This is a genomic window from Deferrivibrio essentukiensis, assembly GCF_020480685.1.
GTDB classification, from domain to species: domain Bacteria; phylum Chrysiogenota; class Deferribacteres; order Deferribacterales; family Deferrivibrionaceae; genus Deferrivibrio; species Deferrivibrio essentukiensis.
Genome location: NZ_JAJAFU010000014.1, coordinates 1 through 57,671 on the forward strand (window position 1 = coordinate 1; position 57,671 = coordinate 57,671).

The 57,671-nt window shown below is 34.6% G+C and carries 59 protein-coding genes and 2 tRNA genes (1 of these 61 running past the window's edge); 44 read left to right on the plus strand and 17 right to left on the minus strand.

The features are described from left to right. The 10 genes from LF845_RS07635 to fliQ all read left to right on the plus strand — a co-directional run. A partial coding sequence (locus LF845_RS07635; RefSeq protein ID WP_242820417.1) for a hypothetical protein occupies nt 1-243 on the plus strand: 243 nt, incomplete at its 5' end. Nucleotides 244-263: 20 nt separating this feature from the next. After that, complete coding sequence (locus LF845_RS07640; protein WP_242820418.1) at nt 264-941, plus strand: flagellar hook assembly protein FlgD; 678 nt, start codon at nt 264-266, stop codon at nt 939-941. Nucleotides 942-954: 13 nt separating this feature from the next. Then, entirely contained in the window at nt 955-3,366 is a 2,412-nt protein-coding gene (locus LF845_RS07645) for a flagellar hook-basal body complex protein (RefSeq protein ID WP_242820419.1), read from the plus strand. Nucleotides 3,367-3,491: 125 nt separating this feature from the next. Next, entirely contained in the window at nt 3,492-4,259 is a 768-nt protein-coding gene (locus LF845_RS07650; protein WP_242820420.1) for a motility protein A, read from the plus strand. An 8-nt stretch (nt 4,260-4,267) separates the two neighbouring features. Then, entirely contained in the window at nt 4,268-5,017 is a 750-nt protein-coding gene (locus tag LF845_RS07655; RefSeq protein ID WP_242820421.1) for an OmpA family protein, read from the plus strand. Then, the gene (locus LF845_RS07660) at nt 5,017-5,529 is read left to right on the plus strand and encodes a flagellar basal body-associated FliL family protein (protein ID WP_242820422.1); all 513 of its coding nucleotides are present in this window, start codon (nt 5,017-5,019) and stop codon (nt 5,527-5,529) included. The genes LF845_RS07655 and LF845_RS07660 overlap by 1 nt, the downstream gene beginning before the upstream one ends. 7 nt (nt 5,530-5,536) lie before the next feature. Next, complete coding sequence (locus tag LF845_RS07665; protein ID WP_242820423.1) at nt 5,537-5,824, plus strand: FliM/FliN family flagellar motor switch protein; 288 nt, start codon at nt 5,537-5,539, stop codon at nt 5,822-5,824. After that, nucleotides 5,817-6,563 carry a flagellar biosynthetic protein FliO gene (locus LF845_RS07670; RefSeq protein WP_242820424.1) on the plus strand — a complete coding sequence of 249 codons (747 nt, stop codon included), beginning with the start codon at nt 5,817-5,819 and terminating at the stop codon, nt 6,561-6,563. Before LF845_RS07665 ends, LF845_RS07670 begins: the two co-directional genes overlap by 8 nt. A gap of 26 nt (nt 6,564-6,589) precedes the next feature. Further along, nucleotides 6,590-7,291: a flagellar type III secretion system pore protein FliP gene (gene fliP, locus LF845_RS07675; protein ID WP_423220574.1), complete on the plus strand. Its 702-nt coding sequence runs from the start codon at nt 6,590-6,592 to the stop codon at nt 7,289-7,291. A gap of 9 nt (nt 7,292-7,300) precedes the next feature. Continuing rightward, nucleotides 7,301-7,573, plus strand: coding sequence for a flagellar biosynthesis protein FliQ (gene fliQ, locus LF845_RS07680; protein ID WP_242820426.1), 273 nt, complete (start codon nt 7,301-7,303; stop codon nt 7,571-7,573). 41 nt (nt 7,574-7,614) lie between these two features. Here the strand turns inward: fliQ and LF845_RS07685 are convergent, their stop codons facing one another. The 5 genes from LF845_RS07685 to mazG form a co-directional block, all read right to left on the minus strand. Then, nucleotides 7,615-9,666, minus strand: a complete 2,052-nt coding sequence (locus LF845_RS07685; RefSeq protein ID WP_242820427.1) for a TRAP transporter permease — start codon at nt 9,664-9,666, stop codon at nt 7,615-7,617. 88 nt (nt 9,667-9,754) lie between these two features. Continuing rightward, nucleotides 9,755-10,750 carry a TAXI family TRAP transporter solute-binding subunit gene (locus tag LF845_RS07690; RefSeq protein ID WP_242820428.1) on the minus strand — a complete coding sequence of 332 codons (996 nt, stop codon included), beginning with the start codon at nt 10,748-10,750 and terminating at the stop codon, nt 9,755-9,757. Between the two features lie 231 nt (nt 10,751-10,981). Continuing rightward, nucleotides 10,982-11,461 carry a DsrE family protein gene (locus tag LF845_RS07695; RefSeq protein ID WP_242820429.1) on the minus strand — a complete coding sequence of 160 codons (480 nt, stop codon included), beginning with the start codon at nt 11,459-11,461 and terminating at the stop codon, nt 10,982-10,984. 59 nt (nt 11,462-11,520) lie between these two features. Next, nucleotides 11,521-12,021 (minus strand): flavin reductase family protein, encoded by a 501-nt coding sequence (locus LF845_RS07700; protein ID WP_242820430.1) that lies wholly within the window; start codon nt 12,019-12,021, stop codon nt 11,521-11,523. 18 nt (nt 12,022-12,039) lie between these two features. Next, the gene (gene mazG, locus LF845_RS07705; RefSeq protein ID WP_242820431.1) at nt 12,040-12,813 is read right to left on the minus strand and encodes a nucleoside triphosphate pyrophosphohydrolase; all 774 of its coding nucleotides are present in this window, start codon (nt 12,811-12,813) and stop codon (nt 12,040-12,042) included. An 86-nt stretch (nt 12,814-12,899) separates the two neighbouring features. Here mazG and LF845_RS07710 point away from each other — a divergent pair, with 86 nt between their 5' ends. Genes LF845_RS07710 through LF845_RS07725 form a run of 4 tightly spaced genes read left to right on the plus strand, consistent with a single transcriptional unit; the run spans nt 12,900 to nt 19,089 of the window. Continuing rightward, nucleotides 12,900-15,152, plus strand: a complete 2,253-nt coding sequence (locus LF845_RS07710) for a methyl-accepting chemotaxis protein (RefSeq protein ID WP_242820432.1) — start codon at nt 12,900-12,902, stop codon at nt 15,150-15,152. A 22-nt stretch (nt 15,153-15,174) separates the two neighbouring features. Further along, a complete protein-coding gene (locus LF845_RS07715) occupies nt 15,175-15,888 on the plus strand; it encodes an SDR family oxidoreductase (RefSeq protein ID WP_242820433.1) in 714 nt (237 codons plus the stop codon). Between the two features lie 9 nt (nt 15,889-15,897). Then, the gene (locus LF845_RS07720; protein ID WP_242820434.1) at nt 15,898-17,229 is read left to right on the plus strand and encodes a glycerate kinase type-2 family protein; all 1,332 of its coding nucleotides are present in this window, start codon (nt 15,898-15,900) and stop codon (nt 17,227-17,229) included. Nucleotides 17,230-17,262: 33 nt separating this feature from the next. Next, nucleotides 17,263-19,089, plus strand: coding sequence for a transglycosylase domain-containing protein (locus LF845_RS07725; protein ID WP_242820435.1), 1,827 nt, complete (start codon nt 17,263-17,265; stop codon nt 19,087-19,089). Between the two features lie 17 nt (nt 19,090-19,106). Here LF845_RS07725 and LF845_RS07730 read toward each other — a convergent pair whose 3' ends face one another. Next, nucleotides 19,107-20,291 carry an HD domain-containing phosphohydrolase gene (locus tag LF845_RS07730; RefSeq protein ID WP_242820436.1) on the minus strand — a complete coding sequence of 395 codons (1,185 nt, stop codon included), beginning with the start codon at nt 20,289-20,291 and terminating at the stop codon, nt 19,107-19,109. 454 nt (nt 20,292-20,745) lie between these two features. On the opposite strand from LF845_RS07730, the gene LF845_RS07735 reads away from it, so the two are divergent. The 6 genes from LF845_RS07735 to LF845_RS07760 all read left to right on the plus strand — a co-directional run bounded on the left by LF845_RS07735 (nt 20,746) and on the right by LF845_RS07760 (nt 28,173). Then, a complete protein-coding gene (locus LF845_RS07735) occupies nt 20,746-22,887 on the plus strand; it encodes a diguanylate cyclase (protein WP_242820437.1) in 2,142 nt (713 codons plus the stop codon). A 212-nt stretch (nt 22,888-23,099) separates the two neighbouring features. Beyond that, nucleotides 23,100-23,558: a plasmid pRiA4b ORF-3 family protein gene (locus LF845_RS07740; protein WP_242820438.1), complete on the plus strand. Its 459-nt coding sequence runs from the start codon at nt 23,100-23,102 to the stop codon at nt 23,556-23,558. A gap of 227 nt (nt 23,559-23,785) precedes the next feature. Beyond that, nucleotides 23,786-24,316 (plus strand): ATP-dependent protease subunit HslV, encoded by a 531-nt coding sequence (hslV, locus tag LF845_RS07745; RefSeq protein ID WP_242820439.1) that lies wholly within the window; start codon nt 23,786-23,788, stop codon nt 24,314-24,316. Between the two features lie 11 nt (nt 24,317-24,327). Further along, nucleotides 24,328-25,650, plus strand: coding sequence for an ATP-dependent protease ATPase subunit HslU (hslU, locus tag LF845_RS07750; protein WP_242820440.1), 1,323 nt, complete (start codon nt 24,328-24,330; stop codon nt 25,648-25,650). Nucleotides 25,651-25,804: 154 nt separating this feature from the next. Continuing rightward, nucleotides 25,805-26,770, plus strand: a complete 966-nt coding sequence (gene msrB, locus LF845_RS07755; RefSeq protein ID WP_242820441.1) for a peptide-methionine (R)-S-oxide reductase MsrB — start codon at nt 25,805-25,807, stop codon at nt 26,768-26,770. Between the two features lie 116 nt (nt 26,771-26,886). After that, the gene (locus tag LF845_RS07760) at nt 26,887-28,173 is read left to right on the plus strand and encodes a pyridoxal phosphate-dependent aminotransferase (protein ID WP_242820442.1); all 1,287 of its coding nucleotides are present in this window, start codon (nt 26,887-26,889) and stop codon (nt 28,171-28,173) included. Here the strand turns inward: LF845_RS07760 and LF845_RS07765 are convergent. The 9 genes from LF845_RS07765 to rplU form a co-directional block, all read right to left on the minus strand. Beyond that, nucleotides 28,170-28,856 (minus strand): septal ring lytic transglycosylase RlpA family protein, encoded by a 687-nt coding sequence (locus LF845_RS07765; protein ID WP_242820443.1) that lies wholly within the window; start codon nt 28,854-28,856, stop codon nt 28,170-28,172. The genes LF845_RS07760 and LF845_RS07765 overlap by 4 nt on opposite strands. Further along, entirely contained in the window at nt 28,849-29,910 is a 1,062-nt protein-coding gene (gene mnmH, locus LF845_RS07770) for a tRNA 2-selenouridine(34) synthase MnmH (protein ID WP_242820444.1), read from the minus strand. Before mnmH ends, LF845_RS07765 begins: the two co-directional genes overlap by 8 nt. Further along, entirely contained in the window at nt 29,910-30,803 is an 894-nt protein-coding gene (locus LF845_RS07775) for a selenium metabolism-associated LysR family transcriptional regulator (protein WP_242820445.1), read from the minus strand. The genes mnmH and LF845_RS07775 overlap by 1 nt, the downstream gene beginning before the upstream one ends. Before the next feature lie 401 nt (nt 30,804-31,204). Beyond that, nucleotides 31,205-32,686: a leucyl aminopeptidase family protein gene (locus tag LF845_RS07780; RefSeq protein WP_242820446.1), complete on the minus strand. Its 1,482-nt coding sequence runs from the start codon at nt 32,684-32,686 to the stop codon at nt 31,205-31,207. Between the two features lie 15 nt (nt 32,687-32,701). Further along, nucleotides 32,702-33,211: a peptide deformylase gene (def, locus tag LF845_RS07785; protein WP_242820447.1), complete on the minus strand. Its 510-nt coding sequence runs from the start codon at nt 33,209-33,211 to the stop codon at nt 32,702-32,704. Between the two features lie 40 nt (nt 33,212-33,251). After that, complete coding sequence (locus LF845_RS07790) at nt 33,252-33,686, minus strand: DciA family protein (RefSeq protein ID WP_242820448.1); 435 nt, start codon at nt 33,684-33,686, stop codon at nt 33,252-33,254. After that, nucleotides 33,670-34,686: a GTPase ObgE gene (gene obgE / locus LF845_RS07795; protein WP_242820449.1), complete on the minus strand. Its 1,017-nt coding sequence runs from the start codon at nt 34,684-34,686 to the stop codon at nt 33,670-33,672. Before obgE ends, LF845_RS07790 begins: the two co-directional genes overlap by 17 nt. A gap of 69 nt (nt 34,687-34,755) precedes the next feature. After that, the gene (rpmA, locus tag LF845_RS07800; protein ID WP_242820450.1) at nt 34,756-35,019 is read right to left on the minus strand and encodes a 50S ribosomal protein L27; all 264 of its coding nucleotides are present in this window, start codon (nt 35,017-35,019) and stop codon (nt 34,756-34,758) included. 10 nt (nt 35,020-35,029) lie between these two features. Continuing rightward, complete coding sequence (gene rplU, locus LF845_RS07805; protein ID WP_242820451.1) at nt 35,030-35,344, minus strand: 50S ribosomal protein L21; 315 nt, start codon at nt 35,342-35,344, stop codon at nt 35,030-35,032. A gap of 158 nt (nt 35,345-35,502) precedes the next feature. On the opposite strand from rplU, the gene LF845_RS07810 reads away from it, so the two are divergent. From LF845_RS07810 to LF845_RS07925, 24 genes are all read left to right on the plus strand, one after another. Further along, entirely contained in the window at nt 35,503-36,009 is a 507-nt protein-coding gene (locus LF845_RS07810) for a YceD family protein (protein WP_242820452.1), read from the plus strand. Nucleotides 36,010-36,035: 26 nt separating this feature from the next. Then, entirely contained in the window at nt 36,036-36,218 is a 183-nt protein-coding gene (gene rpmF, locus LF845_RS07815) for a 50S ribosomal protein L32 (RefSeq protein ID WP_242820453.1), read from the plus strand. 5 nt (nt 36,219-36,223) lie between these two features. Further along, complete coding sequence (gene plsX / locus LF845_RS07820) at nt 36,224-37,306, plus strand: phosphate acyltransferase PlsX (RefSeq protein WP_242820454.1); 1,083 nt, start codon at nt 36,224-36,226, stop codon at nt 37,304-37,306. A 14-nt stretch (nt 37,307-37,320) separates the two neighbouring features. After that, nucleotides 37,321-38,295 (plus strand): beta-ketoacyl-ACP synthase III, encoded by a 975-nt coding sequence (locus LF845_RS07825; protein ID WP_242820455.1) that lies wholly within the window; start codon nt 37,321-37,323, stop codon nt 38,293-38,295. A 7-nt stretch (nt 38,296-38,302) separates the two neighbouring features. Further along, entirely contained in the window at nt 38,303-39,223 is a 921-nt protein-coding gene (gene fabD, locus LF845_RS07830; RefSeq protein ID WP_242820456.1) for an ACP S-malonyltransferase, read from the plus strand. Continuing rightward, nucleotides 39,224-39,967, plus strand: coding sequence for a 3-oxoacyl-[acyl-carrier-protein] reductase (gene fabG / locus LF845_RS07835; RefSeq protein WP_242820457.1), 744 nt, complete (start codon nt 39,224-39,226; stop codon nt 39,965-39,967). It abuts the gene before it with no gap. A gap of 30 nt (nt 39,968-39,997) precedes the next feature. Beyond that, nucleotides 39,998-40,234, plus strand: coding sequence for an acyl carrier protein (gene acpP, locus LF845_RS07840; RefSeq protein WP_242820458.1), 237 nt, complete (start codon nt 39,998-40,000; stop codon nt 40,232-40,234). Nucleotides 40,235-40,279: 45 nt separating this feature from the next. Next, nucleotides 40,280-41,518 (plus strand): beta-ketoacyl-ACP synthase II, encoded by a 1,239-nt coding sequence (gene fabF, locus LF845_RS07845; protein ID WP_242820459.1) that lies wholly within the window; start codon nt 40,280-40,282, stop codon nt 41,516-41,518. Beyond that, nucleotides 41,511-42,194: a ribonuclease III gene (gene rnc, locus LF845_RS07850; protein WP_242820460.1), complete on the plus strand. Its 684-nt coding sequence runs from the start codon at nt 41,511-41,513 to the stop codon at nt 42,192-42,194. Before fabF ends, rnc begins: the two co-directional genes overlap by 8 nt. Beyond that, nucleotides 42,195-43,232 (plus strand): radical SAM protein, encoded by a 1,038-nt coding sequence (locus LF845_RS07855; protein ID WP_242820461.1) that lies wholly within the window; start codon nt 42,195-42,197, stop codon nt 43,230-43,232. Next, complete coding sequence (locus LF845_RS07860) at nt 43,168-43,677, plus strand: RsmD family RNA methyltransferase (RefSeq protein ID WP_242820462.1); 510 nt, start codon at nt 43,168-43,170, stop codon at nt 43,675-43,677. Before LF845_RS07855 ends, LF845_RS07860 begins: the two co-directional genes overlap by 65 nt. Further along, on the plus strand, nt 43,674-44,159 hold the full coding sequence (gene coaD / locus LF845_RS07865) for a pantetheine-phosphate adenylyltransferase (RefSeq protein WP_242820463.1): 486 nt from the start codon (nt 43,674-43,676) through the stop codon (nt 44,157-44,159). The genes LF845_RS07860 and coaD overlap by 4 nt, the downstream gene beginning before the upstream one ends. A 173-nt stretch (nt 44,160-44,332) precedes the next feature. Beyond that, nucleotides 44,333-45,580, plus strand: coding sequence for a response regulator (locus LF845_RS07870; protein WP_242820464.1), 1,248 nt, complete (start codon nt 44,333-44,335; stop codon nt 45,578-45,580). A 14-nt stretch (nt 45,581-45,594) separates the two neighbouring features. Further along, nucleotides 45,595-45,957, plus strand: a complete 363-nt coding sequence (locus tag LF845_RS07875; protein WP_242820465.1) for a response regulator transcription factor — start codon at nt 45,595-45,597, stop codon at nt 45,955-45,957. Beyond that, nucleotides 45,954-46,433, plus strand: coding sequence for a chemotaxis protein CheW (locus tag LF845_RS07880; protein WP_242820466.1), 480 nt, complete (start codon nt 45,954-45,956; stop codon nt 46,431-46,433). Before LF845_RS07875 ends, LF845_RS07880 begins: the two co-directional genes overlap by 4 nt. A gap of 8 nt (nt 46,434-46,441) precedes the next feature. After that, nucleotides 46,442-48,598 carry a methyl-accepting chemotaxis protein gene (locus tag LF845_RS07885; RefSeq protein ID WP_242820467.1) on the plus strand — a complete coding sequence of 719 codons (2,157 nt, stop codon included), beginning with the start codon at nt 46,442-46,444 and terminating at the stop codon, nt 48,596-48,598. A gap of 2 nt (nt 48,599-48,600) precedes the next feature. Next, a complete protein-coding gene (locus LF845_RS07890) occupies nt 48,601-50,949 on the plus strand; it encodes a hybrid sensor histidine kinase/response regulator (RefSeq protein WP_242820468.1) in 2,349 nt (782 codons plus the stop codon). Continuing rightward, a complete protein-coding gene (locus tag LF845_RS07895; protein ID WP_242820469.1) occupies nt 50,936-51,310 on the plus strand; it encodes a CheW domain-containing protein in 375 nt (124 codons plus the stop codon). Before LF845_RS07890 ends, LF845_RS07895 begins: the two co-directional genes overlap by 14 nt. Beyond that, a complete protein-coding gene (locus LF845_RS07900; RefSeq protein WP_242820470.1) occupies nt 51,285-52,661 on the plus strand; it encodes a response regulator in 1,377 nt (458 codons plus the stop codon). Before LF845_RS07895 ends, LF845_RS07900 begins: the two co-directional genes overlap by 26 nt. Before the next feature lie 17 nt (nt 52,662-52,678). Continuing rightward, on the plus strand, nt 52,679-53,704 hold the full coding sequence (gene purM, locus LF845_RS07905; protein WP_423220575.1) for a phosphoribosylformylglycinamidine cyclo-ligase: 1,026 nt from the start codon (nt 52,679-52,681) through the stop codon (nt 53,702-53,704). Continuing rightward, entirely contained in the window at nt 53,701-54,309 is a 609-nt protein-coding gene (purN, locus tag LF845_RS07910; protein ID WP_242820472.1) for a phosphoribosylglycinamide formyltransferase, read from the plus strand. The genes purM and purN overlap by 4 nt, the downstream gene beginning before the upstream one ends. A gap of 53 nt (nt 54,310-54,362) precedes the next feature. Further along, entirely contained in the window at nt 54,363-55,631 is a 1,269-nt protein-coding gene (locus LF845_RS07915) for a M16 family metallopeptidase (RefSeq protein ID WP_242820473.1), read from the plus strand. A gap of 68 nt (nt 55,632-55,699) precedes the next feature. Beyond that, a tRNA-Ser gene (locus LF845_RS07920) sits at nt 55,700-55,792 on the plus strand. 9 nt (nt 55,793-55,801) lie between these two features. Next, nucleotides 55,802-55,893 (plus strand) — tRNA-Ser (locus tag LF845_RS07925). 179 nt (nt 55,894-56,072) lie between these two features. Here the strand turns inward: LF845_RS07925 and LF845_RS07930 are convergent. Beyond that, entirely contained in the window at nt 56,073-56,636 is a 564-nt protein-coding gene (locus LF845_RS07930) for a TorD/DmsD family molecular chaperone (RefSeq protein ID WP_242820474.1), read from the minus strand. A gap of 56 nt (nt 56,637-56,692) precedes the next feature. Next, a protein-coding gene (locus LF845_RS07935; RefSeq protein WP_242820475.1) for a molybdopterin-containing oxidoreductase family protein crosses the window boundary here: on the minus strand, nt 56,693-57,671 show its 3' end. 1,859 nt of this gene lie beyond the right edge of the window; the window shows 979 of its 2,838 coding nt (coding positions 1,860-2,838); its start codon lies beyond the right edge, outside the window; the stop codon is at nt 56,693-56,695.

Consider the following 57,671-nt stretch of genomic DNA (forward strand, 5'->3'; position numbering starts at 1 on the left):
TTTGTAGAGCAAGAAGTGGTTAAGCATTTCTTGGTTGCCAATATGGATTCCATAAAGCAGCAATTAAATGACAAAGGGATAGTCATAGATAATATGGACTTTATGTTTATGGGTGATTATCAAAACCAGCAAGAGTTTAAAGAGGCAAAGAATCAAAATAACAATCACTTTAAAACGGGCGTTAAAATTGAACAGCTTGAGATCATTGAAAAAGATAAAACAGTCAGTGGGATATATGCTTAAGGGTACAATAGGAGGATATTATGTTAACTTCAAATGAAGTGTCAAGTCAATATGGTGTAACAAGCTCAACGAGAGCTGAGCCCAAAAAAGAGTTGAATAAAGATGATTTTTTAAATTTGATGGTTACACAACTTAAAAATCAAGACCCCTTAAACCCTTTGGATAATAATGAGTTTATCAGTCAGACTACTCAATTTTCTTCTCTTGAACAGCTAATAAATATAGGGGAAAGTATAAAAGAATTAGCTGAAAGTCAAACCAATGGCAGTATGAATAATAACTTGTACTCAGCGTCAAACTTTATTGGCAAAGAAGTGAAATATTTCAGTGATACAATAAACCTAAATGAGGACGGTGCTTTGATTGGTTATGAGCTTGATGATATACCAGCAAGTTTGTCACTAAAGATAATAGATGAAAACGGTAATGCGGTTGCAAATATAGTTCCTTCTTCGACATCATACGGGATGAATGAGATTAATTGGGACGGATTAAACGCAAATTGGGATAAACTTCCAAATGGTAAGTATAAGGTGGTAGTTGATGCGTTAGATGCTTCAGGCAGTCAAATCCCATATAGAACTTATACCAGTGGAATAGCAAGTGGTGTGAGCATGCTTAATGGCAATCTTAAGTTTAATTTGGATAGTAATGAAGTATCTTCAGACAGTATCTTTGCTGTATATGAAAATAAGTAAATAGGAGGCATATATGCTAAGGTCGCTTTATGCCGGTGTAACCGGTTTGCAGCAGCACCAAAAAAGTATGGATGTGGTTGGTAATAACATCGCCAATGTAAATACGGTTGGATATAAAGGGAGCAGAGTAGTTTTTTCTGATTTGATGAGCCAGACGTTGTCTGTGGCAAAAGCTCCAGGTGATGGTACCGGTGGTTTAAATGCTAAACAGATTGGCTTAGGTAGTAAGCTTGGTGCTATTGATGTAAATTTTAATCAAGGGACATTGCAGACAACAGGGGTGACTACCGACCTTGCACTTCAAGGGGATGGATTTTTCGTGGTCAAATCTTCAAACACTGAGCAAGCATATTATACAAGAGCGGGTAATTTTACGTTTGACAAGAGTGGATATTTGGTTACACCGTCCGGTTTGATAGTACAAGGGTGGTTGAGAGATTTAGAGAATAATACCCTTTCAGCAAATGGACCTGCCGGGGATATTAGGATAGATGAGAGCTACAAAGTAATTGAACCAAGAGCCACTACTGAGGTAAAGATTGCTGGCAATATAAGTACAGAGGCGAGCCCGACAATTTTATCCTATCAGACACTTTTGTCTTCACTTGATGATGCTGATACAGATTTGAGCAATACTTTTGGATATGGTGGTGAAAGGTTTAGTATGCTTACAGGGGAGACTGTCAGAATAAAAGCTGATGCAAATCTTAATACTCAAGTCAGCAATTTATACAATGAGATTGATCAAAATTTGGGGTTGGAAGGAGCGACTATACAAATATTTGCTAATGGCAGTTCTGGAAGTGTTAATATAGCTTCAACAGACACTTTGAATAATGTTGTTACAAAAATCAATAATGAGTTTACAGCACTTGGTGCCAGCCTTACCTTAGGGCTTGGTTCAAATGGTCTGTTACAACTGTCAGGTACAGGAACGGTTAGTTTTGCAGGAGGTACAAGATTTATAAACTATTTGAGTGAGATAGATGGGACATTAAATAGTGAAACAAAAACTGCCAACACCAAGCTTATCGCCGAGAAAGAGCTTGTATATGGTGAAGACATAAAAGAGATTTCTCAGATGATAGATGAGATAAATTCTCTAATCCAGAATAATATTTCTTCAGGATTTCAAGCTTCTTTTGATTCCACAACAGGGAAAATATCTTATGATAATTCTGCTGGGTCAGCTGGAATTACAGGCTTTACCATCGAAAAGTCTTTTTCAAGTGATGTTTTTAGTAAGACTTTTGATACATTTGACAGTCTAACTAACGGCTCAACTACAAATTCTGAAACCATATACAGATATGCAAAAGATACTGATACGTTAAATAATCTCTATTCAGAGACAGGGGAATATTTAAATATTAGTTCTTTCCCGGTAGAAGTAAGTGCTGTGATAGGTGGAGTAGATGTGGCAGCAGCTCAAACAGTGCAGTCAACTGATACTTTACAGGATTTGATGGCAGTTATTGAAAATGAGGTGTTAGGTTTTAGAGATGATACTACCAGTTTAAATTTTGTATCTCTTGAAAATGGGGTTATCACAGTTAAAGGTGAAAAAGGTATCCCTAACAGCATTGATAATCTTATAATAAAAAATGGTGATAACACGACTTTTAATAATTATATGCAGTATAGTACCGTTCAAAATGCTGATGGTGGGCAGCTTATTACAAGCCAATCTATTTACGATTCTCAGGGGAATGAGCATATTGTTAATTATCAGTTTGATTTGTATGATGAGAGTAGAAATATTTGGAAGCTTTCTGTTCTTCCGGCGTTAAGTGATGAAAATGTTGTTCTTAAAAATGGCCAAAATGTGCTTGATAATTTATACTTGCAGTTTAATCCGGACGGCTCTTTTAACAAATATATGTCCATAGACTTGGCTGGTAATGAAACTGTTATTACAAATGCAGCTTTTGATTTGGTGCATAATACAGGTGCTTACACTGTTTCAGATGTTAATATAAGACTTGGAACCACTGATAACTTTGACGGTTTAACATTAACCTCAAGACCAACTACAATCACCCAACTTGAGCAAGACGGTTATAAACAGGGGACACTTGAGGGTTTAAGTATCAATAGAAGCGGTGAAATATTAGGTACTTATGACAATGGTGAGGTTATTGAGATAGGGATAGTCGGTATTGCAAGATTTAATAATAATGAAGGCTTATTAAAAATGGGTGATTCACTTTTTGCTGAAACTGTAAACTCAGGTACAGCTGTTATGGGTAAAGCCGGTTTAGGTGGAAGAGGGGTTGTTGAAGCAGGAGCCCTTGAAAATTCAAATGTTGATTTAGCACAGGAATTTGTTACAATGATAACCACACAAAGGGGTTATCAGGCAAATTCAAGGGTGATAACCACAAGTGATGAGATGCTGCAAGAATTAATGAGTTTGAAAAGGTAAAATAAATTAAAGAAAACTATTTGAATTGTCGATAAGATAGATTATAATATGTTGGCAGGTAAGGCTAAACCTTTATCTGCCAATTTAAAATTTTAAAAGCTACAGAGAAAGGTTCAGGAGACTTTATGGATATTGCTACGCTGATAGGTATTATTCTTGCATATATTCTTGTTTTTGCTGCTCTTTTAATGGGCCCCGGTGTAGGGGTTTATATTGATATCCCTTCAGTGCTTATCGTAATTGGGGGTACGGCTGGTATCATTCTGATGAGTTGGCCTCTTAATAAGGTTTTGAATGTTATGACAATCGTTATGAAAACTTTTCTGTTTAAACTGGAAAGTCCGGCTGATTTGATTGGAAAATTAGTGGATTTTTCTCAACGGGCAAGAAGGGATGGTATCTTAGCTCTTGAATCAGCTGAAGATGAAATTAGTGACGAGTTCTTAAAAAAAGGGATAAGGCTTGCTGTTGACGGCACCGAGCCTGAAGTTATTAGAACAATTCTTGAAACAGATCTTTCATATATGCAAGAGAGACATAAAGAGGGCGCAGCAATTTTAACGAGTATGTCGACTTTCGCTCCTGCTATGGGGATGATTGGAACGTTAATCGGTTTGGTTGCGATGTTGCAGACAATGAGTGATCCAAGCTCAATTGGTCCTGCGATGGCTGTTGCACTTTTGACAACATTTTATGGTGCTATTATTGCTAACCTTTTTGCAGCACCTCTGGCTGAGAAGTTAAAAACCAGATCAGCTGAGGAGACTATGTTAAGAGAGATTATGATAGCAGGTATTATGGCTATTCAGGCAGGAGATAACCCAAGGATAGTTGAACAGAAATTAAATGCATACTTACCGCCAAAATTAAGGATATCACAGTTTGATAAATAAGAGGGTATATGGCTGATAAAAAATGTCCTGAATGTAAAGCCGGTGCTCCGGAGTGGATGGTTACCTTTTCCGATATGACTACGTTGCTTTTGACATTTTTTGTTTTACTTCTTTCTATGGCTTCTCTTGACCAAAAGAAGATAAAAGAGGCTTTGGGTTCGTTGCAGGGCGCTTTGGGAGTCCTTGAAGCTGGACAAAAATCTGAGATGGGTAAAGAAGAAATTTTGTCAAGGATGGACTTTGTTTCCAAAGCAAAACAAACAGAAAGTAGATTATTAAGCGGAGTTAGAAATTATATAGAGCAGGCAAATTTGTCTTCGACTATTTCTGTTGTCAAAACAGAAAAAGGGATTTCAGTCAGGATAATGGATTCTATACTATTTGGTCCTGGTGATGCAGATTTGCAGGATGCTGCAAAACCTATTTTGGAAAAGTTGGCAGGTGTGATAAAGGATTCACCTTACAATATAATGGTTGAAGGGCATACGGATGATATCCCTATATCAACTCCACGCTTTCCCTCAAATTGGGAGCTTTCTACAGCAAGGGCAGTAAGCGTGGCAAAATATTTTATATCTGTCGGGGTAAAGCCTGATATCTTATCTGTGGCAGGTTATGCACAGTATCATCCGGTTGTGCCTAATATCACTCCTGAGAATAGAGCTAAAAATAGAAGAGTTGAAATAAATTTTGTAAGCCCTGAGCTTGCTGAAGCAAATAAAAATATTTTTGAAGATACAGAATCCGGAGGGTTATAATGGCAGAAGAAAAAGAAGTTACAGAACAGGAACAGCCGAAAAAGAAATCTAAGTTTAAGCTAATATTAATTATTTTAATTGTTTTGGTACTTGCAGGTGGTGGAGCAGCTGCTTATTTTTTAATTTTTGCTAAAAAGCCTGCTGATACAAATGCAGAGCAAATGGCTGCAGGCACTGCACCTAAAAAACCAAAAGCTGATGCTTCTACGATCGGTCCATTGTACTCTTTTGATAGCTTTATTGTTAATTTGGCTGACCCGGGTGGGACAAGATATCTGAAGGTTAGTATGCAAGCGGAGCTTGATTCAGATAAATTGGCTGATGAGATAGAAAAAAGAAAGCCTCAAATAAGAGATATAATATTAACAGTACTCTCTTCGAAAACCTACGCGGAAGTCAGCACAGCGCAGGGGAAATTGGCCTTAAAGCAGGAGATAATGAGAAGAATAAATTTAACTTTGACCAGTGGAGCAATAAGAAGTATATATTTTACAGAATTTGTTTCACAATAGGGGTGATATGATAGATCTGGAAAATGTTTTAAACAGATACGGAAACGTCTTGCTTAATGTTGATGTGGAATTGGGTAGAAAGTTGGTAAGTATTGGTGAAATGTTAAGTTGGGAAAACGGGACGATAATCAAATTATCCAAGACCTCCGGCGAATCTGTTGACTTTTTGGTAAATAAAAAACCTGTAGCCGTTGGAGAAGTAATGGTCATCGATGAAAAGTTTGCTATCAGGATAACTGATGTTTTGACAAAAGCAATACTTTTTGAATTAAGTAAAGATGGGTTGTATGATTAAAAAAGTAATACTTTTTTTACTTTTTTCAGTTTTGGCTTTTACTTCACAATATAAGCTTGACCTTAGTGATGACCATATAAAGCTTGTTATTCCTGCAAACTCTAACTTATTTGTATCTGATTCTTTGCAAGAAAATGTATATTCTCTTGTACTAAAAGGGAATATTTCTGTAAATGAGGATATTTGGGGGTATAACATATCAAAAATTACTTCTCAGTATGACGGGAAAAATACAAAATTGGATTTTTATTTTGAAAAAAAAGGGTTAAAGCCAGAAATAGAATATAAAAACGGAAAAATGGAAATTGATTTTATATTTTCAAGTGTGCCAAATAAAGAAAAAAGTGTATACTTGAGAATGTTTTTAGGCATACTGATAATTCTTGTCTTGATTCTGGTACTTTATTGGTTTTTAAAACTTATGCTAAAAAGAAATATCTCTTCTGATATACCTGGGATAGGTAGGCTACTTGGAAAAGTGGATATTATGCCTGGCAAAACGCTTGCGTTTTATGAGTTACTTAATACTATTTATCTTATTGGTATTACTACGGATAATATTACTTTGTTAGATAAAATTGAGGATGAAATAGTGTGTGATAGGATAAAGGAAGGATTTTCAAGAAAAAAAGACTTCTCAAGTTATTTAAAGTTTTTTGGAAAAGAGATAGATAGCACTGAGATTGATATGACGCAAGAAATTATTAAAGAGAAGGTGGAAAAATTAAAAAGAAAATAGTATTTTTTCTTCTTTTCTGTTTACCTATTTTTGCCTTGGCTGCTGATTCTATACCTTTGCCTACAATCAATATAGGTGTAGGGCAGGCTCAATCACCTCAAGACGTATCTGTAACTTTACAAATAATTTTTTTACTAACTATTCTTTCACTTGCTCCTGCTATTCTAATTTTGCTTACATCTTTTACAAGAATTATAATAGTATTTTCCTTTCTAAGGAATGCAATGGGGACACAGCAAATGCCTCCAAATCAAGTATTGGTTGGCCTTGCTCTCTTTTTGACATTTTTTATAATGTCACCTGTATTTACTGAAATTAATGAAAAGGCACTTGCTCCTTATTTAAATAATAAGGTTAATTTTACAACCGCTTTGGCGGAGGCTAAGAAGCCTTTGCGGAAATTTCTTTTGTCAAATACAAGGAAGAAAGATGTCCTAATGTTTTTGGAGATTTCAAAATATGAAAGGCCGAAGACCTCTGATGACATCCCTGACCTTGTATTAGTACCTGCTTTTGTAGTCAGTGAGCTTCAGACCGCTTTTGAGATGGGTTTTTTGCTATTTTTGCCGTTCTTGATAATAGACTTTGTTGTGGCCAGTGTTTTGTTGTCAATGGGGATGATGATGTTACCCCCTGTTATGATTTCTTTGCCGTTTAAAATTTTGCTTTTTGTTCTTGTTGACGGATGGTCTTTGATAATTGGTTCGATTGTAAAAAGTTTTATGTAAGGAGGGGTTATGTCTCCTGACTTTGTAGTAAGCATTACGACCAAAGCTCTTGAGATTTCGCTGCTTGTGGCTGCTCCCATGCTTTTATTTGGGCTTGCTGCAGGATTGATAATAAGTATTTTTCAAGCAGTTACACAGATACAGGAGATGACTTTAACATTTATTCCTAAAATTTTAGCAGTTGTTGCAGGTCTTATTATATTTTTTCCATGGATGATGGACATGGTTATCAACTTTACAGTAAATCTTTTTATGAATCTAAATCAGTATATAGGCAAATAAAAAAGGGGGCAAATGCCCCCAGATAATTTGTAAGTAAACTATCATACAATCTCTAACTTCTTTACTCTCATCTTTTGCATGAAGTAGACTATTGTTACAAGTATTATTGGCACTACTATAAAGAAATATTTGTGCGCTTCATCCGTATTTATATGGAAGAAGTTTGAAATAATCGCTGGACGGTAGAAAAATAAGCTTGAAGCTAAAAGCAAGATAGTTTCAAGTATATTATTTTTTGTTACAAACCATCCTTGTACTGCACTTGCAAACATCAACGCGCCAAGTGTGGCTATTATAAATATAAATATTCCAAAACTCCAAGATGTTACCCCATCTAATATTAGGTCATGGTTAAATATAAACATGAACGGAATAATCGCTGTTCTAATATCGTACATAAATCCTTGGACACCTGTTTTTATAGGAGGGGAATCAGCTATAGCTGCAGCAGCATAAGCTGCAAGGCCAACAGGTGGCGTATCGTCTGCTAATATGCCAAAGAAGAATACAAACATATGAGCTGCCATCAAAGGTACTATAAAACCGTAAGCGGTACCAAGCTTAACTATTAATGGAGCTGTTAATGAAGCCATTACAATGTAATTAGCTGTTGTTGGAAGCCCCATACCAAGAAGCAAGCTTGCCCCGGCAGTGACAAATAGTAAAATATAAATATTTCCATTTGCTATAGTGTCTACTATTTCATTTATCATTCCACCAATACCAAGTGATACCATTCCTACTACTACACCGGCAGCTGCTGTAGCAAGGGCAACGCCTACCATACTTTTTGCACCAGTTACAAATCCATCAAACGTAAGTTTTATAGAGTTTTTTATTCCTTCAGAAAAGCTTGATTTGTTCTTAAGGGCATTTTTGATTTCTTGATAAAAAATTACCGCTATAAGCAGTAATACTGTCCTGTACGCAGCCATTTGTGGCGTATGTCTTAATACCACGAGTTCAACTAGTAACCAAGTAATAGGAATAAGATAATGTATTCCTGATAAAAGAGTTTTCATAAAACCAGGCAATTTATCTTTAGGCAAACCTTGTATTCCAAGTTTGCATGCTTCAAGGTGTGTAATATATAAAAGTGCAAGGTAAGAAGTAAAGGCAGGAATTATTGCCGCTTTTACTACCTGAATGTAAGGTACGTTTACATATTCTGCAATAATAAATGCTGCCGCACCCATAATCGGCGGCATAAGCTGACCATTTGTACTTGCTGCAACTTCAACAGCTGCAGCTTTTTCACCAGGGTAACCAACACTTTTCATAAGGGGTATTGTGAAGGTTCCAGTAGTAACTACGTTAGCAATACTTGAGCCTGATACCATTCCGCTAAGACCACTTGCTATTACTGCAGCCTTTGCAGGACCACCCCTAAACCCACCTAAAAGGGATACCGCAAGGTTTATAAAATATTTTCCTGCTCCGGCCTTATCAAGCATGGCTCCCATAAGTACGAAAAGAAATACAATATTAGCAGACACGCCAATAGGTATTCCGAAAATACCTTCAGTAGAAAGAGCAATTTGGTTTATGTATTTGCTTAGAGATACACTTTTAAATGCAATTAGATCAGGCATGTTTTCGGCAAAAAAACCATAAAGTGAAAATACTGCAGCAATTATTGCAAGAGGTGTGCCTATAGATCTTCTTGTAGCCTCAAGTGTCAGAGCTATTATCAAAAGGCCTATTACGATATCTCTCTGAATAGGCACCCCGGCACGCATTGAAAGACCTTCCCAGTCCCATACCAGGTACGTTGCACACACTATCCCTGCAATGGCAAAAATATAATCATGAATAGCAATCTTGTTCATAGGTGCAATTGTCTTGCCAAAGCTTGTTTTAGGATATTTAAACATTGGTAAACTTAGATAAGCAAGAGCAAGTGCAAAGGCGAGGTGAATTGATCTGATATATGTACTATTTAATGTCAGCACAGAGGGTAAAAGCATTTGAAATATTGTCCAAGACAATGCCACAAAATTGATTATATATTTTTCAAACGGTCTTACTTCTCTGAGTTCGCCACTTTCTTCCTTCAAAAAGTCTTCAGCTGATCTTTCAAACTTACTTGCCATATTAATCCTCATAACTTTTTTATAAAAAACAAAGCTCTCTTAACTTGAAATTAAGAGAGCTTTAAAGTTCTAAATAATTGTTAATAAATTACTTGATTAACTCAGGGTTGATATATTTAACAAGTCCTGCTTCTTTGTAGTATTTCAATGCACCAGGGTGAATAGGAGCTGAAAGTCCCTGCAACATATCTTCTTTTGTCAATACAGAGTAAGCAGGGTGAAGAGTCTTAAATTCGTCAAAATTTTCAAAAACTTCTTTGGTAATTGCATATACAATATCATCAGATACTTTAGCGCTTGTCACAAGTGTTGCTTTAACGCCAATTGAGTTTACAGTGTCAGCGTCAGCATTTGCAGCATTAGGGTAATTTTTCATATCTATTTTGCCAAGAGCATAGTATGGTTTTTCTTTAATAAGCTTTTCAATACCAGCTCCTTCAATAGGAACTATATTAACTTTTACTCTTCCGGAAGTGGCCTCTTTTATGTTACCATTTGGGTGACCAACTGTGTAGAAGAAACCGTCAATTCTTCCATCCTGAATAAGACCAGGTGCTTCAACAGCTTTTACATAAAACGCCTGAACATCGTTTTCAGTAAGACCTACTGCTTCAAGTACGTCTTTTGAGTTTTGAAGCTGACCTGACCCAGGGTTACCAAGATTTATCTTTTTGCCCTTAATGTCGTTAATTGATTTGATACCGGCATCAGCAGAAGCGATAAGAGTAATTGCTTCTGGGTGAATAGAAAATACGGCTCTTAAATCTTTTTGAGGCTTGCCATCCCACTCAGCAATTCCTTGATATGCCTGATACTGCCTGTCAGACTGTGCGATTCCAAATTCAAGGTCGCCGCTCATAACAGCGTTAATATTAAACACAGACCCGCCTGTTGATTCAACAGTAGCTTTAAGTCCGTACTCTTTTGATTTTTTGTTAACCATCTTAGCAATGGCTCCACCAGTCGGGTAGTAAACCCCGGTTACTCCACCTGTCCCAATAGTTACAAATTTTTTAGCTTGAGCAGGTGCCACAACAAAAAGAAAAGCTGCAAACACTGCCATAAGAGTTAAAAACTTCTTCATATATTTCCTCCTAAATTTTTTGATGCGTATATATAGTATATCAAAATAGATGATGTGTCAACGGTAAGTTAATTAAATTATAGTTAGACGTCTTTATATTTTATTAATAAATAAATGAAAATTGCATTAAGTAAAACTTAACACCTTTAAGATTAAAAAATAGTTAAAGCTCGGCTAAACTTTTTTAAGCAGGACATATGTTTTTCCTAACAAAATAAGGCACAAATATCCTCAATCCATAGGTACAAAAGCATAACCCTGATTTTGATAACCAATTATGGAAATGTAGCCGTTTTCTATCACATTTATAATATCATACACTTCATCAGGCTCAATACCTGCAAATTTAAGGGCAATAGTGCATTGCTCAAGTGTTGCATTGTAGTCATTTTTTAGAATATTAAGAATACTATAAATTTTTTCTTTGATACCGATATCATCCTTTTTTATATGCTCATTGTTTTTTGTAACAAAGTTGGAAGCCTTTCCTCGAAATGCCACGACAGCTTTATAATCATTGTATTTTGAAAGACCATCAAGCGTTTCTTTTATAAGAGTGAGCCTTGTAAGAAGTAGTTTTGCATCACCTATGTTAACATCAAATATTACTCTGGACGTTTTTACGTCATTTAATGAAGAAGACCTGTTTTGGGCAAAAGCAGAAATACAGACAACAAGCAAGATGAGTGTAAATATAAAAATTTTTTTCATAAAAATCCCCCTTATGATTTCTTTAAATTATAACTGCCGGGGGAAGAGATTGCAAATAATTATTCAGACTTAACCCTTATTATTTCGCCGATATATAGTTTGTGATAATCTTTTTTAGGGTATAGCTTTTCAATTTCATTGTCTAAAAAATTGTCAGGATTGAAATCGGTAAAATATAGTTTTTTACAGAAAATAGAAAGACTGCACTCTTTATAATAAATAAACTCATCTTCTATAATCGGTGTCAGTCCTGTTTCTTTTATTTTATTAATATCACGGCCGGATTTTGAGCCGCATAGGTTTAAAATTTTCCTATATTTTTCTTCGAAAAATGTTAGGGAAAAGTTATCCGTCTTTTCAATTAGCTCATAAGTATAACGTGTAGGCCTTATTACAATATAAACAACATTTTTATGCCACATTATACCAAAACCGCCCCAGCTTGCTGTCATAGGATTAATAATCCCTTCGCTGTTTGATGGGGTGATGAGCATCCACTTCTTGCCAATTGCTTCAAAGGCATTTTCTGTTAAATCTTCAGGTTTTATATTTTTAAACATTTTGACCTCCAATAAAATTTATTTGAATGTATTTTTCGCTTTTTGCCAGTATCTTTCCAATAATTCAATGGATGCTTCCTCAAATGAGATACCGTTTTTTGCAAGTTCATCTTCGATAAACCGAAATCGGCTTTTGAATTTTTCGTTGGTTTTTTGCAAGGCACTGTCAGCATTGATATTTAGAAACCTTGAAAGGTTTAAGATAGAAAATAGCAAATCACCCATTTCCTCTTCAATTTCATTAACATCCTTTAACTTTATTGCTTGTTTAAATTCTGTGAATTCTTCTTCAACCTTTCTCAGACAGTCCTCACCGCTTTCCCAGTCAAAGCCTACCTTTCTTGCCTTTTCTTGCAATTTGTATGCCTTCTGGATAGAAGGCAAGCCTTTGGGGATTCCGTCCAGTATGTATTTTCTGTCCTTTTTTTCCTTACTTTTAATCTTTTCCCAATTAACAAGGACGTCATCTACCGAATCTGTTTTTTCACCTCCAAAAACGTGCGGGTGCCTTCTTATGAGTTTTTCAGAAATTGTTTTCATTACGTCTGTTAGTGTAAAAAGATTATCTTCTGCCGCAATAACCGAATGCATAATTACGTGTAAAAGCAAATCCCCCAGCTCTTCCTTGATGTTTTCAATATCTTTATTATCTATTGCTTCCACAAGCTCAAAGGTTTCCTCAATAAGCTGGTCACGTAAGGAATATAGAGTCTGCTCCCTGTCCCAGGGGCAGCCGTCAGGAGCTCTTAATTTTTCAATAATTTTTACAAGCTTGTTAAACTCTTTTTCCATGAGGTCGATTATATGTTAAAAAATGTTTTTGAAAAGTGTTTTTTTGTGTTATAATATTTTTATAAATTTAATTTTGGAGGATTTTGATGTCAATTAAGTTAAAAGTTATTATAGGCTCTATAATTGGAGTAATTCTTATTATTTTAGCGTCACTTTATTTTGATTACAGTATGCTCAGCCAATCTATTGAAAGTATTAGGGAAGAAAAGTTTCACAATATGAAACAAGCACTTGACAAAAATCTTGAAGATGAGTTTCACACACTTGATATTACCACAAAGATTATTGCAGAGGATTCTCTTTCAAACACGCTTTTTCAAACAGGGGACAGAATAAGTCTATATGAAACAAAAAAGGAACTTTTTAAGGAATTAAAAGAAAATTATGGTGTCAAACAGTTTCAATATCATCTGCCACCTGCGACTGCATTTTTAAGATTGCATAAGCCTGAAAAATTTGGAGATGATTTAAGTGGGTTTAGAAAAACTGTCGTGGAATGTAACAAAACGCAGAAAAAGGTTGTAGGTGTGGAAGTGGGAGTAGCAGGGCTTGGTCTAAGGGTTGTTTATCCCGTATTTTTAAATGGTGAGCATATAGGAAGCGTAGAGCTTGGGGGCTCATATGAAGATATACTAAATAATATTAAAGATAGTTTTGATGTAGGGTTTGCGATTGGTATTAATGAAGATATTTATAATTCTTTAATTAAAAAACCTATCGAAGGGCAGGTCAAAAAAGGAAACTTTGTATATAGAAAGCTTACAGAAGATATAAGAAAATATCTTGATAAAGTGGATGAAAATACAAGAAATATAGGGAATGTGTATTTTTACAGAATTCCTATTAAAGACTATTCAGGTGCAGTTATAGGGCAATTGCTTTTTTCTCATGATTTTACTCATGAAATACAGATGCACAAATCTGCCTTTTACAAAAAGGTCGGAGTAATATTATTTTTAGGTGTTCTTCTTATTGCCGGGCTTTCTTTTTTACTTACCGTTGCTTTAAAGCCCATAAAAACAATAACTAATATGCTAAGAAATATTTCAGAAGGTGAAGGGGATTTATCTCAAAGAATAGAGGTTAAATCCAAAGATGAAATAGCAGATCTGTCAAATTATTTTAATAAATTTATAGAAAATCTTGAAAATGACTTTTTGGATACAATGTATAAAATTTCAAACTCAATTGAAAAGAGTAACAGTCTGTATCACTCTCTTGTAAAAGTAAGTGATGTGGCTGAAAAAACGGGGGATATGGCAAACCAGGTAGCTACAGCCAGTGAAGAGATGAGCTCTACAATTATGGAGATTGCAAGAAGCGCTCAGGATTCGGCTAGCAAGGCACAGCAAACTGTTGAAGTGGCACAAAAAGGTGGAGAAATTATTGATCAGGTTGCAAGTTACGCCGAATCCACAAAAGTCACTATTACAAATCTTAAAAATTCCATTGCTCAGTTAACGGACGATGCTAAGAAGATTGGCAATATTATTAACGTAATCAATGATATAGCAGACCAGACAAATCTTTTGGCTCTTAATGCTGCAATAGAAGCGGCACGTGCAGGTGAGCACGGCAGAGGGTTTGCCGTGGTGGCTGATGAGGTGAGAAAATTAGCCGAAAAAACTCAACAGTCTACCAAAGAGATTGAAACAATGATTAAGCAGATTCAGGTTAATGTAAAAGAGTCTTACAATAATGCGGAAAATGTAGTTGAAGCGGTGGATAAGCAGACTTTACTTTCCCAAAATACGAAGGACAATTTTGGCGAGATTTTGGATGCTATTGACGAGCTAAATTCTTTGATATTAGGTATTTCTTCAGCTGTAGAGGAGCAGTCTTCAGCTACTGAAGAGATTGCTCAAAGTGTAGTAAGTGTATCTGAAATGGGTGAGATATCTAAATCCGAAGTGGCAGTGCTTCAGAAGGATATAGATACTTTTATTAATGAATTGTCTGTAGCAATTGAAAACTTTTACAAATTTAAATTTTCTAAAAAAGGGAGCATCTTTGTTAAAGCAAAATTTGATCATATTAAATTTATGAACAGAATATTTGACTGTCTGATTAACGGTAGATGCAATTTTAATGTAGTAGACCATAAAAACTGTAACTTTGGTAAGTTTTATTACTCCCCTGACGGTCAATATTTTAAAGTCGATTCAGAGTTTAATGCCATAGAGCATCCACATGTTGATGTGCATAAGATTGGAATGGAGATTACAAATTTGATTAAGCAGGGTAGAGTAGATGATGCAAGAAAAATGATTGAGGATATGCTTTCTGATACTGAAAAGATTGTGACTTATTTAGACCAATTAATGGAGAAGTATAAATAATTTACTTTAAAGGGGTAAAAGTATGGGTAGAAACATTTTAATAACAGGGGCAAGCAAAGGGATAGGGTTTGAGCTTGCAAAAATTTTACTTGGTAAGGGAGATAACCTTGTACTTGTATCAAGAAATATTGAAAACTCAGAAAATGTAAATGAGCTAAAAAAAATATCTGATAACTTTTATCTATTAAACTGTGATGTTTCAAAAAGTGAAGATATAGATAAATTACACGATTTTACAAAGTCAAAGCTTGGAAAAATAGATGTGTTAGTAAATAATGCGGGCAGGGGGATTTTTGCACCTGTGGGGACTGAAACCGCTCAGTCAATTAAAGAAATTATCGATTTAAACGTTTTTGGGCTGATATATCTTACAAATAAATTTGTGGATGACATTGTGGAAAATAAAGGAAGTATAGTAAATATTGCTTCTGTTGCCGGGAGAAAAGGATTTGCGGGGCTTTCAACATATTGTGCTACAAAGTGGGCTGTAGTTGGATTTTCTGAAAGTATCAGGGATGAGCTATGCGCAAAAGGGGTTAGGGTGATAAATATTGAGCCTGGGCTTGTGGATACTGATTGGGGAGAAAATCTTCCTGAAGCATTTCAACAGTATAAGAAAAGCGTTGATATGCTAAGGCCTGAAGATATTGCCAAGCTGATAGGTTTTGCCCTTGATGCACCGCAGCATATCTCTTTGAATGAGGTGTTAATCAGGCCTACAAATCAGCCGAGATAATATATAAGGATGAAGGATAAGAGAGAGAGTAATTTAGATAACCTTATAGAAATATTTAAAAGTGCTGTCTCTTCAGTCGACCCTTACAAACTGATTAATGAAAAAGTAAAGGTCGACTTTCCATACCTTTATATTGAAGATATAAGGATTACTGAAAAAATTAATCTAAACATTTATAGCAAGATTATTGTGATTGCCATCGGCAAAGCAAGTGCCAAAATGGCTAAGGCAATCGAAAATATATTTGTAAATATAGATTTTAAAGGATTGGTTGTTACAAAATATGGTCATACAGAAGATTTACAAAGATTTGAAATGATTGAAGCAGGCCATCCTATTCCTGATGATAACAGTATTAAAGCTGCAGAAAAGATTATAAATTTATTACAAATTGCTGATGAGAAGACATTGGTTATCACGCTTATTTCAGGAGGAGGCTCGGCACTTGTTGCTGCTCCTGTAGAAGGGTTTATTTTGACAGATAAACAGAATGTTACAAAAAAATTACTTGAAAGTGGAGCAACAATTAATGAAATAAATTGTGTAAGAAAGCATCTTTCAAAGCTAAAGGGCGGCGGATTTCTAAGGTATCTAAACGGTGCTGAAAGTGTTAATTTAATACTGTCTGATGTAATTGGAGACAGACTTGACACAATTGCAAGCGGGCTTACATATTTTGATAGTACAACTTTTACTGATGCAGTTTCAATATGTCAAAAATATGGTATTAGTGATGAAAAGATATTGTCATATTTTCAAAAAGGGGTAGCAGGTCAAGTAGAAGAAACTTTAAAGAAAAATGATATTGAGAAGATTAAGCTTAAAAATATAATAGTTGGCTCAAATTACCACGCCCTTGTGGGTGCCAAGAAAAAAGCGGAAGAGCTTGGGTTTAGACCTTTTGTTTTTACTGATGAGCTTTTTGGCGAGGCAAAAGAGGTGGCAAAGTCTATTTTGGCTATTGCAAGAGGGTTTAGGAAAAATAAAAAGGAATATAATTGCCTAATATTTGGCGGTGAAACAACTGTAACAATACAGGGTAACGGAAAAGGTGGACGGAATCAGGAGATGGCGTTGTCATTTTTAAATGAGATGGATGAGTCTGATAAAGGTATATATTTTTTATCGGGCGGGACTGATGGAAATGATGGGCCTACGGATGCTGCCGGAGCAGTGGCAAGCTATGAAATAAGAGAAAAAGCAACACATTATGGTATTAAACCTTTTGATTTTTTAAGAAATAATGATGCTTACAATTTTTTTGGCAAAGTTGATGCTTTGGTAAAAACAGGGCCTACCAACACCAATGTTTGTGATATTCAGATTGTGATTTCGGAGTAGCTGTGGTCTTATTATTAATTTACAGACTTAAAAATGAGCATTAGAAAAATTTTCCTTTATACAACGATTTTGGGTATTATATTATCTGGCTATTTTATACTTTTAAGTTATGGTTTTGACAGGTATAAAAGCTATCTTTTGTCTCTTATTAAAATCCCTGATATAGAAGTAAATAATGACACAACAACGACAAAATTAAAAGTATATTCCGCAAATGGCAAATTGATTTTTGAAAAGTTTACTTCTTACGGAGGGCAAATTTTATTTGACAAGGATTTTAAAGAGTTTGACCAATTTTATGCTGAGTTTGTTAAAGTTAAAGGGGGTGACCCTTTAAAAGAGGAGCTATGGAAAGAATTTTACAAAAAGCATGAAAATATTAAATTTAGTTTTTATTTTATAGATTTTTTTAAAAACTCTTTTATGAAAGAGCTTGAGCAAAAGTATAGTGTTTCTCAAATATATGAATCTGTTTTGAATAATTTTATTTTTGATAACGGGATAAAAGGGGTAAACGGTTATTCTGTTTATCTTTTTTCGAAAGATTTTGGCAATTTGACATTTAAGGAAAAAGTTTTTTTGGCACTTTCTACTATAGAAAATATAGGTAGCCCTGAAGGTAGATATGAGTATCTTTCCGATTTGGCAGGTTTAATCACAGGTGATGATAAAAAGATTACCTTTAATACCCCAAAAATTAATATTTTGTATCCTGATTATGTTGATGGTGTACTTGAAGAGCTTGAAAAATTAAACTTACAATATAACAAGCATAGTTATGACGTATATACTAATCTTGATGAATACAATTACAACAATATTAAAAGCGTGCTGAGAAGTTCGTTAAAAGAATTTAAAGGTGTGGAAGCCTCTTTCGTATTAATTGATTATGTGAATAATAAAAGTCTATTATCAATTGGCACTATAAATGATGATTATAATAAAAATAGGGCTCTAAAAATCAAAAGAGAGGTGGGCTCCGTTTTTAAGCCGGTGACCTTTTTGACGGCATTTAAATATGGGTACAGACCGTCATTTGTATTGGAAGATAAACCTTATTCCTTTAGAGATGGGAAATATTGGTATCGACCCAAAAATTATGAAGATTTTTATATGGGTAGGACAAATATAAGAAACGGTCTGATATATTCTTTAAACAATCTTACAATAAAACTTGCAGAGACAGTTGGTTTGAGAAGAGTATCAAATATGGCAACACTTTTAGGGTATGAAAATGTGAGACCTTTTTATGCTATGCCACTCGGCTCAATTCCGCAAACACCCTTTGCCGTAGCTAATTCATATGCTGCTATTGCCAGCTATGGTGAAAAATGCAATGTCAGGTTTATAGATAAAGTTGTAAATGAAACAGGGAGACAGTTATATCTTAAAAATGAATGCGAAAAGGTTGTAGATGAAAAGAGTGTATACCAGACAATATATTTGATGAAAAAAGTTGTTGATTATGGAACTGCACGGGGGAAAGGTTTGATTCCTGGCACTGCTGGCAAAACGGGGACTACAAATGACAGTAAAGATGTGTGGTTTGTCGCCATATTTCCGCCGTATGTGGGAGTTTTATGGGTAGGTTATGATGACTTTAAATCGTTAGGGGATGATGCTTCCGGAGGTAAAATAGCAGCACCAATTATGGCAGAAATAGAACGTAAATTGCTGCCGGGTGTGACCAATATTCAGTTTAAAGTCCCAGAAGGTATACGTATGGTCAAAGTGGTAAAAGGTGAAGATAAACTGTTTGATTCAGGGTGTGGCTCATTTTATTATGAAATGCTCAATAAAAACAATCTGCCGGATGTATGCATAGCTGATAGTCTAAATGTTGCCACAAAAGAAGATTAGTAAGCCAAAAGGTATTTTCAAATCAATACATTTTTAAAATTATTGTACTTAGCAATAACCTCATTGTGAAGAGATTTGCTGATATATTGTATCTCGTCTATGTTTTCTTTAAGGATATCTAAAATATTACAATCTATTTTTCCATTTTTTGCAAAAGTTTCAAGAATAGATAAGGTTTTATCTATTTTCATCCCTTTTCTGTATGGTCTATCTTCGGTAAGGGCTGTAAAAATATCAGCAATAGTCATCAATCTGCATCCTGTGGTAAGCCTGTCTGCTTTTAAATGGAATGGATATCCCGTGCCGTCAAGGTATTCATGATGAAAGGCTGCCATATATTTAAGATCATCAAAGATTTCCAGTGAAGTGAGTATATAGTAAGTATAATAAGTATGTTTACGCATTTCCGCCATTTCATCAATAGTTAATGGACCATTTTTGTTTATTATGTAAGGGTCGATTCCAAGCTTTCCAATATCGTGAAGATAGCCTGCAATTTCCACTTCTTTTTGTTTTTGTTCATCAAATCCGCAATATCTTGAAAGGGTGGCTGCAGTGTTTGCTACCCTGGCAGAATGGGTTGCGGTAAATGAACACCTGAAGTCTATCAATTGCCCGATAAATTTTGTAAATTCCAAGATATTATTCATATTAAGTTCATAAATGTCATATTGTATATATTTTCTTAAAATTTTATCTTTGTTGGGCATATCGAGTTCAAGCCAGAAATACTCTTTGTCTTTGAATTTGAGAAATGCTTCCACATGTTCGGGCTTAAACATTTTGCCGGATTCCGAAGAAATAATGTCACAGATTTTATCCTTCTGGTAATAAGAAGCCTTATTCCTGTCAAGCAAGATATCAATCCTGTCAGCAAGAAAAATCATTAAGGGCTCATCTTCTATGTCAGGATAGTCTTTATATTTAAAGTGGTGTTTCTCTATTATATCTGATAGTTCTTGAAAAAATGATACCTCTTTTAATAAATATGAGCCGATTTTTGAGTGGGATAATTTGCCATCATCTCCAATATCAAATGTTGATAAGTTTTTGACTTCACTTGTTACCATTAACCCTATGTCATGAAGAAGGGCAGCTAATGTTGTATTCTTGATTCTGCTCAGATTAAGACCATATTCAGCAGCAATGGCCGTAGCTATGTATGCAACCCTATGATGATGTTGGGTAAGATTTTTATTCATAAAATCTATTATCTTGGAAAGATTGTAAGCAAGATCGAAAGATGTAATAAGAAAAGACCCACTCAGGATACCAAAATTTTCATTTATATTAGTTCTAACCGGTTGACGAAGATACTTTAATTTCTACAGATTGGAAATTGTTTGCTAAAAAACTTAAAGAAAGACTTGATAGTCGATAAATATGTAGATTTTACTGGTATTTTAGGAAGGGTATTTTGGTATTACTCAACCGTCCTATGTATATACAATTGAAGTTGAGTTTAAGGAAATAGAATCATATACTATATAAATAGTATGAATTAATGGTAGTTATTTAGCTGTAAATATGGTAGAAACTTTTAACTTATAAGTAATATCCACGTTTATGGTCAGGATTTATGAATTGGATAATAAAAAATTATACAAAAGTTCATTTTTTAATATACTACTGTGAAGAAATAAAGAGGTAGAAAATATGGAAAATAGAAAATTCTATCATGAGCTAAACTGGTTATGGAGAGGAATCAAGTTAACAATAGGTCAAAAAACTGTCATTTCTTTCTTTTTTGTACTTATGATACCGGTAGCGGGTATGTATTATTTTTTAAACGTTTCATTTAAAGACTATTTTACTAAAGAGTACGTAAATGAGGTTGGTAACCAGATAAATTCTATACACAGAATATTTGAAAGTGAATTACTTTATCCTGGGCATATTTTTGAGTTTTTAGTAAAAAATCCTACTTTTCTGGAATTGGTAAAAAAAGATGACCCGATACTTTCTGCTAGGCTTTCTATGGTTTCAAGTGAGGTGGAAGGGGTTAATATATCTTTTATCTACAATTATCTATCAAAAGAAACAATTACATCAAATAATAAAAATTTTAACTTTGAAAGAATGTTTAATGACCTGGAGACTCAAACTTTATCTAACTCTTTTTCGAAAAGTTATGAAATTATCCCATTTGACAAATCTATATTTAGTGAAGAAGAGCTTATAAGGCTTGGAAATATATCAGATAATGAGCTTGTGGTTTTTCTTGCCATTTTACCATTTACTATTGAAGGTAAAAAATATCTAATTGGTAATTTGACTGTTTTAAATAACAATAGAGACTTAATGGATAAACTCTACAATACTTTTACATACAACACAGCACTTTTTAGTGCTTTAAGCTTTAGCAATAAAATTGTTGCAACGAATTCAACTCCCAAAAATATTTTCTTTTTAAATCTAAACCTTCCTGTAGAATTTATAAATGAGCTTAATATGGGTAAAATAGTAAAAGGTATTTATAATATTGATAATGAACCTATTGCTATAGCTTCAATTCCCTTGAAGTCTTTATCTGAAAAAGTGATTGGAGGATTAAGTATTGCATCAAATATGAATAAACTGAACATTCTAATTTTTGAATTCAATAAAATAATAAAAATTGTTATATTTTTCAGCAGTATAATAATTATTTTTATAGGCGCAGTGGTTTATAATGATACTAAAAGACCTATCTGGGGAATTAAAAAAGCGCTTCAAGAAATCAGGAATAAAAATTTCGATGTAAAACTCAATTACAAAACTTTTGATGACTTCGAAGATATTGCAAATAGTATTAATGACATGGCAATCAGTCTTAATCAATACACCACAACTCTTAACAGGTTTAACCAACTAAACCAAATTATTACTTCTACATTAAGTGTTGATGAAGTTTTAAGTACAGCAACAAACAAAATATTAGAATATACATCTTCACAACTTGCGGTTGTCTACCTTTATAATCGTGACAAGGACATACTGGAACCTTATTTTGTAAAAAATGCCGATAAGTCCTCATTAAAGGATGTAAAAATGGGGGATGGAATTGTGGGAGAGGTAGCAAAAACAAAAACATATTTTTGTATTACTGATATCACCCCGGATAACTTCCTTCTGGATACAGGGATTTCAAATATAAAGCCAAAAGAAATTGCAGCATTTCCTATTGCTATTAAAGATAGTCTGTTAGGGGTAATGGTTGTAGGTTCGATTAAACTGCATAGCAAAGAGGAGCTTGATTTAGTAAATAACCTGCTGACTCAAGTTGCAATTGTCGTGGATAACTGTATAACACACTCAAAAATAACTGAGCTTTCCATTAAGGATGAGCTTACAAATATTTACAACAGAAGGTATTTATTGCAATCTCTTGAGACAGAGATTTTAAAGTCAAAAAGATTAAAATCACCACTATCTATTGGAATTTTTGATATCGATAACTTTAAAAAAATCAATGATACATATGGTCACCCTACCGGAGATATTGTCTTGAAAAAATTTGCGGATATCATAAACACACATAAAAGGTCTTATGATATATTTGGCAGGTTTGGTGGTGAAGAATTTCTTTTAATTTTACCTGGTACAGGGGATGATGAAATATTTGTTGTTTTAGACAGGTTAAGGAAATTTATAGAAAAAGATTTAGTAAAATTTGTAGGATTTAGTGTTACCTGTAGTATAGGTGGTGCAAGTATTAAGGATTTTTCAAAATGCAATATTGAGTCATTAATAATAAAAGCTGACGAAAATTTATATAAAGCAAAAGAAACAGGTAAAAACAAAGTTATTGTATCTTAAATATCGGTCTGCCTTTTTACAAGCAGACTTATTGTTTAAAACAGGCTGTAATTAGCGATAAAATAAATGCCTGTCCTTTTTAAAAGAAATAAGCCCTGCGCAGGGCAGGGTAAGAGTATAAAATATACTTTTGCTTTAAAAAAATATTGTAAATAAAAAAAAGATATATAAAAAGCGTATATCATATAATTATTAAATAGGAGTGATTAGTTATGGAAAATGTTTATTTATTTAGAGTTGTTCAAAATAGGTACTTTGACTACCCAAAAATTAGAGGAATGCCCACTATAGAAATTTCAATACCAGAAAATTATTCCTTATCTGAGCTAGCTGATATTATATTGGAAGCATTTGGATTTACGCGAGATCATCTTATAGGATTTTATGATAATTGGAAAAGCTATACAAATTCTAACGAAATTTACGAAGAAAGAGATTTTGATTTTTTCCCAAACAATAGTAAAGGTTTAAAGGCAAAGATAAAAAAAGTCTTTAATGAGCCAAATAAAAGGATGTTAATGATATTTGATTATGGTGACATGTGGCATTTTTTAATAGATTTTAAAGGTATAAAAAAGGTAAGTACTGTTGAGAATAAACAAATAGTCGTAAGTAGGAAGGGTAATCCATTTTCTCAGTATTCAGATTATGATGAGGGCTATGAAGACTAAGAAGGTAAATTTTATTTAAAGATATTCCTGTTTTTTGATAAACTAATGATTCTATGATATGCTTTTGTAGATGATTTACTCAGTCTTAGTAAAAGAGCCAATTTGTAAAATATTTTTACTTCTTTTTAAAGCTTAATAAAATTGGATGATGCCAAATTGGCAAACAACTTGAAAAAAATATATTTATAGCTATATTTGTCTTCTGTTTAAAAAGAAGAGGTGTTTAAATGTTTAAAGGGACTACCGTACTTGCGGTAAAACGCGATTCAAAGGTTGCAATAGGAGCCGATGGGCAGGTGACATTTGGCCATACTGTGTTAAAGCCAAATGCCAAGAAGATTAGAAAACTGATGAATGGTAGTATCATATGTGGATTTGCCGGGTCAACTGCTGACGCATTTACGCTTATGGAGAGATTTGAAAAGAAATTGGAGCAATATTCAGGTCAGCTTTTGCGTGCTGCTGTTGAGTTGGCAAAAGATTGGAGGACTGACAAATACTTAAGAAATTTAGAGGCGATGATGATAGTAGCTGATAAGGATAATTTGTATCTTTTAACAGGTAACGGGGATGTGGTAGAACCTGTTAATGGAATAGCTGCTATTGGCTCAGGGGGGCCATATGCTCACGCTGCTGCACTTGCTTTGGTCGAAAATACTGATTTAGACTCAAAGAGCATTGTGGAAAAAGCATTAACAATTGCCGGGAATATTTGTATTTACACAAATACACAACTTACAATAGAGGTGATAGAGTAATGGAACTTTCAATGGAAAATTTAACTCCCAAACAGATTGTAAATATTTTGGATAAATACATTGTAGGTCAAAAAAATGCCAAAAAGGCCGTAGCGGTTGCTTTGAGAAACAGATATCGTAGGATGCAATTACCCAAGGGATTGCAGGAAGAGATTTCTCCTAAAAATATAATTATGATTGGGCCTACAGGTGTGGGGAAAACAGAGATAGCAAGAAGGTTGGCAAAACTTACAAAATCCCCATTTTTAAAAATTGAAGCCAGCAAATTTACTGAAGTGGGATATGTCGGACGTGATGTGGAGTCCATGATAAGAGATTTAGTAGAGATTTCTATCAATATGGTAAAGCAAGAGATGAAACAGAGAGTACAAGAAAAGGCTGAAAGACAAGCTCAGGAAAGACTCCTTGATATTCTTTTGCCAAGACCAACAGGCTTTGCAGAAGAAAAAAATGAATCAGAAACCAGGGAAAAATTTAGAAAGATGCTTGAAATAGGAACTCTTGATGACAGAGAGGTGGAAATAGACGTGGATGAGTTAGGGCCTCAGATTGAGGTGTTGACAAATGTAGGGATGGAAGATTTTGGTTCAAGTCTACAGGAAATGTTTAAAAATATCATGCCTCAAAAGAAAAAAAGAAGAAAGATGAAAGTCAAGGAAGCAAAGACTATTTTAGTGCAGCAAGAAGCCAATAGGCTTATAGATATGGATGAAGTCAAAAAGGAAGCACTAAAGAGGGCAGAACATTCAGGGATTATCTTTTTGGATGAAATTGATAAAATCTGCTCTAAAGACTCTGGCAGCCGAGGTGTAGATGTTTCAAGAGAGGGTGTGCAAAGGGATTTGCTTCCTATAATTGAAGGCTCAACAGTGATGACTAAATATGGAATGGTGAAAACCGACCATATTTTATTTATTGCAGCTGGTGCTTTTCATGTTTCAAAACCTTCTGATTTAATACCGGAGTTGCAAGGCAGATTTCCAATAAGGGTAGAGCTTGAGTCTTTGTCAAAAGAAGATTTTATAAGGATATTAAAAGAGCCTGAAAATTCTCTTACAAAACAATACACTGAGCTTTTGAAAGCTGATGGCATTCAAATTCAGTTTACCGATGATGGAATAGAAGAGATGGCTTCAATTGCTGCTGAAGTAAATAAAACAAATGAAAATATTGGAGCAAGAAGACTCCATACTATTATTGAAAGGGTCTTAGAAGAGATTTCATTTGAAGCTCCTGATACAGATGAGAAAATTGTGGTGGTTAATAGGGATTATGTTAATAATAAACTTTCCAATATTATTGAAAATCAGGATTTGAGTAGATATATATTATAACAGCTTTTGCCCTCTAAAATGGAGGGCAAAGCATTTTAGATATAATTAGAATAATTCAAATACTCCTTGAACTTTTCCAAATATCATCTATCTTTGACTTATGAGAAAATTTATATTTATAATAATAACAATTTTTATGTTTTCGGGGTTATCTATGGCTAAGGTTTATGAGAAGGCTACTTTTGCAGGTGGTTGTTTTTGGTGTATTGAAGAGGCATTTGAAAAAATTGATGGAGTAATAGAAGCAGTTTCAGGTTATACGGGTGGGCATGTTGAAAATCCTACATATAGAGATGTGTCAAGTGGATACACCGGTCATTTTGAGGCAGTCGAAGTTACATATGATCCTCTAAAGGTTAGTTATGAAGACCTATTGAATGTATTTTGGCAAAATGTAGACCCTACGGATGACGGCGGTCAATTTGTAGACAGAGGTAGTCAATATCATACTGCAATATTTTATCATAACGATACTCAAAAAAGACTTGCAAAAGAATCAAAGAACAGAATTGCAAATTCAGGTAGATTTGACAAACCGATAGCAACCCAGATACTTGAAGCGAAAAAGTTTTATAAAGCTGAAGATTATCACCAGGATTATTATAAAAAAGATAAATTCAACTACAAAATGTATAAACTTAATTCAGGTAGGATGACATATTTAAATAAAGTGTGGAAAAATGACAAAGAGAAAAAAGAAGAGCTTAAAAAGAGATTGACCCCATTGCAATATAAGGTGACACAGGAAAATAGCACTGAGCCTGCATTTAAAAATGAATATTGGAACAATAAAAAAGCCGGTATTTATGTTGACGTAGTTTCAGGTGAGCCCCTTTTTAGCTCAACCGATAAGTTTGACTCAGGCACAGGCTGGCCGAGTTTTACTAAGCCTATTACTGATGATGCGGTCTATACAAAAGAAGATATAAGCTTTTTTATGGTAAGAAATGAAGTTAGGAGTAAAAAAGCCGATTCTCATTTGGGGCATGTTTTTACTGACGGGCCAAAGCCGACAGGACTTAGATATTGCATAAATTCCGCATCTTTAAGATTTATTCCGGTTGAAGATATGGAAAAAGAGGGTTATGGAGAATATCTTTATCTCTTTAATCAAAAATAAATGCTTGCTTTCATTTGACTGATTTTAACAAAATTAAATAACTGACACTATTTATCATTGACTTTTTTCTCAAAATAAGTAAATGTCGACAATCGACAATTTAAAAGGAGATTACAATGGGGCTATCAAACATCAATCTTAATTTAAATGTAAGAGGTTTGCCTGTATCGGCAACTCTTGATATTAATGAAAAGAGTAATAAACTCTTGGCAGAAGGGAAACAGATTTACAAATTTGGACTGGGTCAATCGCCATTTCCCGTTCCTCAGGTTGTTGTAAACGAGCTGAGAAATAATGCACACCAAAAAGATTATCTTCCTGTGAGAGGGTATCAGCCCTTAAGAGAAGCTATCGCAAACTATTTAAATAACGCTCATAATCTAACTTTCTCAGGGGATGATATAATTGTAGGGCCGGGCTCGAAAGAGCTAATGTTTATAATACAGCTTGTGTATTATGGGGATTTGCTTATCCCTACTCCAAGTTGGGTATCTTATGCTCCTCAAGCTGAAATTATTGGAAGGCATGTTTATTGGCTTAAGACTTCTGAAGATAATAAATGGCTTTTAACTGCTGAAGAGTTGGATAAGTTTTGCAGTAGTGATGCTACAAAACCAAGAATATTGATACTAAACTATCCAAATAACCCTACTGGTTTGACATATACTAAAGATGAACTCAAATCTATTGCTGAGGTTGCAAGAAAATATGGCATTATTGTTTTATCTGATGAAATTTACGGTGAGACTCACCATGATGGGAATCATTACTCAATTGCAAAGTATTATCCAGAAGGCACTATAATTAGTACAGGTTTGAGCAAATGGTGTGGTGCCGGAGGTTGGAGACTTGGCACATTTGCTTTTCCTAAAAATTTAAGATGGCTTCTTGATGCTATGGCCGTTGTTGCAAGTGAGACATTTACTTCAACTTCTGCTCCTATTCAATATGCTGCTGTGAGAGCATTTCAGGGTGGTATAGAAATAGAAAGATATCTTTGGAATTCAAGGAGAATTTTAAAAGCTATCGGGAGTTATATGCATGAAAAGTTTATAAGTACAGGGATATCTGTAGATAAGCCTGAGGGTGCTTTCTATATGTTTCCAAGTTTTAAAAACTTTGCGGACAAATTAAAAAGTAGATCTATTTTAAATAGCAGTCAGATGTGTTCGCAAATTCTTGAAGACACAGGTGTAGCAATATTACCGGGCTCTGCTTTTGGCAGACCATCTGAAGAATATACTGCAAGGCTTGCCTATGTTGACTTTGACGGGGCAAAGGCGATAGCTTCCGTAGAAGTATTGGCTAAGGATAAAGAGCTTGATATAGAATTTTTAGAAAAAAATTGTGAAAAAGTTATAATTGCAACAGAAAGACTTTGCGACTGGTTTAAAAGTCTTTAATCAGCCACAATAAATGCTTGAGGGTACTTGTAAGATAATGTTCTTAAGGTATCCTCAGCTTTTTTTCTGCTGTTGAAACTTCCTACCCAAACTCTATAAAAGTTATCATTATTAACAAAAGCCTTTCTTATTACGGCAGAATCAAAGTTATTCTTTGATCTTAAAGCATTTTTATAATTTTTAAATGAGCCGACTTGTATGTAAAAAGTCCCTTTATCAAGGTCTACTGATTTGCCGTGATAAACATAATTATTAGGATTTTCACTTAGAAGCTCAATTTTTACTTTTGCAAGCCCTTTTCCTGCAAAACCAAGCTCTTCAGCACCTTTATATGACAAATCAATTATTCTACCTTTGATAAAAGGGCCTCTGTCGTTAATTCTCACAACAAGCTCTTTACCATTTTCAAGATTTTTAACTAATACCATCGAACCTAATGGTAGTGTTTTGTGTGCCGCAGTGAGGTCGTACATATTAAATTTTTCTCCTGTTGCGGTAAGTTTACCATGCTCCTCTTTACCATACCATGAAGCAAGTCCATATTGTTCAAACTCTTTAACTTTTTGCAAAGGGTAATATTTCACCCCTCTTATGACATATGGTCTGCCGTAAACTGCCCCTTCATAATCGCTTCTTGGCGGAGTTTTTTGAACCTTTGTGGCACATGCTACAAAGTTAAGCAACAGAGTGAAAATTATTAATTTCTTTATAAAGTTTAATAAGTTCATTTGCCGTACCCTCAATATTTGAAAGCTTTATTTGGTAATCAAAATTTTCTTTAATACCGTTTTTATAAAGTGGGTCATAATAATTTATCATTATTTCTTTGGTAAAGGCTTCAAAGTTTTTCTGGTTTAAAAAACTTGTCAAATTTTCAAATGTCTTTTTTTCCAGATATCTTTTAATATTCTGCAGTGAGTTTAATATCTCCTTTTCGTACAGCTGAGGCTTGTATGTTTCTATAGCAAAATTTACCCTAAAATTTATGTCAGCATCAATATAGATTTTGTATGCACTTTTAATTTTATCAAATAGACTGTTTGGAATAGTTACTTTGCCTATTTTCTTACTTTCACCTTCCACAAAATATAGATTACTTTTATTGTTATACATACTGTAAAATATCTCTGATTCAAACTTTTTTTGTGTTATAAAAGGGTAGCCATCCTCCCCTATATGTCCAAAGGCTGAGCCCTTATGCCTTGCACACTCTTCAAAATTTATCACAGGATACCCTTTTTGACTGATACATTTTAAAATTTCCGTTTTTCCTGAACAAGTAGGGCCAAAGAGTGTAATAAACTTAATGTTTTCGTCTATATTGATAAAATATTCTGAAACAAATTTTCTAAAAGACTTGTAGCCGCCGACAAGCTTTGATACTGAAATGCCTGCAAGTCTTGCGAATGTAACTGAAGCTTCACTTCTAAGCCCTCCGCGCCAACAGTAAATGACTACAGGCTTTTTGAGTTGATACACTTTATGTATTGTTTTTATAAATTCTGGAAGTTTTGGTGAGACAATCTCTACTCCTCTAAGCTTAGCCTTATCAGGCCCTTCATTTTTGTAAATTATCCCAATCTCTTTCCTTTCCTCATTATCCAACAAAGGTATATTTATTGCGTTTGGAATGTGGTCTTCCAAGAACTCTCCGGGAGATCTGACATCAATAAGGCTAAAATTATCAAGGTCTTTTTCTAAAATTTCATCTATTGTTAATTGTCCTTTAACTCCCATTAATTTTTATCTTTTAATGCAAAATCAATAAATTGCTTAAGTAGTTTTTTATTAGATTTTTTCTTACTGTATACGAGGAAAATATCCTTTTCTACCATAAGGTCGGTTATGGTTATCCCTTTTATTTCATTTGAACAAATCTCTTTTTGTATAGCCATTTCACTCATAAAGCCGATACCTAATTTACTTTTTATCCCTTGAATTACCGCATGTGTTGTTCTGAATGTGGCTACAGAATTCAGACTGTCAAAGTCATACCCTTTTTGTTTTAGAGCTAATTCCACTGCTGCTCTTGTTCCTGAACCTATATCTCTTACAATGAAAGGCTCGCCCATAATTTCGTCTAAAAATATACTATCCCTTGTGTAGAAAGGGTGCCCTTGGTAGACACCAAGTACTATTTTATCTTTTATAAATAATTTATATTCCAAATCTTTTTTAGGTATTTTTCTTGTGACAAGGGCAAGATCCAATACCCCGTCAGCAACCCTTTGAACCATAGTATGAGAGTTTCCAACATCGAAAGTATAGTATGTCTTTGGAAATTCTTTTTTAAATTCACTCAATATCTTAGGTATTACTATTTCGGATATAATTGTGCTTGAGCCAATCCTAAGGCTTCCACTTACTTCATTTAAAAATTCTTTAACAGCTTCATGAGATCTTTCCCTCAAGTCCATCATATCGACCGCATAGGGGAATAAAACCTGTCCTACTTCAGTCAAAACAACCTCTTTTGAAAGCCTGTCAAAAAGTTTCACGTTGAGCTCTTCTTCAAGAGTGTTTATATGGGTTGAGATTGTAGGCTGGCTTAATAGTAATTTTTCCGCCGCTTTTGAGAAAGATTTATACTTTGCTACATATACAAAGGCTTCAATTTGTTTAAAATCCATAAGCGCCCCCTTTTGAATGAGGATATAATAGATTATTGAAAAAATCAATAACAGAGTTTTCTGCCATCACCCCTGAGTTTTTTCTACTCTATACTTTAGTTATAAGTGTTGAGTATTAAGTGTTAAGCCTCTGAAATCTTTAAACCCTTATAACCTTTATAGCTTATGTTTACACAATTTATTCCTTATAAAGAATCACCATTCACTGCTCCCTGTTCAATTTACAAGATTTTACTTATAAACGGTCAAAATCAATTAAAAATCAACATCCAAATTTAGAACTATGTAAACAGGTGGGATGTAAAAAATCGTTTTTGACATAAGTATGACAGAAAAGTGGACGTGGCTGATAAAGGCTCATGTGAAATTATACACAGGGGCTAATCAGCCACCATATTTATTTAATTAATGTTATCCAAAAAATCATAAAGTAGTCTGATACCAAACCCGGAAGCACCTTCACCATAAAAAGGATGCTTTTCTTCAATAAATGCAGTACCAGCAATATCAAGGTGAACCCATGGAGTATTTTCAACAAATTCATTTAAAAACAGAGCTCCAATAATTGTCCCTGCTTCACCCTTTCTGGTAGAGATATTTTGTAAATCAGCTATTTTACTTTTTATTCTTTTTTTATAATCTTTATAAAGGGGTAGCATCCAGACATCTTCACCTGTATATTCCGATGATTCCATTATACTTTCTGCAAGCTCATCATCGTTTGCAAAAAAAGCCGCACAATGACTTCCCAAAGCTACAACACAAGCTCCCGTTAATGTAGCAAGGTCAATAATTGTGTCAGGTTTTTCTTCAACAGCTACACTCAATGCATCGGCCAAAATAAGTCTACCTTCCGCATCAGTATTTAACACTTCCACAGTCTTACCTGATTTAGACTTTATTATATCCCCCGGTCTGTATGCAGAATAGCCGATGGTATTCTCAACAAGAGGGATATAAAAACTTACGTTGATCTTTTTATTAAGTTCATTTAAAAGTTTGGCTATTCCAAGAGCAGTGGCAGCTCCTGCCATATCTGTTTTCATGGTTTCAATATGTCCTGTAGGCTTAAGGTTTGTACCGCCAGAGTCAAAAGTAACACCTTTGCCAACTATTGCAATGTGGTTATTACTTTTTGAGTTGCCCTTGTAGTATATCTTAAGGAGTGCAGGTCTGTTTTTACTCCCTGCACCTACGGTATATATAAGGTTCAGACCTTCTTTTTTTAAATCTTCATCTTTAATTATTGTTATTGTACACTTATCTAAATTTAGCTTTTGAGCTACCTGGCAAAATATTTCAGGGGTGAGCTCATTTGCCGGCGTATTTATTAAGTCTCTCGCAACATAGATAGAGCTAATTATTTTTTCTACTTCATTTAGCATTGATGATATTTCTTCGTTATCCCTTTTAATTCTCGTATAAATATTGATTTGGACGTTTTTATATTCAAATTCAGGTTTTGATTTATAAGTGTTAAAGCTATATAAACCGTACCCCGTCCCTTCGAGAAGAAGTTTTGTAAATTCTGTATAGTTTTTCTTGCCAAGAGTATCTTCAATCATAACAAAAGAAGATGTATTCATTTTGTTTGATTTTATATATTCGCCGTACAGAAACCCTAATTTCAAAAGATCTTGGACTTCAAAAAGCTTGGGTAGAGTGCCTAAAACAAGCTTTATAGGACGTTTATTTTTGGTCAAAATTATTTCTTTTATCTTAGGTTCGTCGTTTGATAAGAGTTCATCTGAAAGTAGAGTTTTGATTGTTTCGCAATCTTTTTTGTTAAAATATTTGTTTATTATCTCAAAGTTATCTATAACAGTTAAGAATACAGCTTCACAGGCTGCAAAAGAATTTTTATCAATTATGTTAAATTTCATATCTCCTCCAATTTATTAACTATTTTGCATCTTTAATTTTTTCTTTATTCGCTTTTTTATAAATTCACGCTTTAAAGGACTTATTTTATCTATAAAAAGCACGCCGTCAAGGTGGTCGATTTCATGTTGAAATGCCCTTGCAAGTAATCCGTCTGCTTCCAATATCTGCTCTCTACCATCCGCATCAAGAAATTTTACAGTAATTTTTTCAGCTCTTTTAACGTCAGCATATTCTTGAGGCACACTCAAGCACCCTTCTTCACCTTCGCATTCCCCTTCCATATGTATAATTTCAGGGTTGACTATTTTTAAAAGCCCACTTCTTTCTTCAGGCCCGGTTATGTCTATCACTATAACTCTTTTATTAACTCCAACCTGAGGTGCAGCAAGACCAATCCCAGGTGCTTCATACATAGTCTCTGCCATATCATCAAGGAGTTTTTTAATCTTATCATCAATTTCTTTTACAGGCGTACTTTTTTTCCTTAAAACTTCGTCAGGAAAAGTTTTTATTTCAAGAATCATTATTTACCTCCACTTTAAACAGTATATAGCTAAATTAGAATTATTCAAGAAATAAGCTTTCTTCATAAGAATAATTCTTAAAATATGCAGTCAGTGTATTTTTTATTTTTTCTTTTAGTTCATTGTCTTCAATGCTGTTTACAATCCTTTCTATTATCTTGTTTTCTTTATCAGTTAGCTCTCTAAAAGATTTTTCTTCTTTTTCAAACTTCTTATACTGTACAAAGAATTTTATGTCCATTATGCCAAATTTTTCAGGAATCTTCTCTAAAATATCATCTTTAAAAAAACTTAGCTCATGTTGCCACATCGGGTCAAACACCATGACATTTAATATTTTTTTGTTAAGTCTTACAGGTAACGTTATTTTTGATATCTGCTCACCAACAATCTTTTTCCACAGACTATTTAGTTCAATAATAGTATTTACATTTTTAGAAAAAGTATTATCGAAAAACTCAGACAGTCTCTTCATTATTGAAATTTATAATATTTTCCTCGATTAATGCAATAAGATTATCAGTGTGTTTACGAGTTATCGAAGATATTTCCACATAATTGTTATCTAACTTGTTATCTTTGATAAATTTCTTAAACTCTTTAAGGTTTTCCTCGTTGACGGCATCAATTTTAGTAGCAACAATGACCTCTTTTTTTTGGAAAAGTTCCATAGAATATTTTTTAATTTCATTTCGTATTATTTTGTATCTCTCAATCATAGACTGTTCGTCAGATGAGTCAACAAAGTGGACAAGTAGCTTAGTTCTTTCCATATGTTTTAAAAATCTTATTCCAAGTCCTACCCCTTCATGCGCACCTTCAATAAGCCCCGGCATATCAGCCACCACAAATGAATGTAATTTCTTGCCTCTTACAACTCCAAGATTCGGATGAAGCGTAGTAAATGGGTAATCAGCTACTTTTGGTTTTGCAGCTGAAACTACTGAAATAAAAGTTGATTTACCGGCATTAGGAAACCCTATAATACCAACGTCGGCAATAAGTTTTAATTCTAAAATAAGTGAAAGTTCCTCACCTTTTTCACCGTCTTCAGCATATCTCGGTGCTCTTTGAGTTGGGGTAACAAATGCCATATTTCCCCTGCCGCCTCTTCCACCTTTGGCAATAATTTCTCTCTGGCCGTCGAGTGTAATATCAGCGAGGATTTCATCAGTTTCCATATTTTTTATTAAAGTGCCAAGTGGTACTTTGATAATGAGGTCTTGACCATTTTTGCCGTTTTGATCTTTTCCTCTACCGTGTTCGCCTCTTTCTGCTTTGTAAATATGAAGATAGTTCAGGTCAAAAAGGGTGTGTTTTGATTTATCCCCTTCAAAAATTATATTTCCTCCGTTGCCTCCATGCCCGCCATCCGGACCGCCGCGGGGGACATACTTTTCTCTACGAAAACTAACACAACCGTTCCCGCCATCTCCACCTTTTACTTTGATTTTAATTTCATCGATAAATTTCATACTTCCTACTATAACAAAAAACCCCTCTTTGAAAAGAGGGGTTTTCAAATTTTAGATTAATTTAAACTATTAATTAGCAGCTTCAGTGTAAACAGATATAAATTTACCCTTTCTGCCTTTATCTTCAAATTTTACAAGCCCATCTGTAAGTGCAAATAGTGTGTAATCTTTTCCACAGCCTACATTTACGCCAGGTTTAAATTTTGTTCCTCTTTGCCTTACAAGGATATTACCGGCTTTAACAACTTGTCCCTCAAATCTTTTTACACCAAGTCGTTTACTATTACTGTCTCTACCGTTTCTGGTACTACCACCAGCTTTCTTATGAGCCATTTATATCCTCCTAACCAACTTTAATATCTTTTATTCTAACTTTTGTAAGATACTGTCTGTGCCCCTGTTTCTTTTTATAATCTTTTCTTCTTTTTCTCTTGAAAACAATTATCTTTTCCCCTCTTGTTTGTTCGATTACTTCAGCCTCTACCAAAGCACCTTCAACAACAGGATTTCCAAGCACAAGTTCACCATCTTTTGAAACAGCAAGTACATCACTAAAGTTAACAGCAGCACCTTTTTCTGCTTCTAACTTCTCTACCTTAATAATATCGCCAGGTTTAACAGTAAACTGTTTCCCGCCGGTTTTTACTATCGCAAACATTTTCGACCTCCAATTTAAGCACAATCTTAGGGAAGAAGTCATATAACAGCATTAGATGCCTAAGTCAACAAAAAAGTTGCCTTTATTCAAAAAATCCGTTATTGACAATTACTGTACATTTAATTATAGTGCTTCGCACTTTTTTCTAAGGTGGATTAATGCGTATTTACTTTGAACAGATCCCTGAAGAGGGTAAGAAATTTAGTTTTGAAAAGAGATTTAGTGTTGATGATACAGATTATGTTGTTGAGTCTTTTGAAGGTGTTATATACCCTGCAGGGGATGGTTACCTGTTGGATTCAACTTTAAAGATTAAAATAAGTGATATATGTGATAGGTGTCTTGAGAGGTTTGAAGAGTCTTTTGACGAGAGAATTACCCTTGAGATTGTAAAAAGCAAGAATAATGATGAGGAAAAAGAGGTTGAGCTTAGTGACGAAGACGTTGGTTTTTATATTGTCGAGGAAAATATTATTGACCTTGAGCATATAGTTATGCAAGAGTCGGTTTTGCTGAGGCCTGTAAAAAGGGTGTGCGGTGAAGATTGCAAGGGTATTTGTTCAGGGTGTGGTGCAAATTTAAACATTGAAAGTTGTGAATGCAAAGAAGATATTGATGATAGATGGAAAGCGTTGGCTGACCTGATGCAGAAGAAGCAAAAATAAGTTACATATAATAAAGGAGAGATAATATGCCAAATCCAAAGGGAAAAAGTTCAAGATCAAAAAGAGGCGCAAGAAGAAGCCATATCAAGGCTACAGTGATGGGGTTTGCAAAATGTGATAATTGTGGTGAGTTGAAGCTTACTCACAGGGTTTGCCCATCATGTGGACACTATTCTAAAAAACAAGTTTTAAAAACAGAAGAAATTTAATCTGAATGAGAATTGTTGTTGATGCAATGGGGGGCGATTTTGCCCCCACTGAAGTGATTAGCGGAGCCGTTGAATCCATAAGGCAGTACGGGTACAATATTGTACTCGTAGGTGATGAAAGGCTTATAAATAAAGAGTTGTCTAAATACTCAAAATCAGATAGGGACAAGATATTTGTTGTTCATACTGAAGAGGCTGTGACCATGGAAGACAGCCCTTCGCAGGTAGTCAGAGGAAAGAGAAACTCATCCATTCACATAGCGTTAAAGATGCTTAAAAATGGGGAAGCCTCAGGTTTTTTCAGTGCCGGCAACACCGGCGCCATTATGGCTATCTCCAAACTTTTTTTACGAACTATTGAGGGGGTCGATAGGCCGGCAATAGGGGCAGTCCTTCCTACAATGAAAGGGCATACTGTAATGCTCGATGTTGGGGCAAATGTGGATTGCAAACCGATACATTTTCTCCAGTTTGCAATTATGGGTTCTGCTTATGCAAAAATAGTACTTAATATTGATGACCCGACTGTAAAATTGCTTAGTATCGGTGAAGAAGACGTAAAAGGGAATGAGCTTACAAAATCAGTTTTCAAACTTTTACAAAATTCTGAAGGTATAAATTTTAGAGGAAATGTTGAAGGTAAGGAGATTTTTAAAGGTGTTTGTGATGTAATTGTGTGCGATGGTTTTGCTGGCAACATTGCTTTAAAGGCAAGCGAATCTGCTGCAGGATACATTTCAAAACTTTTAAAAGAGGAGTTGACAAGGAATTTTGTTTCCAAAATAGGTGCGCTCCTGGCAAAAGGAGCTTTTGATAGAATAAAAAAACATGCCGATTATACAGAATACGGTGGTGCACCCCTTCTTGGGGTAAACGGTGTGGTTATTATAGGTCATGGTAGCTCAAATTCAAACGCCGTTAAGAATGGAATTAGGGTTGCTCATGAACTTGCCGAGCAAAAACTTACTGCTGTTATTGAAAAAAATATTAGAGATGGCTATTCAGCAATGAAAGTTGACAAAGGTGAAAGTTTCTGGAACAATATCAAAGAAAAATTAAAAAAGCTTAATAAAACCGAAGACGATTAAGTAAGAAGGTGTTTATGGTCTACTCTAGAATTACCGGTACGGGATCTTATTTTCCTGAAAAGGTCCTTACAAATGCTGAATTGGAAAAGTTTGTGGATACCTCTGATGAATGGATTACATCAAGAACGGGGATTAAAGAAAGAAGAATTTCCGAGGGTGAAACCACAAGTGATATGGCCTATAATGCTTCTATCGAGGCGATTAAGTCAGCAGGTATTTCAATTAGTGATATTGATGGTGTAATACTTGCAACATGCACTCCGGATTATCTAATCCCTTCTGCCGCGTGTGTTCTTGCTTCAAAACTTGGAGTCAAAACTCCTTATTCTTTTGATATTAATGCTGCCTGTTCTGGTTTTATTTATGCATTAGGAATAGCAGATTCTTTAATAAAGAATAATTTGGGTAAAAACATTTTGGTAGTAGGTGCCGAAAGATTAAGCTCTATAATAAATTGGGAAGATAGAAATACTTGTATATTATTGGGTGACGGTGCTGGTGCCGTTGTGTTGTCAAAAAGTGATGAGCCGGGCATACGCTCTATTTGTATGCAGGCTGATGGTGAATATGCCGAAATCTTAACTTGTAAAGCAGGTGGTAGCAATGCTCTTTATGAACGAGATAGTTTTGATATAGAGTCAAACCTTTTTACTATGAAAGGGAATGAAGTATTTAAGATTGCAGTGAGGTCTATGGCAGAAATAGCTGTTGAGGCTGTAGAGAAAAGTGGTTTATCTTTTAACGATATAGACTTTTTTATCCCTCATCAGGCTAATGTGAGGATTATAGATGCTGCTGCCAAGAGACTTAATCTTGATCATGATAAGGTTATAATAACTTTAGATAAATATGGTAATACATCTGCTGCATCAATACCCACTGCTTTGGATTTGTGTGTGAAGTCAAATAAAATAAAAAGAGGGGACAATGTTGTTTCTGCTGCATTTGGCGGCGGGCTGACATGGGCCTCAACATTTTTTACTTTTTAGGTGATTTATGAAATTGGCTGTAATATTTCCGGGACAGGGGTCACAATACGTTGGTATGGCAAAGGATTTTTATGAGAAGTTTGATAAATCTAAATATATAATTGATAGGGCAAATACTGCTCTTGAGTACGACTTGAAAAAGATAATGTTTGAAGGTCCGGAAGAGGAATTGAAAATTACTTACAATACTCAGCCGGCATTGCTAACAGGTAGTATAGCTATATGGGAAGTGATAAAGGATAAACTTAATCCTGTGGCTTTTGCAGGGCATTCTTTGGGTGAATACACTGCACTTGTAGCAGCGGGAAGTATTAGTTTTGAGGATGCCGTGAGAGCCGTTCATAATAGAGGAAAATTTATGCAGGAAGCTGTCCCTGTTGGTGTGGGGGCTATGGCAGCTGTTCTTGGTGGAGATGTTGATAAGATTGAGAATCTTTGTAGAGCCATATCAGTGGACGAAAAAGTAGTGGAGCCAGCCAATTATAACTGTGATGGGCAGCTTGTTGTGGCAGGTCATGCAGGTGCTGTTGATGAATTTATTTCTAAGATAAAAGAAACCGGAGCAAAAAGAGCTGTAAAACTTCCTGTAAGTGCACCTTTTCACTGCTCATTAATGAAACCTGCTCAGGAGAAGATGAGAGATTATCTTGAAACTGTTTGTATAAAAGATATAGATGTGCCTGTTTATAATAATGTTGATGCTGAGAAAGAAAATAAAATGGAAGTTATTAAGGATGCACTGATAAGACAGGTTTCTGGAGCTGTTAGGTGGACAAGACTTATTGAAAATATGATAGAAGATGGTGTAGATACATTTGTAGAAGTAGGAGCTGGTTCTGTTTTGACCGGACTTGTGAAAAAAATTAATAAGAATGTTAGCGTCTTTAACATTTCTACCGTTGAAGATTTAAATAAACTGGAGAGTTAAATGTTTAAAGATAAAATAGTTCTTGTGACGGGAGCTTCCCGTGGTATAGGAAGGCAAATTGCCATCGATTTTGGAAAGCTTGGGGCTAAGGTCTGCGTAAATTATTCGTCAAATGAGGGCAAAGCTCTTGAAGTTGTCGAATATATTACAAAAGAGGGTGGCATAGCAAAGGCTTTTAAAGCAAATGTTGCCATAGAAGAAGAAGTTATGTCCATGTTCAAGGCTATCAAGGCAGAGTTTGGCCCAGTAGAGATTCTTGTGAATAACGCAGGTATCACTCGTGATGGACTTTTTATGAGGATGAGCGAGAAGGATTTTGATGATGTTATAGATATTAATTTAAAAGGTACTTTTTTGTGTTGTAAAGCAGCAGCAAGAGATATGATGAAAAACAGGTATGGAAAAATTATAAATGTTTCAAGTGTGGTTGGCTTTATAGGTAATATCGGGCAGGCTAACTATGTTTCAAGTAAAAGTGGCATAACCGGGCTTACAAAATCTTTGGCATTGGAGCTGTCGTCAAGAGGGGTGAGAGTAAACGCTGTTGCTCCTGGTTTTATTGATACCGATATGACTACTGAGCTTGCAGAAGATGTAAAAAAAGAGATGTTAAACAGAATACCTCTTGGTTATTTTGGTAAGGTTGAAGATGTATCAAGAGCTGTTTTGTTTTTAGCTTCAAGTGATTCTGACTATATTACAGGTCAGACAATTCATGTGAATGGCGGCATGTTTTTCAATTAAATAAATTAAGAAGAAGACTAGGAGGAAGAAATGGCAGATATTGAAAAGAGAGTAAAAGAGATTATTGCAGAGCAGTTAAGTATTGATGTTGAAGAGGTTAAACCTGAGGCTTCATTTATAGATGACCTTGGTGCTGACTCTCTTGACACAGTTGAACTTATCATGGCTTTCGAAGAGGAATTTGACCTTGAGATTCCTGATGAGGAAGCTGAAAAAATCAAAACCGTTGCCGATGCAATAGAACACATTAAAAAACACGTTGGCTAATTTTTTGGAGGGCTAAATGCCCTCTAAAATAATTTGGAGGACTTAGTGAAGAGAAGAGTTGTAATAACCGGCATAGGGTTACTGACACCCATTGGAGCGGGAATCGATGAAAACTGGGAAAGCATAAGAAATGGTAAGAGCGGTATTGGAACAATTACAAAGTTTGATACTTCGGAATTCCCAGTTCACATAGCAGGTGAAATAAAAGAATTTGATCTAAATGAGTATGTAGATAAAAAAGAGGCAAAAAAATTTGACGATTTTATAGTTTTTGCACTTGTTGCTGCGGAACTTGCAGTTAGGGATTCAAATATTGACTTTTCCAAAATCGACTCAAACAGAGCAGGGGTGATTGTAGGGTCAGGTATTGGTGGTTTTAAAACAATTGAGGATACCCATACTGTTTATGTGGAAAAAGGTAACAGGAGAATTTCACCATTCTTTATTCCTTCAGCAATCATTAATATGGGTAGTGGTGCGATATCTATAAGATATGGTTTGAAAGGTCCAAACAGTAGCGTGGTTACAGCATGTGCTACAGGCACCCATGCACTTGGAGATGCCTTCAAAATAATTCAAAGAGGCGATGCCGATTTAATGTTTGCAGGCGGCAGTGAGAGTGCTATTACACCTCTTGCGCTTGGAGGCTTTGCAAATATGAAAGCACTTTCAAGAAGAAATGAAGAGCCTGAAAAAGCGAGCAGACCTTTTGACAAAGACAGGGATGGATTTGTAATGGGTGAAGGTGCAGGTATAATGATTCTTGAGGAGCTTGAGCATGCAAAGAGCAGAGGTGCAAAAATATATGCCGAAGTTGTTGGGTATGGGTTGACAGGTGATGCATACCACATAACCGCTCCTGATGAAACAGGTGATGGCGCAAAAAGATGTATGCTCATGGCAATCAATGATGCCGGGTTGAAGCCTGAAGATGTTGACTATATAAATGCCCATGGTACTTCTACACCATACAATGATATTATTGAAACAAGAGCAATTAAAAAGGTATTTGGCGAACATGCCTATAAATTGCTTGTCAGCTCTACAAAGTCTATGACAGGTCACATGTTAGGAGCAGCAGGAAGCGTTGAGGCAGCATATACGGCTCTTGCAATATATAATGGGGAGATTCCTCCTACAATAAACTTAGACGAGCCGGATGATGGCTGTGACCTTAACTATGTGCCAAATAAAATGATTAAAAAGGAGATAAAAGTAGGTCTTTCCAATTCTCTTGGATTTGGGGGGACAAATGCTTCAATAATAGTGAAAAAATATGAATGATTATAGTTTTTTGGAGGAGCTCCTAGACTATAAATTTAGTGATAAGGGGCTTCTTTTGGAAGCTTTAACACACAAATCGTATTCTCATGAGCACAAGCTAAGCCGTAATTACGAAAGGCTTGAGTTTTTGGGTGATGCAGTCCTACAGCTGATAGTTACGGAATATCTTGTTGCCAAATATAAGCAGTTTGATGAAGGTATCCTTTCCAAGTATCGTGGATATTTTGTCAGTGAACAGTTTCTCAGTGAGATGGCAAAAGAGATTAAGCTGGGAGATTTTGTAAGACTTGGAAAAGGTGAGGAGCAAAGCGGAGGGAAGGATAAAAGCTCTTTACTATGTGATATTTTTGAATCTCTTGTGGCTGCCCTTTATATCGATGGTGGCTATAACTGTGCAAGAAGCGTTGTAATAAACTTGTCGTCAGATAGAATTGATGAAACTATAGATGGCAACAGATTTATTGATGGGAAGACGGAGCTACAAAAGTTGACTCAAAAAAACTTTGAACAGTTGCCAGAGTACAGAATAGTTTCTGAAAGTGGTCCTGAGCATGATAAAGTCTTTGTAGTTGAAGTAATTATAAATGGTAAATCTATTGCTATGGGTAAAGGTAAAAGTAAGAAAAAGGCAGAGCAGGATGCCGCTAAAAAGGCACTGTATTATTTGCAGAAATAAATGCCGAAGATTCTTCCGGTTTTTATCCCATTTTCTGGCTGTAAAAGCAAATGTGTTTACTGCAATCAGAATATAATTTCCGGTCAAAAAATTGATAATTTGAAGAATGATGTTTTAAAACAGATAGAGTTTCACTTTAATATTTGCTCTGACTGGGATGAGATTTCTTACTTTGGTGGCAGCTTTTCCTGTCTCTCTGAAAGTACGAGAAATTTACTTTATAATATTGCAAAGGAAAAAGGCTTTAAAACTCTTAGATTTTCCACACGTCCGGATTGTTTAAAAGATGAAATGATTGATGAATTCAAGAAAAATTATGTTAAAACAATAGAGCTTGGCGTACAGTCGCTATCTGATGAGGTTTTGGTTAAAAATAATAGGCCCTATAGTGCTTCGACAACTATTGAGTGGATTGATAAATTGCATACTGCCGGGTTTAACGTTGTAGCTCAAATAATGGTAGGGATGTATGGAGAAAACTGGGATGATTTCAAATTCACCGTCGATACAATTGCTGAAAAAAAAGTTAACGGGGTAAGAATTTACCCTACTGTTGTCCTGAATAATACAATGCTAAAAAATCTTTATGATAGCAAAGAGTTTATTCCGCTTGGTTATGAGGATGTTTTTTCAAGACTTATTTACGCATTTGTAAAATTTTCAGCAAAAGGTATAGAAATTTTACGAATAGGTCTTCAGGATAGTGAATCTTTAAAAAAGGATATCGCAGCAGGCTTATATTATCCGGCTTTTGGAGATATGGTAAAAACATTGATAATAATCTGTTATATCAAACAGTTTGGTAAACTTTCGGTCAGAGAGGAAGATATCAAGAAATTGCCAAATTATAAAGGTATTTTAAAAAAATACTTTTCTGATAGAATTTTTTCTGTTAAGAATGAAAAAATCTTTTCTATTAGCAGAATATGTAGAAGTTTGGAGAGTGGGCTAAGTGAGAATAACCGGGGGCAGCTTGAAAGGGAGGTTGTTAGTTTCGCCAAAGAGGTCTGGGGTAAGACCTACGACAGACAGACTTAGAAGCTCAGTTTTTTCTATTCTTGGCAGTAAAATACCTGATTCATACGTTTTAGATTTATTTGCCGGTACCGGGGCGTTTGGTATAGAAGCCTTAAGCAGAGGTGCAAAATTTGTAGCCTTCCTTGATAAAGACACTTCTTGCCTAAAGCAAAGCCTAACCAGCTTAAACTTAAGGGATAACGTAAAGATTTTTACGGGTGATTATAAATCAATATTAAAGAAGATAAGTCTTGACTTTGATATAATTTTTATAGACCCGCCGTATGAAAAATATAAGCCTTCTGAAATACTAAACAGTGTCAAGCATCTGTGCAGAGATAAGACTTTAGTTGTCTATGAAGAAAGAAAATCTTTAGAATTTTCTGATGTGGATGATTTTTTCAAAGAAGTGGACAAAAGAGACTATTCAGATACACAAATAAGGATATATGAGGTTTTGATATGAAAGCAATTTATCCGGGCACATTTGACCCTATGACTAATGGCCATCTTGATATTGTTGAAAGAGGGGTGATAATGTTTGACTCCCTTATAATAGGTGTTGCTGAGAATAAAAGAAAAAAGCCAATGTTTTCAATTGATGAGAGAGTTGAGATGATAAAAAAGTCTGTTTCGCACCTAAAAAATGTTGAAGTCAAGCCTTTCAGTAATCTTCTTGTAGATTTTATGAAAAGCGAGAGGGCCAATATAGTTTTGAGGGGTTTAAGAGCCGTATCGGATTTTGAATTTGAACTTCAGCTCGCCCTTATGAATAGAAAGCTTAATCCTGAATGTGAAACTGTATTTTTGATGCCCAATAAAAAATATATATTTTTAAGTTCCAGTATGATAAGGGAGATAGCAATGTTAGGTGGTGATGTTTGTGAATTAGTCCCGCCTAAAGTAAAAGAATATATTGATATAAAATGTAAAAATGGGTGTATATGATTGTCAAAATTATTAGTTTTTTTATTGATAATGTTTTTTTTACGTGGTAATATTTTAAATATGTTTGAAATTTGATTTTTATGGTTATATAATTGGTTTGAAGCAACTTTTGCTTTTAAATGTAGTGTTAATTTTGATACGGTATAAAAGATTTTTATTTCGGGAGTTTTATTATGATTAAGGTTCTTGCGGTTGACGACAGCCCTACAATGCATAGGCTCTTTAAAATGATTTTTAGCACGGATGAATATGAGCTCAGGCTTGCCGATAATGGTGAAGAGGGGCTTAGAATTGTAAAGGAGTTTTCACCTGATTTAATTTTACTCGACTTTATCATGCCTAAAATGAACGGTTTTCAATTTTGTAAAATTTTGAGAGAGGATTATGGATTTAATGAAATTCCTGTCCTTTTGATTACAAGTAAGGCTGAAGATGTCGGAGATAAGTTTATCGAAAAGTTTAAGTGTATTGATTATATTGCAAAGCCGTTTCAACCTGATGAGTTGATTGAAAAAGTTAATGAGGTTGTAAATAAGTGTGAAAATGGTGTGCAAGATGACGGCGAAATTGATCAGCTACTTGATATTGAAGCCAAAAGTTTTGAAGATAATGTTGAGCATCAGTTTGCTGATGTCAAAGTAGAACAAAATAAAGAATATTCTTCAAGCTCCGTAGTGGATGAAATAATCTCAAAGGTTGAAAAAGACGTATTACCCACACTAAGAAAGTCTATTGAAAAATTTCTTAAATTTGAAACAGGTTATATGATTAGCGATATCAAAGGTGAGTCAATAAATATTGAGAAACTAACTGATATTATGACAAAGTTTGATGGTGAACTCACTGTTTTTAATAATGAGATTGACTACCATTTTTATGTGTCAGGTGGATATATTTCTTATTGTTATAAGGGGGACGATAAGGTCGAAGATTTTTTTGAGCTATTGCAGGATGTGACAGGTACTTGTCTTTTAGAGGTTGATAATTTTGTTTCTTTATATGCTCAGGTGAGAAATTTGGGGTTTGAAGACAGCCTTATAAAGAGATGTTTTATATTCTATGTAGCAAATATGCTTTGCGAGGCATTTGACCTTAGTGGTAGCAGATATTATGTAGATTTGATTGATGTGGATGATAATTTTAAAAGCAAGAATTGGGTTTCATATAGTGATTTAGATAAAGTTGTGTCAGATTTTAAAGAAGAGAAGGTTGAGATAAATAAAATAATATATGATGAAAATCTTGTCCCGCAGAGGATTACGGAGCAACCTGATAGTCTGAAAGCTTTTGAGGTTAGATTATTTGAACTTTGTGACGGGAAAAGGACAGTTGGTGAGATTTTGAGATTTTTTGGTAACAACAGGCAGTACGTGAAGAATATAATAGGTACTTTAGTATTGACAGGATATTTAAAAATTTAATTTAGGGGGTATATATGGCTAAAATTTTGGTAGTAGATGATAGTTTAACCGAAAGGGAAATTATAAAAAAAGCACTTGAGGCTGAAGGGTATAGTGTAGTGTTAGCTAATGATGGTGAAGCGGGACTGAAGGCACTTGATGGTGAAAAGTTTGACTGTGTGCTGCTCGATGTGGTAATGCCCGGAAAAAACGGATATCAGATTTGTAGAGAGATTAAAAAGAGTGACTTTACTAAAGATATTCCGGTTATATTAGTAACATCTAAAGGACAGGATAGTGATAAATTTTGGGGCAAAAAGCAGGGGGCCGATGATTACATTGTTAAGCCTTTTCAAATTGAAGAACTTATTCAGACTGTCAAGAGGTTTGTTAAGTGATAAAACAAGTCTTGTTAAAAAAGGCAAAGGGCTTACCTGTTGTAGAAAAACCAGTTGGACTAAAAAAGTTCGTAGTATGTATGGTTGGTTCTAAAAAATTTTTGATTGAGCTTGACAAAGTCAGAGAGCTTGTTCCGTTAACTACAATTGCAAATATCCCTGGAACTGATCATAAAATTTTAGGAGCATTATATCTTAGAGGGGAAATAGTTGTAATAATTGATCTTCGTGAGAAGCTTAACGTAAGCGAGGTGAAGAAAACTATTGCAAGCAGATTTGTTATTGTTGATGTTGAGGGTGAATTATTAGGTATTTTTGTGGATGAAGCTCAACAAATTATAGAAGTAGGTAAGGAACAGATTGCCAAGGAAGTTGAAGAAAAAGAAGATTTTTTTTACGAATATGTTGATGTTGACGGCCTATTGGTAGGTGTTTTGGATTTAAGTAAAATTTATTTTGATTATAAAATTAAGTGAGGTTGGTTATGGCAGAAAGAGGTGTTAAGTTTAGTTTGTTGTCCAAGATTGTTTTGTTATTGCTTGTTGTTATTGCTCTTGTTTCTTTTACTGCGAGTTACATCGTTTACTCAAATTCTGTTAAGACTGAAGTTAAAAACATCCTTGAAGATTTAACTACAAGGGTTGATGGGACATTTAAAAGGATTGAAGATAAGGACAAAGAGGTGGGTAGTATTATTAGGACTTTTACCATATCACCACTTTTAAAAACGGCTTTACAAGGTAAAGTTAAGCAAAGTGTGATTACTGGTGAGATGGATAGATTTTTAAGCACATACACAGATGTGTCCTCTGTTTATCTTGTAGATTTGGATTATAATATTATCGGTGAAGCTTCCAAAAAAGAGATTAAGTTGCCGCCTCTTGATGAAATTATATATTATGAAGACCTAAAGCTTAACGAATATTATGTCGAGTCGTATTTGACTAAAGAGACCCCTTATGTTGTATATTACTCACCTGTAGGGGATGAAAATGGTATTTACGGGGCACTTGTGGCAGTTGTGGATGGTAATTATCTGCTCGGTTTTGCTAACTCTGAGTTTACAAAAATGAAGTTTCATGAAGCCCAGAGAAGTTGTGCTAATTGCCATACCAAGGAAGAAGGGCTTATTAATTACGGTTTTACGGTTGTTTATGACGCTGACGGAAACTTAGTTCTTAATCCTCTGTTTGGTGACAGAATGCTTTATGAAAAGAAGCCTGAATTTACCGCACTTTTCAATGAAATAAAGCCTGTTTTGAAAGTGGATAAGTTCATAGAAAAAGAGGTTATTGTTCAAGGACAGCCATTTTTTGCATCTTTTGGTAAGTTGAGTTTTAAGAAAACTGAGTTTTACGTAGGTATGCTTAAAAATAAAAATTATAAACTTGCCAGTATTCAAAAAGGTGGTTTGTTCTCTATAGGCATTACGGCAGTTTTGGCGCTCATAATTTTCTTGGTAACTATAGTGCTTATGAGGAGATCTTTATCCCCTGTTTTTGAGCTTAACAATGCTATGCAAAGGGTAATGGAAGGGGAATATGATATTAGGGTTGCTTCAAAAACATCAGATGAGCTTGGAAGTCTTGCGGAAGGTTTTAATGAGATGCTTGACAGGATTTCAGGTTATATTCAAACAGATGAAGATAGAAAACGCCTGCAAAACCAAGCAATAAATCTAATGGATGTAGTTTCTGAGGCTGCTGAAGGTAACTTGACTGTTGAAGCGGAAGTAACTGCTGATGAACTTGGCGCGGTTGCAGATGCATTTAATATGATGACAGGCAATATTAGGGAGCTTATTAACGATATTAAGAGTGCGGGTGACTCCATTGTTGATGCTACCGAAAAGTTGCTTATGGCAGCTGAAAAAACAAGTGAAGGTGCGAATATTCAGATTGAAGAATTGAATAAGACTTATGAGGTCATTACGGTATTTAAGAAAAATAGCCAGGCTTCTGCTACAAAGTCTGAAGAAACGGTTGAAGTTACGGCAAGTGCTTCTGAAGCAGCAGAAAAAGGGCTTGCTATGCTTGATGAAACAGTTGATGCAATGTTGAATGTTAAGAGGTATTCTCAGCTTGCTTCTAAAAAGGTTAAGAGCCTTGGCGAAAGGTCTCTTGAGATTGGTGATATTACAAATGTTATTAGTGAAATTTCCAACCAGACAAACCTTCTTGCACTTAATGCTGCTATAGAGGCTGCAAGGGCTGGAGAATATGGCCATGGTTTTGCGGTTGTTGCAGATGAGATTAGAAAGCTTGCAGAAAGAAGTACGAAGGCTACTAAGGAGATTGCTGAGCTTATTAAATCTATTCAGGTAGAAACATCCGAGACAGTAAAACTTGTTGAGGAGAGTACGGTAAATATCGAGCATAGTTCTGATTTGGCTGAAAAAGCAGGTAACTCATTGAAAGATATCAATGAAGCATTAGTAAGGGCAAGGGATTCGATTAGAGAGATTTCTCTTGAAATTATTAACCAGGCTGAAGAGGCAAACAATGTAGCTGTATCAATTGAAAAGGTTAGGGAGATTGCAGAAGGCACAGTTGAAGGTGTGAAACAGACAAATATGATTGTTGCAACTCTGTCTCAATTGGCTGAAATGTTTAAGGAAGCAGTAGATAAATTTAGAGTATAAAAATGGCTAAAATTAACAAGCAGGAACTGATTGAGTTTTTCTTGATGGAAAGTGAAGAGCACTTTGAGACCATTTTAAATGGTCTCTTGGTGCTTGAGCAGAATCCTGAAAATTGGTCTATAATTGATGAGATGTTTCGCAGCACCCATACTATCAAAGGTTCTGCTGCAATGGTGGGCTTTATCAATGTATCGAGTGTGGCACATAAATTGGAAGATTTTTTAGATGAATTTAGAACCGGGAAAAGAAAAATTGATCAGGGGATAACGACTACTTTAGTGGAAATTTTTGAAAAATTTAACAATGAGGTTAAGTCGAAAAAGGATGACTTAGGTCAAAGTTTGTATGAAGAACTTTTGGCTAAAATTGATAATATTTCAAAAATAGCTCCTTTATCTGTTAATGAAAATTTGTCAGAATCCCCCACTGTTAAAAAACAGACTAAGATAAAACCTTCAAGAACAGAGATACTGGAAAGAGCTGATGAAAATTTTACTCAAATTGGCGAGCAGGCGTTTGACAGTTATATAAGGGTAAAGCTGAATAAAATTGATAGTTTATTAAACTTGGCAGGGGAGCTTATTACCAATAAAAACAGGCAGAATGAAAGGGTAAAAGCAATCCAAGACTTAAGTAGTAATCTTGAATACACAAAAAATAGGCTTGTTCAGATTATTAGGGAATTTGAAGACAAGTACTCATATACATTATCTTCTGAAAATGAGTTGGCTAAAAGTTATTCTGAAGAACTCTTAGATGGTTTTTCAGAGGGTGAATTTGATAGGTATGACCACTTTAATATACTTTCAAGACGTCTTCAGGAGATTGGTAATGATATCGTAATGAGTATTGATGAAATTTTTAAGAATTTTGAATCTTTTTCCGAAGAAATTAGTTATGTAAACAGAGTAACAGATAGTATTCAGAAAGGGTTAACATCAATAAGACTTGTTCCGATTGATAGACTTTTCAGTGCAGCTACAAGAGCGGCAAGAAGTGCGGCGATTGCAGAAAATAAGAAAGTTAAAGTACATATTATAGGAGAGAAAGTTGAGCTTGATAAGACACTTATTGATGCTCTGACAGAATCTTTTATTCATATAGTAAGGAATTCTATTTCTCACGGTATAGAAAACTCTGATATTAGAAAACAAAAGGAGAAGGATGAAGAAGGTAACATCTATCTAAAGGCAAAACGTGAGGGGAGATATGTTATTTTGGAAGTTGAAGATGATGGCAGTGGGCTAAATCTTGAGCTTATAAGGGAAAAAGTAATCCAGAAGGGTTTATTGCCAGAATATGAAGCCAAAAATATGAGGGCAGATAAACTGCTTAATTATATATTTTTACCTGGTTTTTCTACAAAAGAAGGATCATCTGAAATTTCAGGGCGTGGTGTAGGGCTTGATGTTGTAAAAAAACAAGTAGAAAGTCTTGATGGTAATATATCTGTTATAAATAAAGAAGGCAAAGGACTATGTATACAACTTAGTGTGCCTGTTACTCTTTTGATTTCAGAATATCTTTTATTGCGGGAAAACTCTCAGGCATTTTCTATCCCCATCATTTCGGTTTATGAATCTTTTAATATAGATACATCAAATGTAAAAAAGATAGGCGGACGTTTTTTTTATAAAATACGGGACGAAATACATGAAATTCACGATCTTGGTGTGTTATTAAAGCAGGTTGAAAATGCCCAGTTTGAGGACGGTAGTGTAGGAATAATTGTTGAAGGTATAAAAAAACCTTACATAATTACAGTAGATGAAATCATCGGAAGAGAAACTGCTGTAACAAAAAAGTTGGGTAGAATAGTTGAAGGTTTAAAACATATAACCGGTGCAACTATAAGTCCAAGTGGTGAGGTAAGGCTGATTATTGATCCTATAAGGCTTATAGAAGAAAAAACAGAAGGAACTCTAAATTATAGCAAAACCACAACAGACCAGCCAAAAAGTACAGGGAAAACATATATTCCTAATAGTGTATTAATTGTGGATGATTCTATCAGTATTAGGAAGTTTTTAAGTTCTATCATTTCTGACATGAACTTGGCGGTGGACGAAGCTTACGATGGTGCCAATGCACTTGAAAAACTTGAAAAGAGGAGATATGATTTAATAATAACCGACTTGGAGATGCCTGTGCTGAACGGTTATGAACTAATTGATAAGATTAGGAATTACTATCGTGATAATTCTACTTCAATATTTGTTTTAACATCAAGGGCTACAGAAAAACATAAAAATAAGGCCTTTGAACTTGGGGCAAACGATTTTTTAATTAAACCGTTAAATGAAGATAAAATTAAAGAAAAAATAAGAGAGGTAATTTTTGAAAGGGCTTAAATTTAAACAAGGAGATTTTCATTTTATAGTTGATGTAAGAGATATTCTCCACGTTGCCAGCAGAAAAGATGTAAAAGATGACCTGAAGGAGATTAAAAATCTTGATTTTAAGAAGCTTCTTAATGTGGGGAATTCATCTGAAGAGGTTATTTTTATTGGACGGGATGATAAAATAATGGGATTATTGGTTGAAAAAGTTATTGAAGTATCTGAAATAGGCGAAGTATTCCCTTTTGAAAAAGAAATTTTTGTGATAGAGTTTATTAAGGGGATGGTTAAGTACAATGATGTGATATATTACTTAATAGATTTTGACAAAATAATAGAGGTAGATTATGAAGAAAAAAGTCCTTCTTATTGACGACAGCATGACTATTCACAGGGTAATTGATTTGTCTGTAGATGAGGAAAAGTATGAAGTAGAGAAGGTGTTTTCTGCTGAAGATGCCGAAGGGAAGATAAAAAGTTTTAATCCCGATATAGTTCTTCTTGATAATAAACTTGAAGGGATAAAGCTTAATGAATATGTTTCCAGGTTAAAGTCAGAAACCGGTGCATCTGTTATCCTTTTAGTGGGGGCTTTTGACCATTTTAATGAGAGTAATTTAAGTGCTACAAATGCTGATGACTTTATTGTTAAGCCTTTTAACTCTTCCTTGCTTGAAGAAAAATTGGAAAAGTTTGGGCAGGCGGTTGCAGCAGAGGTAGAAGGGTCAAACAATGAGGTTGAGCCTTCAGTTGAAAAAGATAGTGCAGTTGAAGAATTGCTGGCATCAATTGATTCTGAAGAGACTGTTGAGAAAGAGACTCAGTTTGAAGACTTTGATGATTTGTTGGCTGAAAATGCTCCTTCAGAAGATTTAGTCGAAGATAAAAAGCAGGATGTTGAGCTTGAAGAGTCATTAGAGTCAAGTGAGTCTGTTGAATTGGAAGATATTTTTGATGATGTAAAAACGGAAGATAAAACTGAAGAAGATCTTTTTGACGCTGTATTGACAGAAGAAAAGGGGAGTGAAGACTTAACAGCAAGTGAATCAATTTCTGAGGATATATTATCAGATTTAGTTGAAGAAAGCAGTACTAAAGAAGATGAAGAGCTCGAGATAATTTCGGAAGAAGCTACTACTGAACAAAAAGAAGATTCTGATTTAAGTGATATTTTTGGTGAACTTGAAGATGTAAAAGATGATGAAGATAAAGACTTACTGGAAGAAGTGCCTGCAAGTGAAGCTGATGAAGGTGTTGTTGACTCATTACAAGAGCTTGTAGAAGAAGAGAAAGTTTTAGATGAAGATTTTGATGAATCTTTTGACAAAACATTTGTTGATGAAGAAAAGAGCGATGTTAATATTGATGAAAATATTGATGCACAGGATGTAGCTGACGAGCTGACAGTCGATATGCCTGATGAGGTAGAGTTTGGGGCAGAGTTGGAAGAAAAGGATTCGTTGACAGAGGATACTGAAATTCAATTTACTGAAGAGGATGTTGCCAAAGAAGATTTTTTAGAGAGTGTTGAAGGGGAAAAGCTGCATATAGATAAAGAGATGATTAAGAAAGTTATAGAAGATTCAATAGATTTAGATTTTCTTCGTGACGTGGTAAGAGAAGTGATTTCAAAAAATTTGGAAAAGGTGATTTGGGAAATAGTTCCTGATATGGCAGAAAAATTAATCATAGAGGAAATTGAAAAGCTTAAAAAAGGTGAGTAATACCAATGAACAAAAAAATAAAATACAATGATGCAGGCGTCAATATTGATGAGGGGAATCTTTTTGTTAATAAAATAAAAGGGATTGTTGCTTCCACTTTTGATGAAAATGTTCCGGAAGGCATTGGTGGTTTTGCCGGATTTTACGCTATCCCTTTTGCAAAGAATATGGAATATCCCATGCTTGTGTCTTCAACAGATGGTGTTGGGACCAAATTAAAAGTGGCTATAGAATCAGGAATATTAGATACGGTTGGCATTGACCTTGTGGCAATGTGTGTAAATGACTTAATAGTGACAGGGGCAAGGCCTCTGTTTTTTTTGGATTATATTGCAACAGGGAAGTTAAGTGCAGATAAATCAGTGAAGGTTTTAGAGGGTATTGTTGAAGGGTGCAAGCAGGCTAATGCTTCGCTTTTAGGCGGGGAAACTGCTGAAATGCCTGATATGTATCAGGATGGTGATTTTGATTTGGCAGGTTTTGCTGTAGGTGTTGTTGATAAGCCTAAAATAATTAATGGTAAAGGTATAAAAGAGGGTGATTGGCTTTTGGGTTTATCATCAAGTGGATTCCATAGTAACGGCTACTCCCTTTTAAGGAAAATATTTTTTAAAGAGTTAAAAATGAAAGGGGATGAAGAAGTTGCCCCCGGTGTTACTTTGAATGAATTATTGTTAACACCTACAAAAATTTATGTAAAAGAAATTCTTAATCTTATTGAAACATGTGCTAAAATAAAAGGTATGGTGCATATAACCGGTGGTGGTTTTTATGAAAATATACCACGTGTGATGCCAAACGGATTGTCAGCAAAGATTTATCCGGGAAATATGCCAAACTTGCTCCATTACGATTATCTAAAATCCCTAAATCTTGTTGAAGAAAAAGAGTTGTTCAGAGTCTTTAATATGGGTATAGGGTTTGTGTTAATTGTTGACCCTTTTGAAGGGGAAAAGTTGTTAAGTGGCAATAATAATAATATTTTCAAGATAGGTGAAGTGTATAAAGGTAATGAAGTGGTAGTCAAAGGGGTAGACTTTTGAAGAGAATTGCCATCTTATTGAGTGGTCGAGGAAGCAATTTCAAGGCTATATATGAAGCTATAAACTCAGGTTTTATTAAAGATGCTGAGATATCAGTAGTAATAAGCGATAAAAAAGAGGCTAAAGGTCTTGAATTTGCAAGAGATAATGGACTTAATGCAATATTTGTAAATCCAAAAGATTTTGGTGATAGAAAAGGTTATGATTTAGAGCTTGTTAAAATTTTGAAAAATGCAAATGTAGATATTATTTGCCTTGCAGGTTTTATGCGAATTATTAGCGAAGAATTTGTAAATGCTTTTGAAAACAAAATTATTAATATTCATCCTTCTCTTTTGCCAAGCTTTCCCGGATTGAATGCACAAAAGCAAGCTCTTGAATATGGAGTAAAGTTTACTGGCTGTACGGTGCACTTTGTTGACGCCAAGGTCGATAACGGACCTATTATATTGCAGGCTGTTGTTGAAGTTAAGCAAGACGACACTGTGGAAACTCTTTCAGATAGAATTTTAAAATATGAACACAAAATATATCCAATGGCTGTAAAACTTTTGGTAGAAGATAAAATAAAAGTTGAAGGCAGAAAAGTTATTATTTTCGATTGAACTCTTTAAGGTTGTTTCTAATCTTTTTGATAAATTGCAAAAAAGGATGCACTATGAAAAAGTTGTTTTTAATAATATTTCTATTATGTTTTAAAATTTTGTTTGCTGGTGAGGTGGTTATGCTTGATAATGGCGGGAAGTTTGTGACAATTGAAAGGGGTTATACGGATACTATTACCATATCAATGTTTATTAAGGGAGGATTATTTAGGGAAACTTCTGAAGATAATGGTATAGGTAATCTTTTTTCTGATGTTTGGGTAAAAAGCAGTAAATTACTTGATAAAGTGGAATTTTATGGTGGTTCTATTGGTGCCTCAGTTACAAATGACTATTTAGAGTTTTCTCTTTCCGTTCCTTATGAAAATCTTAGCCTTGTATTTGAAGAGCTGGATGAATTTATTAATTCTCCTAACTTTGATATTAAAATTTTTAATGTAGAAAAGGAGTTAATTTTAAAATCTATCGAAAGCATTAAAGATAATCCTAACAGTTTGGCAATGAAAGGGTTTAATAGACTTTCCTATGAAGGTTTTACTTATTCTATGGACAGCCTTGGGACGACTGAGTCTGTTGGCAAGTTGAATATTGATGATGTTAAAAAATACTATGAGAAAAACATTGTTGCTTCAGATATGGTTGTAAGTGTAGCTGGCAAGTTTAATGGGCAGGATGTCAAGAAAATTAAAAAAATATTTACTAAGCTTCCTAAAGGGGAAAAAATAACAATAGATTGCTCTGCTTCAAAAATTAATGAAGACAGATTTATGGAAGAAACTGATGATAAAATTCAACAAGCTAAGTTATTTATTGGTTTTGATGCCCCCAATGCTTTGAGCAGCCAGTATATTTCCCTTAAAATATTATCTGACTTAATGGGTGGGGGGATGAGCTCCGTATATTTTGAAAAGCTTAGAAAAGAAAAAGGGTATGCATATTCTGTTGGAGCTTTTTACCCATCAAGGATTTGCAATTCAAGGTGGGTTGGCTTTATAGGTTTGGATTATTCTAACGTCAAGGATAGTATAGATACAATGAAAAATTTACTTGGTCAGGTTAATGATATTGTTGATAATGAAAAACTGGAAAGTGTTAAAAATTATGTAATAGGTAGAATTTTAAATGAGTCTCAGACAAACTCCAAAGTGGCATGGTATTCATCTTTTTTTGAAACTGTTGGCCTTGGTTATGACTTTATGGACAAATATATTGATTTGCTAAGAAGTGTCAGTAAGAATGATATACTAAAGGCTGCGGATACACTTTTGAAAAGCCACACTGCAACATATATTTTAAAACCAAAGGGTAGTGTCAAAAAATAAAATTAAGTATAAAAAATACTTGAAATATAAATTAAATTATATTATATAAACTTTCCGCAGAAATTAGCGGAGGGATGGCCGAGTCTGGCTTAAGGCGGCGGTCTTGAAAACCGTTGTAGGGTAGCCCCCTACCGTGGGTTCGAATCCTACTCCCTCCGCCATTTTTTTTAGGAGAGATGGCCGAGTATGGTCGAAGGCGCTCGCCTGCTAAGCGAGTGTACCGTTAATCGCGGTACCGAGGGTTCAAATCCCTCTCTCTCCGTTTATTAAATTACTAACACCTTGTTAAACTTCATTTTTTAAAATCCATTTTAAGCTTGGGGCCGTGAGAGGGACGTAAAATGTCTGATATAGTCCATCATATTCGAACATAGCAGAACAAGATAATAAATTTTTATAGATACCCCCGGATTTACCCGTGGGTATCTATAAATTTACTTATCAAGTATACGAGACTAACCTAATGTCATCTGCAAGTTTTTCGGTTAACTTAGCTATTTTTTTATATACTATTGTGTCTGCATTTTCATACATTGCTTTACTGAATTTTGTAATCCATGGATAGAAATATTTTTCTAAAAATATATTTAATTTCTCTTTATCCTTAGAATTCTTGATATATTCAAGAATAGCAACTAAATGGTCTTCTCCATATTTAAAATTATCTGATAATATAAAATTATCTTCAATATATTCAAATTTTATTTCTTCTGTTATTTTAGAGACAACAGTTTTGTTTTCACTTAAATGGTATGAAGCAATTGGAAATGTATTGAAATCCTTTGGATGAGTAAAAAGTTTAACATAGTCAAAATTAAGTTCTTCTTCTACTACTTCAGCAGAATTTTGGCCTATGTATAACAAAATTTCTTTAATATCATCATCACAAACATCATCTAAAGGTATCTTTTTTAAGTCATTAATAATTTCGCTATTTAAATTATTTTTCAAAAATAATTGAAGGAAATCTATAATAAAAATTGTTTCTTCATTTAAGAACTGCATCTATGCCTCCATAAAAATATAAGGGGGGGCAGCCTTAAACTGCCCTCAATTAAATTTTATACTTTCTTTATCCTAGCAATCATATCTGCAAACGTAGGAAATCCCATAATAGGTGACCTTCCATTTGGATCAGTCATTAGGTTAGCCAAAGGGGTAGTCCCTTTAACTTTGTAAAGAGGACCAATTTCCTTAACAAACCTACCACCAGTGCCAAATGCAATTTTAATAACTTTTGGTCTTATTCCACCTGATGCAAATATTTTGCCTCTTGTTGAAAAACCAAGGGGATTTTCAATTTCAACCAAATCACCTGTTTTTAAGTTTAGCTCTTTTGCATCATCTTCATTCATCCATATTGTGCCAACTGAATAACTGTTTTTCTCAAATACTTGTTCTTTAGCTTTATATTTAGCTCCAGGTAAAACATCTACAGTTATGTCTTTAATTTCATCATTTAGCGGTTGCCATGTACCCTCAACTTTTATCTCAGATAGAAATGTTGCCATTTGAGTACCTGTCATAGCATGGTGAACTCGGCCATTTATAACCTGGAATGGATACTCATTTTCAAATCTTTTGTATTTCAAATTAGTGTAAGGATTCCAAATAGTTTCAAACCAGTAAAATGTTTTTGGAAACTTTTCTAAGCCTATCTCTTTTAGCCCTGCTGGTATAACTTTTGATTCCTCAATACGCTTATTGTACTTAGAGTATCTTCCTTTTCTCTTTCCACTATCCTCATAATCCCAAACAAACTCAATTAGTTTAGAATCTGTCTTTGGAAAAGCTTTGTTAGGTTCATCGCTACCAACTTTTTTATACCTGTAATAGCTCATTGGCCATACAGCTACGCCTTTATTCTTTCTCAGCCATTCAACTGTGAGGGGTTTTCCTTTAATTACTTTTTTCTTATGATCTATTTCTACTTCACCTTTTTCTAATGACTCTGGTGTTCCTAAGATTTTATAACCTTCTGGATACTTAGGATATGGAAGTGGTGTGCCGACATTTAACTTTCCTGGCGAGACTGCTAAC

Coding starts and splice junctions, on each gene's coding strand:
- mnmH (WP_242820444.1), bottom strand. CDS start 29,910: ATGGGAGTTAAAGGACAATTAACAATAGATGAAATTTTAGAAAAAGAC.
- mazG (WP_242820431.1), bottom strand. CDS start 12,813: ATGGAAAAAGAGTTTAACAAGCTTGTAAAAATTATTGAAAAATTAAGA.
- LF845_RS07915 (WP_242820473.1), top strand. CDS start 54,363: ATGAAAAAGTTGTTTTTAATAATATTTCTATTATGTTTTAAAATTTTG.
- rpmA (WP_242820450.1), bottom strand. CDS start 35,019: ATGGCTCATAAGAAAGCTGGTGGTAGTACCAGAAACGGTAGAGACAGT.
- LF845_RS07760 (WP_242820442.1), top strand. CDS start 26,887: ATGGGGCTATCAAACATCAATCTTAATTTAAATGTAAGAGGTTTGCCT.
- LF845_RS07930 (WP_242820474.1), bottom strand. CDS start 56,636: ATGCAGTTCTTAAATGAAGAAACAATTTTTATTATAGATTTCCTTCAA.
- LF845_RS07890 (WP_242820468.1), top strand. CDS start 48,601: ATGGCTAAAATTAACAAGCAGGAACTGATTGAGTTTTTCTTGATGGAA.
- LF845_RS07780 (WP_242820446.1), bottom strand. CDS start 32,686: ATGAAATTTAACATAATTGATAAAAATTCTTTTGCAGCCTGTGAAGCT.
- LF845_RS07650 (WP_242820420.1), top strand. CDS start 3,492: ATGGATATTGCTACGCTGATAGGTATTATTCTTGCATATATTCTTGTT.
- LF845_RS07720 (WP_242820434.1), top strand. CDS start 15,898: ATGAAGGATAAGAGAGAGAGTAATTTAGATAACCTTATAGAAATATTT.
- def (WP_242820447.1), bottom strand. CDS start 33,211: ATGATTCTTGAAATAAAAACTTTTCCTGACGAAGTTTTAAGGAAAAAA.
- LF845_RS07710 (WP_242820432.1), top strand. CDS start 12,900: ATGTCAATTAAGTTAAAAGTTATTATAGGCTCTATAATTGGAGTAATT.
- acpP (WP_242820458.1), top strand. CDS start 39,998: ATGGCAGATATTGAAAAGAGAGTAAAAGAGATTATTGCAGAGCAGTTA.
- LF845_RS07690 (WP_242820428.1), bottom strand. CDS start 10,750: ATGAAGAAGTTTTTAACTCTTATGGCAGTGTTTGCAGCTTTTCTTTTT.
- fabD (WP_242820456.1), top strand. CDS start 38,303: ATGAAATTGGCTGTAATATTTCCGGGACAGGGGTCACAATACGTTGGT.
- LF845_RS07670 (WP_242820424.1), top strand. CDS start 5,817: ATGATTAAAAAAGTAATACTTTTTTTACTTTTTTCAGTTTTGGCTTTT.
- LF845_RS07870 (WP_242820464.1), top strand. CDS start 44,333: ATGATTAAGGTTCTTGCGGTTGACGACAGCCCTACAATGCATAGGCTC.
- LF845_RS07660 (WP_242820422.1), top strand. CDS start 5,017: ATGGCAGAAGAAAAAGAAGTTACAGAACAGGAACAGCCGAAAAAGAAA.
- LF845_RS07825 (WP_242820455.1), top strand. CDS start 37,321: ATGGTCTACTCTAGAATTACCGGTACGGGATCTTATTTTCCTGAAAAG.
- LF845_RS07640 (WP_242820418.1), top strand. CDS start 264: ATGTTAACTTCAAATGAAGTGTCAAGTCAATATGGTGTAACAAGCTCA.
- hslV (WP_242820439.1), top strand. CDS start 23,786: ATGTTTAAAGGGACTACCGTACTTGCGGTAAAACGCGATTCAAAGGTT.
- LF845_RS07810 (WP_242820452.1), top strand. CDS start 35,503: ATGCGTATTTACTTTGAACAGATCCCTGAAGAGGGTAAGAAATTTAGT.
- fabG (WP_242820457.1), top strand. CDS start 39,224: ATGTTTAAAGATAAAATAGTTCTTGTGACGGGAGCTTCCCGTGGTATA.
- fliQ (WP_242820426.1), top strand. CDS start 7,301: ATGTCTCCTGACTTTGTAGTAAGCATTACGACCAAAGCTCTTGAGATT.
- coaD (WP_242820463.1), top strand. CDS start 43,674: ATGAAAGCAATTTATCCGGGCACATTTGACCCTATGACTAATGGCCAT.
- LF845_RS07665 (WP_242820423.1), top strand. CDS start 5,537: ATGATAGATCTGGAAAATGTTTTAAACAGATACGGAAACGTCTTGCTT.
- LF845_RS07775 (WP_242820445.1), bottom strand. CDS start 30,803: ATGGATTTTAAACAAATTGAAGCCTTTGTATATGTAGCAAAGTATAAA.
- LF845_RS07695 (WP_242820429.1), bottom strand. CDS start 11,461: ATGAAAAAAATTTTTATATTTACACTCATCTTGCTTGTTGTCTGTATT.
- LF845_RS07700 (WP_242820430.1), bottom strand. CDS start 12,021: ATGTTTAAAAATATAAAACCTGAAGATTTAACAGAAAATGCCTTTGAA.
- rplU (WP_242820451.1), bottom strand. CDS start 35,344: ATGTTTGCGATAGTAAAAACCGGCGGGAAACAGTTTACTGTTAAACCT.
- msrB (WP_242820441.1), top strand. CDS start 25,805: ATGGCTAAGGTTTATGAGAAGGCTACTTTTGCAGGTGGTTGTTTTTGG.
- LF845_RS07725 (WP_242820435.1), top strand. CDS start 17,263: ATGAGCATTAGAAAAATTTTCCTTTATACAACGATTTTGGGTATTATA.
- LF845_RS07885 (WP_242820467.1), top strand. CDS start 46,442: ATGGCAGAAAGAGGTGTTAAGTTTAGTTTGTTGTCCAAGATTGTTTTG.
- LF845_RS07645 (WP_242820419.1), top strand. CDS start 955: ATGCTAAGGTCGCTTTATGCCGGTGTAACCGGTTTGCAGCAGCACCAA.
- LF845_RS07655 (WP_242820421.1), top strand. CDS start 4,268: ATGGCTGATAAAAAATGTCCTGAATGTAAAGCCGGTGCTCCGGAGTGG.
- rpmF (WP_242820453.1), top strand. CDS start 36,036: ATGCCAAATCCAAAGGGAAAAAGTTCAAGATCAAAAAGAGGCGCAAGA.
- LF845_RS07730 (WP_242820436.1), bottom strand. CDS start 20,291: ATGAATAAAAATCTTACCCAACATCATCATAGGGTTGCATACATAGCT.
- LF845_RS07715 (WP_242820433.1), top strand. CDS start 15,175: ATGGGTAGAAACATTTTAATAACAGGGGCAAGCAAAGGGATAGGGTTT.
- LF845_RS07790 (WP_242820448.1), bottom strand. CDS start 33,686: ATGAAGAGACTGTCTGAGTTTTTCGATAATACTTTTTCTAAAAATGTA.
- rnc (WP_242820460.1), top strand. CDS start 41,511: ATGAATGATTATAGTTTTTTGGAGGAGCTCCTAGACTATAAATTTAGT.
- plsX (WP_242820454.1), top strand. CDS start 36,224: ATGAGAATTGTTGTTGATGCAATGGGGGGCGATTTTGCCCCCACTGAA.
- LF845_RS07875 (WP_242820465.1), top strand. CDS start 45,595: ATGGCTAAAATTTTGGTAGTAGATGATAGTTTAACCGAAAGGGAAATT.
- hslU (WP_242820440.1), top strand. CDS start 24,328: ATGGAAAATTTAACTCCCAAACAGATTGTAAATATTTTGGATAAATAC.
- LF845_RS07855 (WP_242820461.1), top strand. CDS start 42,195: ATGCCGAAGATTCTTCCGGTTTTTATCCCATTTTCTGGCTGTAAAAGC.
- LF845_RS07740 (WP_242820438.1), top strand. CDS start 23,100: ATGGAAAATGTTTATTTATTTAGAGTTGTTCAAAATAGGTACTTTGAC.
- LF845_RS07900 (WP_242820470.1), top strand. CDS start 51,285: ATGAAGAAAAAAGTCCTTCTTATTGACGACAGCATGACTATTCACAGG.
- LF845_RS07735 (WP_242820437.1), top strand. CDS start 20,746: ATGGAAAATAGAAAATTCTATCATGAGCTAAACTGGTTATGGAGAGGA.
- obgE (WP_242820449.1), bottom strand. CDS start 34,686: ATGAAATTTATCGATGAAATTAAAATCAAAGTAAAAGGTGGAGATGGC.
- LF845_RS07685 (WP_242820427.1), bottom strand. CDS start 9,666: ATGGCAAGTAAGTTTGAAAGATCAGCTGAAGACTTTTTGAAGGAAGAA.